Origin of the sequence: Flavobacterium tibetense (assembly GCF_003293845.1) — a bacterium.
Taxonomy (GTDB): domain Bacteria; phylum Bacteroidota; class Bacteroidia; order Flavobacteriales; family Flavobacteriaceae; genus Flavobacterium; species Flavobacterium tibetense.
The window spans coordinates 1-57,671 of the sequence record NZ_QLST01000013.1 but is presented as its reverse complement, the minus strand read 5'-3'; the positions used below and the strand labels follow the sequence as shown (position 1 = coordinate 57,671).

45 protein-coding genes and 1 tRNA gene (1 of these 46 running past the window's edge) are annotated in these 57,671 nt (G+C 33.3%); 37 read left to right on the top strand and 9 right to left on the bottom strand.

Annotation, left to right across the window (positions count from 1 at the left end):
* On the bottom strand, positions 1–2,451 hold the 5' portion of the coding sequence (locus DPN68_RS10560; protein ID WP_113989617.1) for a glycosyltransferase family 117 protein. The gene continues 750 nt to the left of window position 1, outside the view; the window shows 2,451 of its 3,201 coding nt (coding positions 1–2,451); the start codon lies at positions 2,449–2,451; the stop codon falls past the left edge of the window.
* A 166-nt stretch (positions 2,452–2,617) separates the two neighbouring features.
* Between DPN68_RS10560 and DPN68_RS10555 the strand changes: the two genes are divergently transcribed.
* Positions 2,618–2,688: transfer RNA gene (locus DPN68_RS10555), tRNA-Gln, on the top strand.
* Positions 2,689–2,771: 83 nt separating this feature from the next.
* Here the strand turns inward: DPN68_RS10555 and DPN68_RS10550 are convergent.
* Positions 2,772–3,596 (bottom strand): universal stress protein, encoded by an 825-nt coding sequence (locus tag DPN68_RS10550; protein ID WP_113989616.1) that lies wholly within the window; start codon positions 3,594–3,596, stop codon positions 2,772–2,774.
* 164 nt (positions 3,597–3,760) lie between these two features.
* Here DPN68_RS10550 and rimP point away from each other — a divergent pair, with 164 nt between their 5' ends.
* From rimP to infB, 3 genes are read left to right on the top strand one after another with little or no spacing between them, the layout of a single operon-like run.
* Positions 3,761–4,228, top strand: a complete 468-nt coding sequence (gene rimP, locus DPN68_RS10545; protein WP_113989615.1) for a ribosome assembly cofactor RimP — start codon at positions 3,761–3,763, stop codon at positions 4,226–4,228.
* A gap of 13 nt (positions 4,229–4,241) precedes the next feature.
* Entirely contained in the window at positions 4,242–5,480 is a 1,239-nt protein-coding gene (gene nusA / locus DPN68_RS10540) for a transcription termination factor NusA (protein WP_113989614.1), read from the top strand.
* 56 nt (positions 5,481–5,536) lie between these two features.
* The gene (gene infB / locus DPN68_RS10535; RefSeq protein ID WP_113989613.1) at positions 5,537–8,326 is read left to right on the top strand and encodes a translation initiation factor IF-2; all 2,790 of its coding nucleotides are present in this window, start codon (positions 5,537–5,539) and stop codon (positions 8,324–8,326) included.
* Between the two features lie 48 nt (positions 8,327–8,374).
* Here the strand turns inward: infB and DPN68_RS10530 are convergent, their stop codons facing one another.
* The gene (locus DPN68_RS10530) at positions 8,375–8,764 is read right to left on the bottom strand and encodes an SPOR domain-containing protein (protein ID WP_113989612.1); all 390 of its coding nucleotides are present in this window, start codon (positions 8,762–8,764) and stop codon (positions 8,375–8,377) included.
* Between the two features lie 221 nt (positions 8,765–8,985).
* Between DPN68_RS10530 and DPN68_RS10525 the strand changes: the two genes are divergently transcribed.
* The 19 genes from DPN68_RS10525 (at position 8,986) to DPN68_RS10435 (ending at position 37,769) form a co-directional block, all read left to right on the top strand.
* Positions 8,986–10,269 carry a c-type cytochrome gene (locus tag DPN68_RS10525; protein WP_113989611.1) on the top strand — a complete coding sequence of 428 codons (1,284 nt, stop codon included), beginning with the start codon at positions 8,986–8,988 and terminating at the stop codon, positions 10,267–10,269.
* A gap of 33 nt (positions 10,270–10,302) precedes the next feature.
* Positions 10,303–13,356, top strand: a complete 3,054-nt coding sequence (locus DPN68_RS10520; protein ID WP_113989610.1) for a TAT-variant-translocated molybdopterin oxidoreductase — start codon at positions 10,303–10,305, stop codon at positions 13,354–13,356.
* Between the two features lie 30 nt (positions 13,357–13,386).
* Positions 13,387–14,793, top strand: a complete 1,407-nt coding sequence (gene nrfD, locus DPN68_RS10515; protein ID WP_113989609.1) for an NrfD/PsrC family molybdoenzyme membrane anchor subunit — start codon at positions 13,387–13,389, stop codon at positions 14,791–14,793.
* Between the two features lie 4 nt (positions 14,794–14,797).
* Positions 14,798–15,322, top strand: a complete 525-nt coding sequence (locus DPN68_RS10510) for a DUF3341 domain-containing protein (RefSeq protein WP_113989608.1) — start codon at positions 14,798–14,800, stop codon at positions 15,320–15,322.
* A gap of 8 nt (positions 15,323–15,330) precedes the next feature.
* A complete protein-coding gene (locus DPN68_RS10505) occupies positions 15,331–15,876 on the top strand; it encodes a c-type cytochrome (RefSeq protein WP_113989607.1) in 546 nt (181 codons plus the stop codon).
* Positions 15,877–15,905: 29 nt separating this feature from the next.
* The gene (locus tag DPN68_RS10500) at positions 15,906–17,219 is read left to right on the top strand and encodes a cation-translocating P-type ATPase (RefSeq protein ID WP_113989606.1); all 1,314 of its coding nucleotides are present in this window, start codon (positions 15,906–15,908) and stop codon (positions 17,217–17,219) included.
* 19 nt (positions 17,220–17,238) lie between these two features.
* On the top strand, positions 17,239–18,390 hold the full coding sequence (locus tag DPN68_RS10495; RefSeq protein WP_113989605.1) for a cytochrome c oxidase subunit II: 1,152 nt from the start codon (positions 17,239–17,241) through the stop codon (positions 18,388–18,390).
* A 26-nt stretch (positions 18,391–18,416) separates the two neighbouring features.
* Positions 18,417–20,186 (top strand): cytochrome c oxidase subunit I, encoded by a 1,770-nt coding sequence (locus DPN68_RS10490; RefSeq protein ID WP_113989604.1) that lies wholly within the window; start codon positions 18,417–18,419, stop codon positions 20,184–20,186.
* Between the two features lie 70 nt (positions 20,187–20,256).
* The gene (ruvB, locus tag DPN68_RS10485) at positions 20,257–21,279 is read left to right on the top strand and encodes a Holliday junction branch migration DNA helicase RuvB (protein ID WP_113989603.1); all 1,023 of its coding nucleotides are present in this window, start codon (positions 20,257–20,259) and stop codon (positions 21,277–21,279) included.
* Between the two features lies 1 nt (position 21,280).
* Positions 21,281–22,213, top strand: a complete 933-nt coding sequence (gene queG / locus DPN68_RS10480) for a tRNA epoxyqueuosine(34) reductase QueG (protein WP_113989602.1) — start codon at positions 21,281–21,283, stop codon at positions 22,211–22,213.
* 57 nt (positions 22,214–22,270) lie between these two features.
* On the top strand, positions 22,271–24,562 hold the full coding sequence (locus tag DPN68_RS10475) for an NADP-dependent malic enzyme (RefSeq protein WP_113989601.1): 2,292 nt from the start codon (positions 22,271–22,273) through the stop codon (positions 24,560–24,562).
* A 19-nt stretch (positions 24,563–24,581) separates the two neighbouring features.
* Complete coding sequence (gene ruvA, locus DPN68_RS10470; protein ID WP_113989600.1) at positions 24,582–25,163, top strand: Holliday junction branch migration protein RuvA; 582 nt, start codon at positions 24,582–24,584, stop codon at positions 25,161–25,163.
* 1 nt (position 25,164) lies between these two features.
* Positions 25,165–32,391 (top strand): T9SS outer membrane translocon Sov/SprA, encoded by a 7,227-nt coding sequence (sov, locus tag DPN68_RS10465; protein ID WP_239987089.1) that lies wholly within the window; start codon positions 25,165–25,167, stop codon positions 32,389–32,391.
* Between the two features lie 73 nt (positions 32,392–32,464).
* Positions 32,465–32,845, top strand: a complete 381-nt coding sequence (gene gcvH, locus DPN68_RS10460) for a glycine cleavage system protein GcvH (RefSeq protein WP_113989643.1) — start codon at positions 32,465–32,467, stop codon at positions 32,843–32,845.
* Positions 32,835–33,182 carry a VanZ family protein gene (locus tag DPN68_RS10455; protein ID WP_113989599.1) on the top strand — a complete coding sequence of 116 codons (348 nt, stop codon included), beginning with the start codon at positions 32,835–32,837 and terminating at the stop codon, positions 33,180–33,182. The genes gcvH and DPN68_RS10455 overlap by 11 nt, the downstream gene beginning before the upstream one ends.
* 61 nt (positions 33,183–33,243) lie before the next feature.
* Positions 33,244–33,978 (top strand): energy transducer TonB, encoded by a 735-nt coding sequence (locus tag DPN68_RS10450; RefSeq protein ID WP_113989598.1) that lies wholly within the window; start codon positions 33,244–33,246, stop codon positions 33,976–33,978.
* A gap of 89 nt (positions 33,979–34,067) precedes the next feature.
* Positions 34,068–34,823: an energy transducer TonB gene (locus DPN68_RS10445; protein ID WP_113989597.1), complete on the top strand. Its 756-nt coding sequence runs from the start codon at positions 34,068–34,070 to the stop codon at positions 34,821–34,823.
* 80 nt (positions 34,824–34,903) lie between these two features.
* Entirely contained in the window at positions 34,904–35,647 is a 744-nt protein-coding gene (gene deoC / locus DPN68_RS10440) for a deoxyribose-phosphate aldolase (protein ID WP_113989596.1), read from the top strand.
* A gap of 4 nt (positions 35,648–35,651) precedes the next feature.
* Positions 35,652–37,769, top strand: a complete 2,118-nt coding sequence (locus tag DPN68_RS10435) for a gliding motility protein RemB (RefSeq protein WP_113989595.1) — start codon at positions 35,652–35,654, stop codon at positions 37,767–37,769.
* A gap of 184 nt (positions 37,770–37,953) precedes the next feature.
* Here the strand turns inward: DPN68_RS10435 and DPN68_RS10430 are convergent, their stop codons facing one another.
* The 3 genes from DPN68_RS10430 to DPN68_RS10420 form a co-directional block, all read right to left on the bottom strand.
* Positions 37,954–38,700 carry a hypothetical protein gene (locus DPN68_RS10430; protein ID WP_113989594.1) on the bottom strand — a complete coding sequence of 249 codons (747 nt, stop codon included), beginning with the start codon at positions 38,698–38,700 and terminating at the stop codon, positions 37,954–37,956.
* A gap of 214 nt (positions 38,701–38,914) precedes the next feature.
* Positions 38,915–39,457, bottom strand: a complete 543-nt coding sequence (locus DPN68_RS10425; RefSeq protein ID WP_113989593.1) for an STM3941 family protein — start codon at positions 39,455–39,457, stop codon at positions 38,915–38,917.
* A gap of 281 nt (positions 39,458–39,738) precedes the next feature.
* Positions 39,739–40,242 (bottom strand): hypothetical protein, encoded by a 504-nt coding sequence (locus DPN68_RS10420; RefSeq protein WP_113989592.1) that lies wholly within the window; start codon positions 40,240–40,242, stop codon positions 39,739–39,741.
* A 377-nt stretch (positions 40,243–40,619) separates the two neighbouring features.
* Here DPN68_RS10420 and cyoE point away from each other — a divergent pair, with 377 nt between their 5' ends.
* From cyoE to DPN68_RS10375, 9 genes are all read left to right on the top strand, one after another.
* Positions 40,620–41,522 carry a heme o synthase gene (gene cyoE, locus DPN68_RS10415; protein WP_113989591.1) on the top strand — a complete coding sequence of 301 codons (903 nt, stop codon included), beginning with the start codon at positions 40,620–40,622 and terminating at the stop codon, positions 41,520–41,522.
* 2 nt (positions 41,523–41,524) lie between these two features.
* Complete coding sequence (locus tag DPN68_RS10410; protein WP_113989590.1) at positions 41,525–42,112, top strand: cytochrome c oxidase subunit 3; 588 nt, start codon at positions 41,525–41,527, stop codon at positions 42,110–42,112.
* A gap of 45 nt (positions 42,113–42,157) precedes the next feature.
* The gene (locus DPN68_RS10405) at positions 42,158–43,123 is read left to right on the top strand and encodes a cytochrome c oxidase subunit 3 (protein ID WP_113989589.1); all 966 of its coding nucleotides are present in this window, start codon (positions 42,158–42,160) and stop codon (positions 43,121–43,123) included.
* 19 nt (positions 43,124–43,142) lie between these two features.
* Positions 43,143–43,493: a cytochrome C oxidase subunit IV family protein gene (locus tag DPN68_RS10400; protein WP_113989588.1), complete on the top strand. Its 351-nt coding sequence runs from the start codon at positions 43,143–43,145 to the stop codon at positions 43,491–43,493.
* Between the two features lie 103 nt (positions 43,494–43,596).
* Positions 43,597–44,295, top strand: coding sequence for a hypothetical protein (locus DPN68_RS10395; protein ID WP_113989587.1), 699 nt, complete (start codon positions 43,597–43,599; stop codon positions 44,293–44,295).
* Between the two features lie 2 nt (positions 44,296–44,297).
* Positions 44,298–44,504 (top strand): hypothetical protein, encoded by a 207-nt coding sequence (locus DPN68_RS13320; protein ID WP_239987086.1) that lies wholly within the window; start codon positions 44,298–44,300, stop codon positions 44,502–44,504.
* 154 nt (positions 44,505–44,658) lie between these two features.
* Positions 44,659–45,231 carry an SCO family protein gene (locus DPN68_RS10385; protein WP_239987083.1) on the top strand — a complete coding sequence of 191 codons (573 nt, stop codon included), beginning with the start codon at positions 44,659–44,661 and terminating at the stop codon, positions 45,229–45,231.
* Between the two features lie 2 nt (positions 45,232–45,233).
* Entirely contained in the window at positions 45,234–45,770 is a 537-nt protein-coding gene (locus DPN68_RS10380) for a DUF420 domain-containing protein (protein WP_113989585.1), read from the top strand.
* Positions 45,760–46,029: a hypothetical protein gene (locus DPN68_RS10375; RefSeq protein ID WP_113989584.1), complete on the top strand. Its 270-nt coding sequence runs from the start codon at positions 45,760–45,762 to the stop codon at positions 46,027–46,029. The genes DPN68_RS10380 and DPN68_RS10375 overlap by 11 nt, the downstream gene beginning before the upstream one ends.
* On the opposite strand, the gene DPN68_RS10370 is transcribed toward DPN68_RS10375, so the two are convergent.
* Positions 46,026–47,414: a DUF4403 family protein gene (locus tag DPN68_RS10370; RefSeq protein ID WP_113989583.1), complete on the bottom strand. Its 1,389-nt coding sequence runs from the start codon at positions 47,412–47,414 to the stop codon at positions 46,026–46,028. The genes DPN68_RS10375 and DPN68_RS10370 overlap by 4 nt on opposite strands.
* Positions 47,415–47,513: 99 nt before the next feature.
* Here DPN68_RS10370 and DPN68_RS10365 point away from each other — a divergent pair, with 99 nt between their 5' ends.
* The 3 genes from DPN68_RS10365 (at position 47,514) to tsaB (ending at position 51,013) form a co-directional block, all read left to right on the top strand.
* On the top strand, positions 47,514–48,947 hold the full coding sequence (locus DPN68_RS10365) for a TolC family protein (RefSeq protein ID WP_113989582.1): 1,434 nt from the start codon (positions 47,514–47,516) through the stop codon (positions 48,945–48,947).
* A 4-nt stretch (positions 48,948–48,951) separates the two neighbouring features.
* Positions 48,952–50,253: an efflux RND transporter periplasmic adaptor subunit gene (locus tag DPN68_RS10360; protein ID WP_113989581.1), complete on the top strand. Its 1,302-nt coding sequence runs from the start codon at positions 48,952–48,954 to the stop codon at positions 50,251–50,253.
* A 100-nt stretch (positions 50,254–50,353) separates the two neighbouring features.
* On the top strand, positions 50,354–51,013 hold the full coding sequence (tsaB, locus tag DPN68_RS10355; protein WP_113989642.1) for a tRNA (adenosine(37)-N6)-threonylcarbamoyltransferase complex dimerization subunit type 1 TsaB: 660 nt from the start codon (positions 50,354–50,356) through the stop codon (positions 51,011–51,013).
* Positions 51,014–51,015: 2 nt separating this feature from the next.
* On the opposite strand, the gene DPN68_RS10350 is transcribed toward tsaB, so the two are convergent.
* Positions 51,016–51,846: a mechanosensitive ion channel family protein gene (locus DPN68_RS10350; protein ID WP_317047780.1), complete on the bottom strand. Its 831-nt coding sequence runs from the start codon at positions 51,844–51,846 to the stop codon at positions 51,016–51,018.
* A 206-nt stretch (positions 51,847–52,052) separates the two neighbouring features.
* Here DPN68_RS10350 and DPN68_RS10345 point away from each other — a divergent pair, with 206 nt between their 5' ends.
* Positions 52,053–54,296 carry an inorganic phosphate transporter gene (locus tag DPN68_RS10345; protein ID WP_113989580.1) on the top strand — a complete coding sequence of 748 codons (2,244 nt, stop codon included), beginning with the start codon at positions 52,053–52,055 and terminating at the stop codon, positions 54,294–54,296.
* Positions 54,297–54,347: 51 nt separating this feature from the next.
* Here DPN68_RS10345 and DPN68_RS10340 read toward each other — a convergent pair whose 3' ends face one another.
* A complete protein-coding gene (locus tag DPN68_RS10340) occupies positions 54,348–55,247 on the bottom strand; it encodes a NifU family protein (protein ID WP_113989579.1) in 900 nt (299 codons plus the stop codon).
* 87 nt (positions 55,248–55,334) lie between these two features.
* Here DPN68_RS10340 and DPN68_RS10335 point away from each other — a divergent pair.
* Positions 55,335–57,671, top strand: a 2,337-nt coding sequence (locus tag DPN68_RS10335) for a choice-of-anchor L domain-containing protein (RefSeq protein ID WP_193477872.1), incomplete at its 3' end; no start/stop codon positions are given.

Sequence of the window (57,671 nt, the reverse complement as noted above, 5' to 3'; positions counted from 1 at the left end):
TGGAACTATAGAATCATAGAACTTTTCTGAAACTACTTTGTTCTTAATAATGTGGTCTTTATCAATTGGAATAATGATTTTTTTGGATGGGAAATAATTTACCCAAAGTCCGCTTCGCAATTGCACTTTTGCTCTTTCATCTTCCAATGACATAAACTTGATTAAATCATCTAATAGTATTGGATCTTCGGTTCTTTCTACGAAGAAACTGTAATCTCTATTACTACCTCGGTATTGTTCTCTACTGAAAGAAATTGGAACAGGTTCAGAATCATAAGCTTTTCGTTTCATTTGGTCAATGTACCAATCTGTCATGAATAAACTGGTGTTAACAATTCGCACATCCGTTCTGTAGCCTTCAATTTCTTGTGCATACCAAAGCGGGAATGTGTCATTGTCGCCAATAGTAAACAAAATTGCGTTCGGTTCACAAGAATCTAAATATTTTTTAGCCATTGCTAATGCCGTATACTTATTAGAACGGTTATGATCGTCCCAATTTTCTTTTGCCAATAAAACGGGAGCAGCTAAAAGAGAAATAACCAATACCAATGGAATAGCAACTTTTGGTTGAATGAATTTTTTGATTCCGTCATAGATACCATAAATTCCAAAACCTATCCACATAGCAAACACATAAAACGAGCCCACTAAAGCATAATCACGTTCTCTAGGTTCAAACGGACGTTCGTTTAAGTAAATTTTCAAAGCAATTCCTGTAAATAAGAATAGTGCCAGTAAAACATAAAAACTTTTTAAATCTTTTCTAATGTGAAAAACGATACCAATTACAGCTAAAAGAAATGGTAAGAAGTAATAGGTATTTCTACCTCTATTGTTTTTCATATCGGAGCTCAACTGACTTTGATTGCCTAATCTTGTTTCGTCAAAAACGTTTATTCCGCTAATCCAATTTCCGTTAAGCGCATCGCCTTTCCATTGATTGTCATTTTGTTTCCCTACGAAATTCCACATCAAATAGCGCCAATACATATAACCAAATTGATATTCCACCATAAACTTGATGTTATTAGCAAAAGATGGTTTTTCAATGATTAAATATTCACCATATGATTTCAAGAAGCTATCATAATCTTCTAAATCCAATCTTCCTTGATTGAAAACATTTCTAAATTCGGCTACGATTTCTACTAATTCTTGTTCATCAGCATATTCAGGCTTTATCCTAAAATCTAATGGTTCAGTAAAAGACATGTAATTTACAGCATGCTCAGAACTCCACATTCTCGGTAAAAATGCTTTGTGATTGTCGTCTGTGTTTTGTTTAGCGTTTTTATAGTTATTCGTAATGATGTATTTTTTTTGCGTGTAATCTCTTTCATAGTTCGGTTTATCATCCGAGTATGGATTGTTTTCGTCTAAACCAGAATACGAATCTGAGAATTGAGGACCATAAAACAATTGTTGTTCGCCATATTGTTCACGGTTGTAATAAGCTAGAACCTCTGCAGCATCTGACGGCTTATTTTCGTTAATAGGAACATTAGCATTTGCTCTAATAGGAAGCATCATCCAAGTAGAGAATCCAATTAGAATAAAAAGCACAGAAAGTAATATGGTGTTTGGTAAAACCATACCTTTTTGTTTGGTATAGCGCAATCCAAAATAAAAAACAGCAACAATCACTAAAAACGCAAAAATAGTTCCTGAATTGAAGGGCAATCCAAGACTATTAACCATAAAAATTTCTGTTTTTCCAAAAAAGGCTAGTGTATAAGGAAGTAATAATTTAAAAATAAACAATAAGATTGAAACGATAATAACATTGGCTATTATGAAACTTTTAAGCGTAATATTTTTGTGTTTTTTGAAGTAATAGATGAATCCTATTGAAGGAATAGTTAGAATTGCCATGAAATGCACTCCAAATGAAAGTCCAATAACTAGTGAAATCAATAGCAACCATTTGTTTCCTTTTGGTTCATCCATATCTTGTTCCCAACGTAGTCCAAGCCAAAGCAATACTGCAATTAATAGTGTTGCCATAGCATAAACTTCTGCTTCTACAGCATTAAACCAAAAGCTATCTGTAAAACTAAAAGCCAATGAAGCAATAAAAGCACTTCCCAATACCATAATAGCATTGTTGTTGTTTGTTTCGTCTTTTACAAAAAGGCGTTTCATTAATAGTGTAAGTGACCAAAACATAAACAAAACTGTAAAAGCACTCGAAAACACAGACATCATGTTAACCATCAATGCAACTTGTTCGGCTTCAAAAGCAAACATGGCGAAAAAAGCACCAAACATTTGAAATAAAGGAGCTCCTGGCGGATGTCCAACTTCTAATTTCGCTGATGTGGCAATGTATTCGCTACAATCCCAAAAACTTATAGTAGGTTCAACGGTTAATGAATAAGTGGCTAATGCAATGGCAAAAACTACCCAACCTAAAATGGTGTTCCATTTTTTAAAATTGAATGACGTCATAAATTTGTAATTATCTATTTCTATTGAACGTTGATTTTACAAAGAAAGTACTTTTTTGTATAAAGAAACAGCAAAAAAATATTTTTAATATTTTTTTTGGAAAAATTTGCGGAATTAAAAATATGTATTACATTTGCACTCGCAATCGAAAAGGTTGTATGGGAATTGGCCCATGGTGTAATGGTAACACTCCGGTTTTTGGTACCGTCATTCAAGGTTCGAGTCCTTGTGGGCCAACAAAAAAAACTCCTCAAATTGAGGAGTTTTTTATTGGTATAAATTTAAAAAAGTCCGATTCAAATGAATCGGACTTTTTTTGTTTATATTTTGAAAGTAACGACTGGTCTTTTCGCGTGGTTTACTAAATCTTCGCTGATGCTTCCGTTAAAGAAGTGAGAAATACCTTTTCTTCCGTGTGTGCTCATTCCTATTATGTCGGCATCGATGCTTTTTGCAAAATGTAAAATCCCTTTTTCAACATTAATGTCGTTGTAAATATGAGTGGTGTAGTTTTTAATATCAAAATCTTTCATGAACTCATCCATAATTTTTTGAGCTACTTTAGTAGATTTGAAATTATTTGGAGTATTGATATTTACTAAATGTAAATGCGAATTGAATTTATTAGCAAATGCAACTACTTTTTCAAAAGGTTTTTTTATTTCGTCTGAAAAATCAGAAGCGAAAACGAATTTTTCTGGTTTGAAATTAGCGTCTTCATGTTTGATAACAAGAACTGGAACATTTGAGTTTCTTACTACTTTTTCAGTGTTAGACCCGATGAACATTTCTTGGAATCCACTAGCGCCATGAGAGCCCATAACGATTAAATCAACATTGTGACCTTCTCCAGTTTTGATGATGCCTTCAAAGGCTAATTCAAATTGGATGATTTTTGTAACGGTTAAGTCTTTCAGGTAGTCAACTTCCATTAATGCGTCTAGTTTTGCAATTGCAGCATTTTTGAAAAACATTAATTCCGGAATGTCATGAGCAACAGAAAGCGCATCATTTCCAGTCATTGGAAGTTCGAGCATATGTAACAAGAAAATTTCACCATTGTTGTTTTTGGCAATCTGAGCAGCTACTTTTAATGCATTTTCCGCGCTCTTGGAAAAATCGGTTGGTACAAGGATTTTTTTCATAAGTATGTTTTTGTTTTTGAATGTAATTTTTTACATCATAAAATTACTAATTATTTCCGAGACAGACAATTTTTTTTTAAATTAAAAAATATGTGTATATTTGCAGCATTATTTAGTATCATTTAAGTAATGAGGCACGCACTGCGTGCCTCTTTTTATAGAATATGACTTTCAAAGAAAAAGTAAATAGTGCTGTAGCACAAGCTTTAGAAACACGTTTGGATTTGTTTTTAATTGAATTAAAAATGGATGACTCCAATAAAATCAGTATTGTTTTAGATGGTGATAATGGGGTTAATTTGCAAGATTGTATTGCAATAAATCGAGCAGTTGAGGCTAATTTAGACAGAGAAGAACAAGATTTTTCTTTAGAAGTAGCTTCTGCGGGTGTTTCTAGACCGTTGCAAATGCCAAGACAGTATGTGAAAAATATTGGTAGAAAATTAGCAGTAAAAACAACTCAAGGAGAAGTAATTGAAGCGGAGATTACAGCCGCAAATGAAGAACAAACCACACTTGAGTGGACAACAAGAGAACAAAAAAAAGTGGGTAAAGGAAAAGAAACAGTTGAAAAATTAGTAACTTTACCTTACTCAGAAATAAAAGAAGCAACAGTTATAATATCATTTTAAATAAAGAGTTGACATGGAGAATATTGCGTTAATTGAATCGTTTTCAGAGTTTAAAGACGACAAATTCATTGATAGAGTTACCTTAATGGCGATTTTAGAAGATGTATTTCGTAATGCATTAAAGAAAAAATACGGTTCAGACGATAATTTTGATATTATTATCAATCCCGATAAAGGTGATATGGAAATTTGGAGAAACAGAACTGTTGTTGAAGACGGTGAAGTGGAAGACGAAAATTCAGAAATCGCACTTTCTGAAGCAAGAAAAATTGAACCTGATTTTGAGGTTGGTGAAGAAGTTTCTGAAGAAGTAAAATTATTTCAATTAGGAAGAAGAGCGATTTTAGCTTTACGCCAAAATTTGATTTCAAAAATTCACGAACACGACAATACAAATCTTTACAAACAATTTAAAGATTTAATTGGGGATATCTATACAGCAGAAGTACATCACGTTAGGCCTAAGATGGTTGTTCTAATGGATGACGATGGAAATGAAATTGTATTGCCAAAAGAAAAACAAATTCCAAACGATTACTTCAAAAAAGGAGAAAATGTTAGAGGGGTTATAGAAAGCGTTGAACTAAAAGGAAATAAACCGCAAATTATCATGTCGAGAACAGCTCCAGAGTTTTTGGAGAAATTGTTTGAGCAAGAAATTCCGGAAGTTTTTGACGGTTTGATTTCTGTTAAAAAAGTAGTTCGTATCCCAGGTGAAAAAGCAAAAGTAGCTGTAGATTCGTATGATGATAGAATTGACCCTGTTGGTGCTTGTGTAGGAATGAAAGGTTCTCGTATTCACGGTATTGTTCGTGAATTAGGAAATGAAAATATTGATGTTATCAATTATACTAGTAACATTCAATTGTATATTACAAGAGCATTAAGCCCTGCAAAAGTATCTTCGGTAAAAATTAACGAAGAAACAAAACGTGCAGAAGTTTTCTTAAAGGTAGAAGAAGTTTCTAAAGCAATTGGTAGAGGCGGACATAACATTAAGTTGGCTAGTATGTTAACAGGTTATGAGTTAGATGTAATTAGAGAAGGAATTGTTGAAGAAGAAGATGTTGAATTAAGAGAATTCTCTGATGAAATTGAAGCATGGGTAATTGAAGAGTTCGAAAAAATCGGTTTAGATACTGCTAGAAGTGTATTGAATCAAGATGTGGTTGATTTAGTTAGAAGAACTGATTTAGAAGAAGAAACTATTCTAGAAGTAGTTCGTATTTTGAAAGACGAGTTAGATAACTAGTACATTTAAGCTCCAAACCAACACACAAAACAAAAAAGAATTATTAAAAAGATTATATGTCTGAAAAAAGAGTAATAAGAATCAATAAGGTTTTAAGAGAGTTGAACATTTCTCTTGAGCGCGCAGTCGACTTTTTGAAAGAAAAGAATCATGTTATTGAATCTAGTCCGAATGCAAAAATATCTCAAGAAGAATATGATGTTTTGTGCGACCAATTTTCTGCTGATAAAGGGAAAAAAGTTGCATCTCAAGAAGTAAGTGAAGAAAAGAAGAAAGAAAAGGAAGCACTGAAAAGAGAACTTGAAAAAGAACTTGAGTTGAAGCGTCAGCAAGAAGAAAAACAAAAGCAAGAAGTTATAAAGGCAAAAGCAGTTTTAACTGGACCAAAAGCTATTGGTAAAATAGATTTAAATCCTGCAAAGCCAGAGCCTAAAAAAGAAGCTGATGTTCCTGCTGTTGAGCAAACACCAACTCCAGTTGCTGAGGAAAAGCCAGTTGTTTCTGAAACTCCAGTTCAGGAAAGTAAAGAAGAAACTAAGCCAAAAGTTGTTAAGCAAGAGAAAGCTGCTGAGATAGAAACTCCAGCTCAAAGTGAAAATTCAGGAGCCGAAGGTGAAGAAGTAGATGATACCATCAAAACGAATTACCAAAAACTTTCTGGAGCTACTTTTACAGGTCAAAAAATTGATTTATCTCAATTTAATAAACCTAAGAAGAAAAAAGAAGAGCCTAAGAAAGATTTTAAAAAACCAGGTGACAACAAACCTGGAACTCCAGCTGTAGGAAACAACAATAGCGCCGCAAACAAAAATAAACGTAAGCGTATTACTAAGCCTACTCCAGGTGCAGCAAATACAACTGGTGCTCCAGGAGCTAAAAAAGATTTTTCAAAAGATCGTTTCAATAAAGGTAAAAAAGTAGTTGTTCAAAAAACGGAACCTACTGAAGAAGAGGTTAAAAACCAAATCAAAGAAACACTTGAAAGACTTCAAGGGAAAGGAAATAAATCAAAAGCGGCAAAATACCGTAAAGATAAAAGAGATACACACCGTCAGCGTGTAGATGACGAATTACAAGCTATTGAAGAAGGTAGTAAAACACTTAAGGTTACAGAGTTTGTAACGGTTGGTGAAATTGCATCTTTAATGGATGTGCCAATTACTAAAGTTATCGGAACTTGTATGTCTTTGGGAATCATGGTTACCATGAACCAACGTTTAGATGCTGAAACACTTTCAATTGTAGCGGATGAGTTTGGATATGAGGTTGAATTTATTACAACTGATATCGAAGAAGCACAAGAAGTTGTTGAAGACAATCCAGAAGATTTAGTACATCGTGCGCCTATTGTAACCGTAATGGGCCACGTAGATCACGGTAAAACTTCTTTACTAGATTATGTTCGTAAAGCAAATGTAATTGCAGGTGAGTCAGGTGGTATTACACAGCATATTGGTGCTTATGGGGTTTTATTAGAAAATGGTCAAAAAATCACTTTCTTAGATACTCCTGGTCACGAAGCGTTTACCGCAATGCGTGCTCGTGGTGCTCAAGTAACCGATATTGCAATTATTGTAGTTGCAGCTGATGATGATATTATGCCTCAAACAAAAGAAGCTATTAGTCATGCTCAAGCAGCAGGTGTGCCAATGATTTTTGCTATCAACAAAGTAGATAAGCCAGCGGCAAACCCTGAGAAAATTAAAGAACAATTAGCCGGAATGAATTTATTAGTTGAAGATTGGGGTGGAAAATACCAATCTCACGATATTTCAGCAAAATTTGGTCAAGGTGTTCCAGAACTTTTAGAAAAAGTATTATTGGAAGCTGAATTACTAGATTTAAAAGCTAATCCAAATAAACCTGCCTTAGGAACAGTTGTGGAAGCGCAATTAGACAAAGGTAGAGGTTATGTATCAACAATTTTAGTCCAAGCAGGAACTTTAAAAGTTGGAGATTATGTATTGGCAGGTAAAAATCATGGAAAAATTAGAGCCATGTTTGATGAGCGTGGTCACCAAATTAAAGAAGCAGGGCCGTCAACGCCAGTTTCGGTTTTAGGTTTGGATGGCGCACCAACAGCAGGTGATAAATTCAATGTTTACGAAGACGAAAGAGAAGCAAAACAAATTGCAGCAAAACGTACGCAATTGATGCGTGAGCAATCGGTTCGTACACAAAAGCATATTACTTTGGCAGAAATTGGTCGTCGTATCGCTTTAGGTCAGTTTAAAGAATTGAATATTATTCTTAAAGGTGATGTGGATGGTTCTGTTGAAGCATTGTCAGATTCGTTCTCAAAATTGTCAACAGAAGAAATTCAAATCAATATCATTCATAAAGGAGTTGGTGCTATTACAGAATCTGATGTATTGTTAGCTTCTGCTTCGGATGCTATTATTATTGGATTTAACGTACGTCCGCAAGGAAACGCTAAACAATTGGCAGAAAAAGAAGAAATCGATATCAGAAACTATTCTATTATCTATGCTGCAATTGATGATGTTAAAGATGCAATGGAAGGAATGTTGTCTCCAGAGATGAGAGAGGAAATTACCGGAACGGCTGAAATAAGAGAAATTTTCAAAGTATCTAAAGTTGGTACAATTGCAGGATGTATGGTGACTGATGGTAAGATTTTTAGAAATTCACAAATTCGATTAATCCGCGAAGGAGTTGTTATTTACACAGGTGAATTAACTACTTTAAAGCGTTTTAAAGACGATGTAAAAGAAGTGTCTAAAGGATATGATTGTGGTATGCAAATTAAGAACTACAATGATATTAAAGAATACGATTTAATTGAAGCTTATCAAGAAGTAGAAGTTAAGAAAAAATTGAAGTAATATTTTCAATATAAAACTAAAATATCCCAAGATTTCTTGGGATATTTTTTATTTACTAGGTTTGATGAGTAAAGCCGTTGGGTACTTCTTTTTAATATCAATCAGCGCCTTTTCTGCATGAATTCTTAGCTTGTAATTGCCTACCCAAACTTTGAATGTGGGATTGGTATAGATGATAGTAGTTTCTATGTCTTTAAAATCCTTTTTGAATTCAGCATTTTTCTTTTTTGCTTCTTCACTACTTCCGTAGAAGATTTGGATTTTATAACTGTCGTTTACAGTTAGTGAAGTGTTTAATTTTTGCTTTTCTTTAAGTAAATTCTCAATTTTTGGGTTCTGCTCAATTTTTATTTTTGAATCTTGAGCATGCATTTCATAGCTCCCAAAAGCAAATTGAAGTGCAATAAAAAAAACGGTTTTTAAGGCTAATTTTCTCATTTTGATATTTGTATAGGACAAAAATACAATTTATATAAATAAACAGAAAACTTCAAATTATTTAGAATAAATATAAATTACATTTTATGATAAAATTAAGGTTTATAGAATAGTTCTAAAATTGTATTTTTGTCGGAGTTAAAATTGTGTGTGATTCCTATTTGTTTATCAGGTAGCTAAAATCATACCAAAAATATTGAGTCGATAATCATTAATTAAATATGAAAAAGGTGGGTAACCATAAATCGTTTTCAAAGATTTTCTTCAGTTTAGCGTTCATGCTAACTTTTTCTTTGTCTGTTTTTTCTCAAGATGCTGCCGTTGGTGGTGATCCTGCAAAAGGAAAAGCATTGTTTAATTCTCAATGTGCTGCTTGTCATAAATTAGATGGTAAGGCTACGGGTCCTGCACTTCGTGGTGTTGCTGATAAGTATGAAAAAGAGTGGTTGTATAAATGGATTAAAAATAGTGCTGACTTGATTAAATCAGGTGATGCATTAGCAGTAAAAGTTTTTGAAGAAAACGGAAAAGTGCCAATGACGGCATTTCCTCAATTGTCTAATGCGGATATTGATGATATTTTAGCGTATACTTCAGAAGTTCCTGCTGAAAAACCAGTGGTAGTAGCTGATGGTGCTTCAACTTCATCTGATTCGGGTACTGGAATTTCAAACAATGTAATTCTTGGTGCTTTGGCATTGGTTTTAGGAATGTTAGTGGTAATGTTGTTTTTAGTAAACAATGTATTAACTAAAATTGCTAAAGCTAACGGAATTGAAGTTGAGCCAAAAGAAAAAGCAGTGCCAATTTGGGTAGCTTTTGCGAGAAACCATTTTTTGGTTTTAGTATCTGCAATTGCATTCTTATTAGTAGCAGCTTATTTTGCTTACGGCTGGATGATGCAAATTGGTGTTGACCAAGGATATGCTCCTGTGCAACCAATTCATTATTCGCACAAAATTCACGCTGGTGATAACGGTATTGATTGTAAATACTGTCACTCTGCTGCTCGTGTAAGTAAGCATTCTAATATTCCTTCTTTAAATGTTTGTATGAACTGTCATAAAAACATCAATGAAGTGGCTGAAACTACTGCAACTCCTGAGTATAGCAAAGCTTTCTATGATGGAGAGATTCAAAAATTATATGATGCTGTTGGTTGGGATCCGGCTACGCAAAGTTATACAGGTAAAACACAACCAGTAAAATGGGTTAGAATTCATAATTTACCTGATCACGTGTACTTTAGCCATGCTCAGCACGTAACGGTTGCTGGTGTTGATTGTCAAAAATGTCACGGTCCAGTTGAAGAAATGGAAATCATGCAACAACATGCTCCATTAACAATGGGCTGGTGTATCAACTGTCACAGAGAAACAAATGTGAAAGTAGAAGACAATGAGTACTACAAAAAAATCCATGAAGAACTTTCTAAGAAATACGGTGTGAAGCAATTAACTGCTGCGCAAATGGGAGGTTTAGAATGTGGTAAATGTCACTATTAATAAATAATTTAGAAGCTAATATCAAGTAATAATATGGCATCAAACAAAAAATACTGGAAAAGTGTTGAGGAGCTAAACGAAAATAGCTCTATTGTTGAGACGCTAAGAAACAATGAGTTTGTTGAGCAAATTCCTGTAGATGAATTTTTAGGTGATAAAGATTCGTTAGCTAGTGGTTCAACTTCTCGTCGTGACTTCTTAAAATATGTTGGATTCAGTACTGCTGCTGCTTCGTTAGCGGCTTGTGAAGGTCCTGTTGTGAAATCTATTCCTTATGTGGTTCAGCCTGAGGAAATCATTCCTGGTGTTGCAGATTATTATGCAACAACTATAGCTGATGGTTTTGATTTCGCAAATATCTTAATTAAATCACGTGAAGGTCGTCCAATTAAAGTTGAAAACAATAATTTAGAAGGATCTCGAACTGGAGCAAATGCAAGAGTTCATGCTTCTGTACTTTCTTTATATGATAGTTTAAGATTAAAAAAATCTAAAATTTCAGGAAAAGAAGCGGAATGGAGCGAAGTGAATGCTAAAGTAAAAGCTAGTTTAGAAGATGCTAAAGCTACTGGAGGTCAAGTTGTAGTATTGACAAATACGATGGCAAGTCCTTCTACAGATGCTTTAATTACTAATTTACAGGCTCAATATCCAACGGTTAAACATGTTGTTTATGATGCGGTTTCTGAATCAAATGCCTTAGATGCTTTTGAATCGGTTTACGGTGTAAGGGGTTTGGCTGGATATGATTTTTCTAAAGCTGATGTTATCGTTTCAATAGGTGCTGATATTCTTGGAGATTGGCAAGGTGGCGGTTATGATGCAGGTTATGCAAAAGGCCGTATTCCTAAAAATGGTAAAATGTCTAAACATATCCAAATAGAGGCTAATATGTCTTTGGCTGGAGCTAATGCAGATAAGCGTATTCCTTTAACGGTAGCGCAACAAAAACAAGCATTAGTAAAAATATATAATGTAGTAACTGGTGCTGCTGTTGGAACTTCAACAATTGAAAAGTACGATGCAGAAGTTATGAAAGCGGCTCAGCAATTAAAAGCAGCTGCTGGAAAAGGAGTTTTAGTTACAGGTTTAGATGATGTTGATGCACAACTTTTGGTTTTGGCTATCAATACTGCTTTATCTTCTGAAGCTTTCAATCCAAGTGCTACTAAATTAACTCGCAAAGGAAATGCTAAAGCGGTTGCTCAATTGGTAACTGATATGAATGCTGGTTCAGTTCACACTTTGATTATGAGTGGTGTTAATCCAGTTTATACTTTAGCTAATTCAAAACAATTTGTAGACGGACTTAAAAAAGTAAAACTTTCTGTTGCTTTCTCAATGAAGGAAGATGAAACGGCTAGTTTAACTACTATTGCTGCTGCAGCTCCTCATTATTTAGAATCATGGGGTGATGTTATGATGGAAAGAGGTCATTATAGTGTAATGCAACCTACTATTCGTCCTTTATTTGATACGAAACAATTACAAGAAGCTATTTTGTCTTGGACAGAAACTGCTACTTCATATTATGATTACTTAAAAGCTTTTGCTGCTTCAAATATTAATGGAAAATCTTGGAACCAAGTGGTTCATGATGGTTTTTCAGTAAGTGAAGTTTCTTCATTGTCTGCTGGTGCTATCGATGCTAGTACTTCAGCTTCAAAATTAGCTCAAGCAAAATCAGCTGGTTTGGATTTGGTATTGTATACTAAAACTGGAATGGGTGATGGACAACAAGCTAATAATCCATGGTTACAAGAGTTTCCTGATCCTATTACGAGAGCGTCTTGGGATAATTACTTAACAGTTTCTAAAAAAGATGCTGAAAAGTTAGGTTTGGAAAATTGGAATGTAGCTAATGGAGGATTGAACGGAAGTTATGCTACTTTGAAGGTAGGTAATACTACCCTTTCTAAAGTGCCAGTAATTATTCAACCGGGTCAAGCAGTTGGAACTGTTGGTTTGGCTTTTGGTTATGGAAAAACAGCTGGATTGAAAAAAGAAATGCAAGTTGGTGTAAATGCTTATACGTTATATACTAATTTAAATTCTAATCAGTCTGTAACCGTTACTAAAGAAGAGGGTGAACATGAATTTGCTTGTGTTCAGTTACAAAAAACATTAATGGGTAGAGGTGATATCATCAAAGAAACTACTCTAGAAATATTCAATACTAAAGATGCTGCTGATTGGAATATTGTTCCTGTTGTTTCTTTAGACCATAAAGAAACTCCTGCTAAAGAAGTTGATTTATGGACTGCTTTTGATAGAAGTATTGGTCACCATTTCAATTTATCAATTGACTTAAACGCTTGTACGGGTTGTGGAGCATGTGTTATTGCATGTCACGCTGAGAATAACGTACCAGTTGTAGGTAAATCTGAAGTAAGAAGAAGTCGTGATATGCATTGGTTGCGTATCGATAGATATTATTCTTCTCAAGATACTTTTGATCAAGATGTAGTTGTTAAAAATAACGCTAAAGGATTATCAGATTCTATTTCTACATTAACAGCTATGGAAGATCCTGCTGAGAATCCTCAAGTGGCTTTCCAACCTGTAATGTGTCAACACTGTAATCACGCACCTTGTGAAACAGTTTGTCCGGTTGCGGCAACTTCACATGGTAAAGAAGGACAAAACCACATGGCTTATAACCGTTGTGTGGGTACTCGTTACTGTGCTAACAACTGTCCGTATAAAGTAAGACGTTTCAACTGGTTCTTATACAACAAGAATAGTGAGTTTGATTACCACATGAATGACGATTTAGGTCGTATGGTAATTAATCCAGATGTAAATGTTCGTTCTCGTGGTGTTATGGAAAAATGTTCTATGTGTATTCAAATGACGCAAGCAACAAAATTAAAAGCAAAACGTGAAGGAAGACTTGTTAAAGATGGTGAATTCCAAACAGCATGTTCTGCAGCTTGTACAAGCGGAGCAATGGTATTTGGAGACGTAAATGATAAAGAATCACAAGTAGCTAAATTGGCTGAAGATGATAGAATGTATCATTTATTAGAGCACATTGGTACAAAACCAAATGTATTCTACCATGTAAAAGTTAGAAACGTTAAATAAGTATTAATTAAAGAAACAATATAAAGGATTATGTCGTCTCATTACGAAGCACCCATTAGAAAACCTTTAGTCGTAGGAAGCAAGTCTTACCACGATGTTACTGTAGATGTTGCTAGACCTGTAGAAGGTAGAGCTAACAAACAATGGTGGATTGTATTTTCAATTGCCTTAGCTGCCTTTTTATATGGCTTAGGGTGTATGATTTATACAGTTACTACAGGAATTGGAACATGGGGATTAAATAAAACTGTAGGTTGGGCATGGGATATTACCAACTTCGTTTGGTGGGTAGGTATCGGTCACGCGGGTACTCTTATCTCTGCCGTATTATTATTATTCCGTCAAAAATGGAGAATGGCTATTAACCGTTCTGCAGAAGCAATGACAATTTTCTCTGTTATGCAGGCTGGTTTATTCCCAATTATTCACATGGGTCGTCCATGGTTAGGATACTGGGTATTGCCTATTCCAAACCAATTTGGTTCGTTATGGGTTAACTTTAACTCGCCACTTTTATGGGATGTATTTGCAATTTCTACCTATTTATCGGTATCATTAGTTTTCTGGTGGACTGGTTTATTACCTGACTTTGCTATGTTACGTGATAGAGCGATTACGCCATTTACAAAAAGAATTTATTCAACTTTATCTTTCGGATGGAGTGGTAGAGCTAAAGATTGGCAACGTTTCGAAGAAGTATCTTTGGTATTAGCTGGTTTAGCAACTCCTCTTGTACTTTCTGTACACACGATTGTATCGTTTGACTTCGCAACTTCGGTAATTCCAGGTTGGCATACGACTATCTTACCTCCGTACTTTGTTGCTGGAGCTATTTTCTCAGGTTTCGCCATGGTAAATACCTTGTTGATTATCATGAGAAAAGTGTCTAACTTAGAAGATTATATCACTATTCAGCATATCGAATTAATGAACATTGTAATCATGATTACTGGTTCTATTGTAGGAATTGCTTATATTACTGAGTTATTCATTGCATGGTATTCTGGAGTTGAGTATGAGCAGTATGCTTTCTTAAACAGAGCTACTGGACCTTACTGGTGGTCTTACTGGTTAATGATGACTTGTAACGTGATTTCTCCACAAGTTATGTGGTTCAAGAAAATTAGAACTAGTATCATGGCGTCTTTCATTATTTCGATTGTAGTAAACGTAGGTATGTGGTTTGAGCGTTTCGTAATTATCGTTACTTCATTACATAGAGATTACTTACCATCATCTTGGACGATGTTCCAACCAACATTTGTTGATGCGGGTATTTATATTGGTACTATTGGTTTCTTCTTCGTATTATTTTTATTATATTCAAGAAGTTTCCCAGTAATTGCACAAGCTGAAGTTAAAACTATTTTAAAGTCTTCGGGTGACAATTTCAAGAGAGAAAGAGAACAACACGGTCATAATTCAGATAATCATTAATATCATGGGCAACAAAGTTTTACACGCTATATATAATGATGATGATGTTTTAATGGATGCTGTTAAACAAACAAGAGCAGCACATCATCATATTGAAGAAATATATACTCCTTTCCCTGTTCACGGGTTGGACAAAGCTATGGGATTAGCGCCTACAAGAATTGCTATTTGTGCTTTTTTGTATGGATTAGTTGGTCTTGCTGTAGCAACTACAATGATGAATTTCATCATGATTCAAGATTGGCCTCAGGATATTGGTGGAAAACCAAGTTTTAGCTACATCGAGAATATGCCAGCATTTGTTCCAATTATGTTTGAGATGACAGTATTTTTTGCAGCTCACTTAATGGTAATTACATTCTATATGAGAAGTAAATTATGGCCATTCAAACAAGCTGAAAATCCTGATGTAAGAACAACTGATGATCATTTTTTAATGGAAATTGGAGTTCATGGAAACGAAGAAGAGTTGATTTCTTTTTTCCAATCAACTGGAGCAGTAGAAGTTAAAATAATTGAAAAGCATTAATACACAATATGAAAAGCTTAAATAAAATAGTAGCCGTTTTAGGTTTGTCTTTCTTAGCAACTTCTTGCTTTGATAGTTCAAAACCAAACTACCAGTTTTTCCCTAACATGTATGAAGCTGTTTCTTATGAAACATATTCGGAACACGAAGTTTTTGAAGGTGGCGTTGAAGCGCAAATACCTGCGGATGGAACTGTGAAAAGAGGTTTTGTGCCTTATGAAATTCCTAATACTCCGGAAGGTTATGCTTTAGCAAAAGCAACTTTAAATTCTCCATTAGATGATGCATCTTATAATGAAACTAAAGCGAAAGAATTGTTCAACATCTATTGTGCAATTTGCCATGGTGAGAAAGGTGACGGACAAGGAAATTTAGTAAAAAGAGAAAAGTTTCTTGGAGTTCCTAACTTTAAAGAGAGAGAAATTACAGCAGGTAGTATTTATCACGTAGTAACTTATGGTTTGAACTCAATGGGTTCTCACGCCAACCAGCTTTCTCAAGAAGAAAGATGGCAAGTAGCTAGCTACGTTTTAAAACTTAGATCAGAATTATAATTGTAAAACACCAATTGAAAATAATTAATATGTATACGTTTTCAAGTAAATTAAAAACTTTTTCTCTAGTCTTAATGTTATTAGGATTGGTTGGTATTGGAATTGGCTTTATGAGTGCTCCAAAAACTATTGAAGAAGTTGAAACGATATTGTCTGAAAGTCATGCTCATGGTCATCATGACCACGCAGTTGCTCACGCTGATCATGCGGATGCAAAACATTCAGACGCGGAACATAAAGAACATTTAGAACATGTTTTGCACCAATTGCAGAATAAGCCATGGGCTGCATTTTACGTAGCTTGTATCTTTTTCTTGTTATTGTCTGTTGGTGTAATGGCTTTTTATGCTATTCAGTATGCGGCACAAGCAGGTTGGTCTCCAATCTTATTCCGTGTGATGGAAGGTATAACAGCTTATATGTTACCAGGTTCTATTATTTTCTTTATTGTATTAGTACTTTCAGCTATGCACATGAATCATTTATTTGTATGGATGGATGCTGATGTAGTTGCAAATGATACATTAATACAAGGTAAATCTGGTTATTTGAATGTAACTTTCTTTTTAATTAGAGCTGCAATTTTCTTAGGGTTATGGAATTTCTTCCGTGCTAAAATGAGAAAAAATTCTATCGCTCAAGATAGTACCACAGATTTGTCATTCTATAAAAAGAATTTCAAATTGGCTGCTACATTTTTAGTTATTTTCATCATTACTGAATCTATTATGTCTTGGGATTGGATTATGTCCGTAGATCCTCACTGGTATAGTACATTATTTGGTTGGTATGTATTTGCAAGTTTCTTCGTAAGTGGAATTACTGCAATAGCTTTAATTACTATATATTTAAAATCTAAAGGATATTTAGAGAATGTTAATACAAGCCACATTCATGACTTAGCTAAATTTATGTTTGGAATTAGTATTTTCTGGACTTACTTATGGTTCTCTCAATTTATGTTGATTTGGTATTCTAATATTCCTGAGGAAGTAACTTATTACGTAACAAGAATTGAACAATATAATCTGCCTTTCTTCGGAATGTTAGCTATGAACTTCATTTTTCCATTATTAATTTTAATTAATACTGATTTCAAACGTTTGTCTTGGATTATTGTAATGGCTGGTATCGTAATTTTGTTTGGTCACTATATCGATTTCTTCAATATGATTATGCCTGCAACTGTTGGTGATCAATGGTTTATTGGAATGCCAGAAATTGGTTCGATATTGTTTTTCTTAGGTCTTTTTATATTTGTAGTATTTACTGCTTTAACTAAAGCACCACTTGAGCCTAAGAATAATCCTTACATGGAAGAAAGCAAACATTTTCATTATTAATATTTAAAGAAATAAACAAATGACTGGTTTATTAGTATTTATTGTTTTAGTCTTCATTGGAGTTGCTGTTTGGCAATTAACTAAAATATTTCATTTAACACAAGTTGGCGCTGCTGAAAACAGTGAAATTGCTAACGATAATGATAACAACATTAATGGATACTTAATGTTTGGCTTTCTTGCCTTCATTTATTTGATAACCATTTTTTGTGTAGTTAAGTATGGTGATTTACCATTAATGGATAACTCTGCTTCTGAACATGGAAAAGATGTAGATACACTTATGTGGATTTCTATGATTCTTATCTTCTTTGTTCAAACTATAACTCAAGCCTTATTGCATTATTTTGCTTTTAAATATCGCGGGAAAAAAGGTGCTGAAGTTGTTTATTTTGCTGATAACAATAAATTAGAGTTCATCTGGACTATTATTCCTGTTATTACATTGGCTGGTTTAATTTTGTACGGACTTTACACTTGGAATAATATTATGTATTACGACCAAGAGGAGGAAGTTATTTATGTTGAATTATACGCAAAACAATTTGGTTGGGAAGCTAGATATGCTGGAGAAGATAATACTTTAGGAAAAGCTAACGTACGTTATATTGAAGGAATCAATACATTAGGAGTTGATTTAGCTGATCCAGCTGCTCAAGATGATAAAGTAGTTAATGAATTACACTTACCTAAAGGTAAAAAAGTAGTATTCAAAATACGTTCTCAAGATGTATTGCACTCTGCTTATATGCCGCATTTTAGAGCGCAAATGAACTGCGTACCTGGTATGGTTACTCAATTTGTTTTTGTTCCAACAGTTACAACTGAAGAAATGCGTCAAAATGATAAAATGATTGCTAAAGTTGATAGAATCAACAAAATTCGTGCAAAGAAAAGTGCTGAATTAGTTGCTAACGGTGGAGAAGCTTTAGATCCTTATACTTTTGATTATTTATTATTATGTAATAAAATTTGTGGTGCTTCTCACTACAACATGCAAATGAAAATTGTTGTGGAGTCGCCAGAAGATTTCAAAAAATGGTTGAGTGAAAAACCAACCCTTGCAAAACAATGGGCTGAAGCTAATGCACCTGCAGCAGCACCAGTTCAACCTGAAGCTGTTGAAGCAGTAGTTGATACAACAAAAGTTTTAGCACAAGTAGTAGAATAGTTTAAGATATTTTAATAGATAGAATTATGTCAGCACACGATCACGGTCATCACAAAGAAACTTTCATTACTAAATATATTTTTAGTCTTGACCACAAGATGATTGCTAAGCAATATTTGATTACTGGTTTAATTATGGGTATTATTGGCGTTTTAATGTCAGTATTATTTCGTATGCAAATTGCGTGGCCAGAGGAATCATTTGGAATTTTTAAATTTTTATTAGGTGAAAAATTTGCTCCAGGTGGAGTAATGCGAAATGATATTTACCTAGCTTTGGTTACTATTCATGGTACCATCATGGTATTCTTTGTATTGACTGCAGGATTAAGTGGTACATTCAGTAACTTACTTATTCCATTACAGATTGGTGCAAGAGATATGGCATCTGGATTCATGAACATGTTATCTTACTGGATGTTCTTTATTTCATCTGTAATTATGGTAGGTTCTTTATTCGTTGAATCAGGACCAGCTTCTGCAGGATGGACAATTTATCCTCCTCTAAGTGCATTACCTCAAGCAATTCCTGGATCAGGTTTAGGAATGACTTTATGGTTGGTTTCTATGGCTATTTTCATTGCATCTTCATTAATGGGATCTTTGAATTATGTAGTTACAGTTATTAACTTAAGAACTAAAGGGATGACAATGACGCGTTTGCCATTAACAATTTGGGCATTCTTCGTTACTGCTATTATTGGTATTGTATCCTTCCCAGTTCTTTTATCTGCTGCACTTTTATTAATTTTTGATAGAAGTTTTGGAACTTCATTCTATTTGTCAGATATTTTTATTTCTGGTGAAGTATTGCATTACCAAGGTGGTTCTCCGGTACTTTTTGAACATTTGTTTTGGTTCTTAGGTCACCCAGAGGTTTATATAGTATTATTACCGGCTTTAGGTATTACTTCTGAAATTATAGCTACTAACTCAAGAAAACCAATTTTTGGTTATAGAGCGATGGTCGCTTCAATCTTAGCAATTGCTTTCCTTTCTACAATTGTTTGGGGTCACCATATGTTCGTGTCGGGTATGAATCCTTTCTTAGGTTCTGTATTTACATTTACAACTTTATTAATTGCAATTCCATCTGCTGTAAAAGCATTTAACTATATCACAACGCTTTGGAAAGGTAATTTGCAGTTGAATCCTGCGATGTTATTCTCTATTGGTTTAGTGTCAACTTTCATTACTGGAGGTTTAACAGGGATTATTTTAGGAGATTCAACATTAGATATTAACGTTCACGATACGTATTTCGTTGTGGCTCACTTCCACTTAGTAATGGGTATTTCTGCATTATATGGTTTCTTTGCTGGTGTGTATCATTGGTTCCCAAAAATGTTTGGTAGAATGATGAACAAAACGCAAGGATATGTTCACTTTTGGGTAACTGCTGTTTGTGCTTACGGAGTTTTCTTTCCAATGCACTTCATCGGAATGGCTGGTTTACCAAGACGTTATTATACTAACTCAGCATTTCCATTATTTGATGATTTAGCAGATGTTAACGTATTAATTACAGTATTTGCAATTATTGGTGCTGCTTTCCAAATTGTTTTCTTCTGGAACTTCTTCTATAGTATGTTCTACGGTAAGAAAGCAACACAAAATCCTTGGAGATCAAATACTTTAGAGTGGACAACACCAGTTGAACATATTCACGGTAACTGGCCTGGAGAAATTCCTGAAGTACACCGTTGGCCTTATGACTACAACAAACCTGGACATGACGAAGATTTTGTTCCTCAGATTGTACCAATGAAAGAAGGTGAAGAGCAACTTCATCATTAATATACAAAAACAAAAAAACCTTTCAAATCGAAAGGTTTTTTTGTTTTAAGTTTTAGCTATCTTTGTTTTTATGAATGAGAATTTAGATCCCAATAAAGAGCGTTTTTCACCACAAGAGGTTGATATTGAAAAGGCATTAAGACCATTATCCTTTGATGATTTTACAGGACAAGAACAAGTTTTAGATAACTTAAAAGTTTTTGTTCAAGCAGCAAATTTGCGAAGTGAAGCGTTAGATCATACTTTGTTTCATGGTCCTCCAGGTTTAGGTAAAACTACGCTTGCCAATATTCTTGCGAATGAATTAGGTGTTGGAATCAAAATTACTTCTGGACCCGTTTTAGACAAACCAGGCGATTTAGCGGGTTTACTAACGAATTTAGAAGAACGCGATGTTTTGTTTATTGACGAGATTCACCGCTTAAGTCCAGTCGTTGAAGAATATTTGTATTCAGCAATGGAGGATTTTAAAATCGATATTATGATAGAATCGGGTCCAAATGCAAGAACCGTTCAAATTAATCTAAATCCTTTTACGCTTATTGGAGCAACAACTCGTTCGGGTTTGTTAACTGCACCAATGCGTGCTCGTTTTGGAATACAAAGTCGATTACAATACTATAATACCGAATTGCTAACGACAATAGTTCAACGAAGTGCTTCTATTTTAAAAATGCCAATAACAATGGAAGCAGCTATTGAAATCGCAGGTAGAAGTAGAGGAACACCACGTATTGCGAACGCACTCTTACGAAGAGTAAGAGATTTTGCTCAAATAAAAGGAAATGGGAAAATTGATATAGAGATTGCCAGATTTGCACTAAAAGCACTTAACGTAGATGCACACGGATTAGATGAAATGGATAATAAAATTCTAGTAACTATAATCGATAAATTCAAAGGTGGTCCAGTTGGCTTATCAACTCTTGCAACTGCTGTTTCCGAGAGTGGAGAGACTATCGAAGAAGTGTACGAACCTTTTTTAATTCAAGAAGGATTTATCATAAGAACTCCGCGCGGAAGAGAAGTTACGGATAAAGCGTATAAACATTTAGGTAAAATTAAAAACAATATTCAAGGAGGACTTTTTTAGTTTGATTAATAACAAAGAAAAATACGCGCAACTTATAAAAGCCGAATCCCAGAGAATCGGCTTTTTGTCTTGCGGTATTTCCAAAGCTGGTTTTCTTGAGGAAGAAGCGCCAAGATTAGAAAGTTGGCTCAATAATAACATGAATGGTCAAATGAGCTACATGGAAAATCATTTCGACAAGCGTTTGGATCCAACATTATTAGTTGATGGAGCAAAAAGTGTGATTTCGTTATTGTTGAATTATTATCCTTCGGAATTCCAAAATGAAGATTCGTATAAAATTTCAAAATATGCTTATGGTGAAGATTATCATTTTGTAATCAAAGACAAATTAAAAGAATTATTGCATTTTATTCAAACAGAAATTGGTGAAGTAAACGGAAGAGCTTTTGTAGATTCAGCTCCAGTTTTAGATAAAGCTTGGGCTGCAAAAAGTGGTTTGGGTTGGATTGGAAAAAACAGCAATTTAATTACCCAAAAAGTAGGTTCTTTTTATTTTATTGCCGAATTAATTGTTGATTTAGAATTGGAATACGACACGCCCACAACCGATCACTGCGGCACTTGTACAGCGTGTATTGATGCTTGCCCAACCGAAGCGATTGTAGCGCCTTATGTGGTAGATGGAAGTAAATGTATTTCGTATTTCACCATCGAATTAAAAGATAATCTTCCTAATGTAATGAAAGACAAATTCGACGATTGGATGTTTGGTTGTGATGTTTGCCAAGATGTTTGCCCATGGAACCGATTTTCGAAACCACATAATGAACCCAGATTCCAACCCAATAACGAAATTCTTCAATTCACTAAATCCGATTGGGAGGAAATTACGCAAGATACTTTTCAAAAGGTGTTCAAAAATTCAGCATTCAATCGAACCAAACTTTCTGGTTTACAGCGAAATATAAACTTTTTTAAAGATTACCCTTAAAAATTTCAATTATTATCAGCATCCTTTTATCTTTGTAAGTTAGTAAATCAAAAAACTATGCATAAAGATAGCAAAAGAAGAGAAGCGTTGTTGTACCATGCGAAACCAACTCCAGGTAAAATTCAAGTTGTTCCAACAAAGAAATATGCAACGCAGCGCGATTTGGCTTTGGCTTACTCACCAGGTGTGGCAGAGCCTTGTTTAGAAATTCAAAAAGATATAAATAACGTTTATAAATACACAGCTAAAGGAAACTTAGTAGCTGTAATCTCTAACGGAACAGCCGTTTTAGGACTAGGAGATATTGGGCCAGAAGCTTCTAAACCCGTAATGGAAGGAAAAGGCTTGTTGTTCAAAATCTTCGCTGATATTGATGTGTTCGACATTGAAGTAGATACCAAAGATGTGGACAAATTCATAGAAACGGTAAAAAATATTGCTCCAACATTTGGCGGAATTAACCTTGAAGATATCAAGGCACCAGAATCTTTTGAGATCGAAAGACGTTTGGTAGAGGAATTAAACATTCCAGTAATGCACGATGACCAACATGGAACTGCAATTATTTCTGCAGCAGCACTTTTAAACGCCGTTGAATTGGCAGATAAAAAAATGGAAGAAGTTACCATGGTAATTTCTGGTGCAGGTTCTGCAGCTATTGCTTGTGCGAATTTGTATGTAGCTTTTGGTGTAAAACCAGAAAACATTGTAATGTTCAATAGCAAAGGACCATTACGAAAAGACGATCCAAAAGTAACCGATATGCAACGCAAATATGCAACGGATAAACATTTTGATTCGTTAGCAGATGCCATGAAAGGAGCCGATGTTTTTGTTGGATTATCAACTGGAGATATTGTTACTGCTGATATGTTGTTAAGCATGGCGGATAATCCTATTGTTTTTGCAATGGCTAATCCTACTCCTGAAATTAATTATGATTTAGCAATCGCTACTCGTAAAGATATTATTATGGCAACTGGTCGTTCTGACCATCCTAACCAAGTGAATAACGTTTTAGGATTTCCTTATATTTTTAGAGGTGCTTTAGATGTGCGTGCTACCAAAATTAATGAGGAAATGAAAAAGGCTGCAGTAGTTGCATTAGCAGAATTAGCTAAAGCTTCTGTGCCAGAACAAGTAAACATTGCTTACGGAGAAACCAAATTAGCTTTTGGTCGTGATTATATTATTCCAAAACCTTTTGATCCAAGATTAATTGCCGAAGTACCACCAGCAGTTGCAAAAGCAGCAATGGATTCTGGTGTAGCATTGGCACCAATTACCGATTGGGAAAAATACAAAGATGATCTTTTAGAGCGAATGGGTTCTGATAATAAACTAGTTCGTTTGTTGATTAACCGCGCTAAAACAGATCCAAAACGTGTAGTTTTTGCCGAAGCAGATCATTTAGATGTGTTGAAAGCAGCCCAAATTGTTCACGAAGACGGAATTGGAATTCCAGTTTTATTAGGGAACAAAGAAACTATTTTGGAATTAAAAGAAGAAATTGGTTTTGATGCTGAAGTGGAGATAATCGATCCAAAAACCAAAGAGGAAGAAGAAAGAAGAAACCGATACGCAACAACCTATTGGGAAACTAGAAAACGCAAAGGAACAACCTATTTAGACGCTCAAAAATGGATGCGTGAAAGAAATTATTTCGCAGCCATGATGGTCAATAAAGGGGAAGCAGATGCATTGGTTACTGGATATTCTAGAAGTTATCCTTCCAATGTTAAACCGATGATGGAACTAATTGAAAAAGCGCCAGGCGTAACAAGAATAGCAACAACCAATATGATGATGACCAAAAGAGGTCCAATTTTCTTGGCAGATACAGCTATTAATCCAAATCCAACAGCTGATGATTTAGCTAAGATTGCATTGATGACTGCTAAAACAGTTAGAATGTTCGGTATGGAGCCTGTAATTGCTATGGTTTCCTTCTCTAATTTTGGTTCATCAGACAATGAAAGTGCGTTGAAGATCAGAAAAGCAGTTGCTTTTTTACATGAAAATTATCCAGATTTAATTGTAGATGGTGAAGTACAATCTGATTTTGCTTTAAACCCAGAATTGATTTCAAGTAAATTTCCATTTTCAAAAATTGCCAATAAAAAAGTGAATACATTGGTATTCCCAAATTTAGATGCAGCCAATATTACGTATAAACTTCTAAAAGAATTAAATAAAGTAATGTCGATTGGACCAATTATGTTGGGATTAGATAAACCCGTTCATATTTTCCAATTGGGAGCAAGTGTAGAAGAAATGGTAAATATGGCGGCCGTTGCTGTTGTTGATGCGCAAGAAAAAGAAAGACGTTCCAAACAAATAAAAAAGTAAATTAGCACTTTTAAAAGTTATGATTACACACTTGCAAGGAAAATTAGTAGAGAAAAACCCAACCGATGTAGTTATTGATTGCAATGGTGTGGGTTATTTGGTTAATATTTCATTACACACGTATTCGTTATTACCAACTACAGAGAATATTAGGTTGTTCACTTTTTTGCAAGTAAAAGAAGATGCTCATACTTTATATGGTTTTGTTGAAAAACAAGAACGAGAATTGTTTAAATTATTACTTTCTGTTTCAGGAATTGGAGCTAATATTGCTCGAACGATGTTGTCTTCTTTAGCGCCTACGCAAATCATTCAAGCTATTGCGTCTAATGATGTGGTAACTATTCAAGGAATTAAAGGAATTGGAGCAAAAACAGCGCAACGTGTAATTTTAGACTTGAAAGATAAAGTGTTAAAAGTATACAGTTTAGACGATGTTTCTTCAGCTCCATACAATACAAATAAAGATGAAGCGTTATCAGCATTAGAGGTTTTAGGATTTAATCGTAAAAATGCAGAAAAAGTGATGGATAAAATTGTTAAAGAAGCCCCAAATGCTTCCGCTGAAGACCTAATTAAACAAGCTTTAAAAAATTTGTAAGTTGAAAGAGGTTTTACATAAAAAGTTTCATGTTTCTATAAAATTGCCATTTTTATGGCTGATTTTGTTTGCACCTATTTTGTTATTTTCTCAAGTAGAGCAAGAACAAGATAGCGTTAAAACAGGTTCAGATTTAGGAAGGTTGAATCCGCCAAATCCTAATAGTATTATAAATGCCTACACTTATAATCCAGCAACCGATAGATATATTTATACGAGTACGGTTGATGGTTTTAATATTAATTACCCTTTAGTTCTTACACCTGCACAGTATCAAGAGTTAGTACTTCGAGAGGAAATGCGAAAGTATTATAAGGAAAAATCAGCTGCAGTTGATGGTAAAAAAGAAGATGCTAAGCGCGATTTATTACCAAGATATTATGTAAATTCTAAACTATTTGAGACGATTTTTGGTAGTAATACCATTGACATCAAACCCACTGGTTCTGTAGAATTAGATTTAGGTGTGCGTTTCACAAAACAAGATAATCCAGCATTTTCACCACGAAATAGACAAACCACAACTTTTGATTTCGACCAAAGAATTAGCGTTGGTTTACAAGGTAAAGTGGGAACTCGTTTGAATGTGAATGTAAATTATGATACCCAATCCACATTCGCTTTTCAGAACTTAATAAAATTAGAATACGGAGCAGACGAAGATGATATCTTACAGAAATTAGAAGTTGGTAACGTTAATTTTCCTTTGTCCAATTCCTTAATTCGAGGTGCACAAAGTTTATTTGGTGTGAAAGCCCAACTTAAGTTTGGTAAAACCACTGTAACTGGGGTTTTCTCTGAACAAAAATCTCAAACAAGATCGGTTACTTCACAAGGCGGTGGGACTTTACAAGATTTCGAATTATTCGCTTTAGAGTACGATTCCGATCGTCACTTTTTCTTATCACAATATTTTAGAAATCAATATGATAGAGCACTTGCTAATTATCCATTTATAAACAGCCGAGCACAAATAACTCGAATTGAAGTTTGGATTACGAACAAACAAAATAGAATTAATTCTAACGAAAACAATTTACGAAATATCATTGCGCTACAAGATTTAGGAGAAGCGCCACTTTCTAACTTGCTGCCTCAAGAAGTCGTAGCTATCAATTTAACTAATCATCCAACGTTTTTTAACGCTGCTCCTGATACACCAACAAACAATTCCAACAATAAGTTCAATCCTAACCAAATTGGTTCTGGGACGAGTTTTTTAAACAATAATATTAGAGAAGTTCCAACGGCAAATAACGGTTTTAACATTACTGGTGTTGAAGAAGGAATTGATTATTCCAAATTAGAGAATGCAAGAAAACTCTCTGCATCCGAATATACCTTTCATCCGCAATTGGGTTATGTTTCGTTAAATCAGAGATTGTCAAATGATGAAGTTTTAGCTGTTGCATTTCAATATACTATTGGTGACCAAGTCTATCAAGTTGGAGAATTTGGAACAGATGGTGTGGACGCAACGAATGTAGATAATACTTCAGGAGTTGCAGTACCAAGCTCACAAGCCTTGATTCTAAAAATGTTAAAAAGCAACTTAACATTAGTGAAACAAAAAGCACCCAATCAAAACTTAACCATGCCTATTTGGAATTTGATGATGAAAAATATCTATCAAATCCCTTCTGCATTTCAATTACAACAAGAAGATTTTAGATTCAATATCCTTTATACAGATCCTTCTCCGTTAAACTATATTACACAAGCAGGTACAACACCACTTCCAACGGATGTTGCCGATACACCATTATTAAGAGTATTTAACGTTGATAAATTGAACTATACCAATGACCCACAAGAAGGTGGAGATGGTTTTTTTGATTTTATTCCAGGAATTACAATTGATACCCAATATGGTAGAATTATTTTTACTACCAAAGAGCCATTTGGAGAGCATTTATTTAAAAAGTTAGAAGACACAGGTGTTGAAAATTATAATGATCCATTAACTTATAATTCAAACCAAGCAAAATACGTTTTCAGGAATTTGTATGCATCTACACAAGCTGCGGCATTGCAAGACAGTGAGAAAAATAAATTTCAATTAAGAGGTAGATACAAATCATCAGGAGGAGATGGAATTTCTATTGGAGCATTCAATGTACCTCAGGGTTCAGTAGTAGTTACTGCTGGTGGAAGATTGCTAATAGAAGGACAAGATTACACAGTGAATTATCAGTTAGGTAAAGTTCAAATATTAGATCCTTCTTTACAAGCTTCCAATACTCCAATTGAAATTTCAGTAGAAAACAATGCCGTATTCGGTCAACAAACCCGACGTTTTTGGGGTGTAAATGTGGAACACCAATTCAATAAAAATTTCTTAGTTGGAGCAACGATGTTACGTCTTTCGGAGCGACCATTTACCAATAAAACGAATTACGGTCAAGAATCAGTAAATAATACCATTTTTGGAATAAATACCAATTTCTCAACTGAAGTTCCTTTTTTAACAAGATTAGTAAACAAACTTCCTAATATTGATACAGATGTTCCCTCCAATCTTTCCTTTAGAGGGGAAATTGCGTACTTAATGCCTGGAGCATCAAAAGCAGATCAATTCAACGGTGAAGCAACAACTTATGTAGATGATTTTGAAGGTTCGCAAACTACTATCGATTTGCGCTCGCCTTTAGCTTGGTCGCTTGCAAGTGTGCCTTTGGAAGATAATTATGATGGTGTTCCAAATGCTTCTGATCCACCTTCAAACGATGTTTCTATTGGATATAAAAGAGCAAAATTGTCTTGGTATTCTATTGACCCTGTTTTTTATACACAAACACCTGGAGGTATTTCTGATAATGACTTATCGTTAAACAGAACCAGAAGAATTTTCAGTAGAGAATTATTTCCTAATTTAGATATTGCTCAAGGACAATCAACGGTTATTAATACTTTAGATTTAACGTATTTCCCAAAAGATAGAGGGCCTTATAATTTTAATCCAATTGCTGCGGCTACCAATCAATTCTCAGAAATTGATGCTCCTGATAATTGGGGAGGAATTATGCGTGCCATTAACACAACTAATTTTGAGCAATCTAATGTGGAATATATCCAATTTTGGATGATGGATCCCTATTACGATAGTGGTAATCCTGCTGATTTTGTTGACCCAACGAATGTTGGTAAGTTAGTTTTCAACTTAGGTGAAATCTCGGAAGATATATTAAAAGACGGAAGAAAACAGTTCGAAAATGGTTTGCCAGCTGCAGGTTCAAATCAACCAACAACTACAACGGCATGGGGAAATCAACCCACATCGCAATCATTAATTTATGCGTTTGATACCAATGAAGCCAATAGAAATGTACAAGACGCCGGTTTTGACGGAATGTTAGATGCGGAAGAAGCAGCAAAGTATCCTGATTTTGCAGCTTATCCAGATCCAGCTGAAGATAATTACCAATTTTATTTAAGTGCAACTGGAGATGTAATTAATCGTTATAAAAATTACAATGGTACTCAAGGAAATTCACCTGTAAATGTAACTGATGCCAATAGAGGAAATACAACCTTCCCTGATGTAGAAGATATCAATAGAGATAATACGATGAATACCATCAATGCTTATTTTAAGTTTGATGTGCCTATTCAAGCCTATCCTTCTACTGAATCAGGAGTTCCTGTTGGACAAAACTATATTGTTGATACGAGAATAGATAATAATGTTGCACTACCCAATGGACAATCCGGTAAAGTGAGATGGATATTGTATAAAATTCCTATTCAAGATATTGCAAATGCAGAGAAGATTGGTTCTATAGAAGATTTGCGCTCTATACGATTCATTAGAATGTATATGACGGGTTTTAAAGATGAAGTGACTTTGCGCTTTGGAGCTTTAGAATTAGTTAGAGGTGAATGGCGAAGATTTACTAATTCACTAGACTTTAACGACCCTAATGTAGACGATGATGAAACAGGTTTTGATGTGGTTGCGGTAAATATTTTAGAAAATGCAACACGTGTTCCAATTCCTTATGTAACGCCACCTGGAGTTGAAAGAGAGCAATTATATAATAATAATACTATTATCAACCAAAATGAGCAGTCGTTGTCTTTAAGGGTTTACGACAAAAATGGAGGTTATGTAAATGGTCTAGAAGTTGGGGATAGTAGAGCGGTGTTTAAAAATGTAAGCGTAGACATGCGTCAATTTAAAAAATTACGTATGTTTTTACATGCAGAAGCATTGCCAAATCCAGAATCGCAACCGCTTCAAGATGATGAGCTGGCTGCTTTTATCCGTTTTGGTAATGATTTTACTGAAAACTTCTATCAAGTTGAAATTCCGTTAAAGGTAACCCCTCAAAACGCCACTCGACCAGAAGACATTTGGCCGGAAGAAAATGAAATTGAATTGCCTTTAGATTTGTTAACTAAATTAAAGATTTTAGCATTAAATAACGATTCCTCTATTGATTATGATCCAAATGGAATTGGTTTTGTAGAAGAAGAGGCTATTGGTTCTTCAGATAACCGATTAACATTGGGAATTAAAGGGAATCCTAACTTTGGTTTAGTAAGAACAATTATGGTTGGGGTGAAAAACCGTTCGGGTCAAATTGTTCGTGGTGAAGTTTGGTTCAACGAATTACGCCTGTCTGATATGGATAACAAAGGCGGATATGCAGCGGTAGCAAATTTAGATACCAATATTGCTGATTTTGCAACAGTTTCAGCAACTACAAGAATAAGTACAATAGGTTTTGGAGGAATTGAGCAAGGACCAAATGATAGAAGCAGAGAGGATGTTTTTCAATATGATATAGTTACTAACGTGAATTTGGGTCAAATGCTACCAAAAAAATGGGGCATTCGTTTACCGTTCAATTATGCAGTAGGAGAAGAAACTATTACGCCTAAATTTGATCCTTTTTACCAAGATATTGAGTTAAGTCAGCTATTAGATGTAACTACAGATGCTAATGATAGAGCTAATATCGAAAACAGAGCTATTGATTATACCAAACGTACTAGTATTAATTTTATTGGTGTAAAAAAAGATAGAGCACCAGAACAAAAACAACATTTTTACGATATTGAGAATATTACACTTTCTTATTCTCTAAATAGAATGCAACATCATAGTTATGAAATTGAAAATTTAGAGGATTTACAAAATAGAACGAGTGTGGATTATGCTTATGCATTCAAACCAAAATCAATTGAACCTTTCAAAAAGAATGAAAAATTCAAAAAGAATGGGTATTATAAAATGCTATCTGATTTTAATTTTAATTATTTACCAACAAACGTTTCTTTCAGTTCTAATATTCTAAGACAGTTCAATCGCCAACAGTTTAGATTGGTTGATGTACAAGGAATTGGTTTGGATCCTTTATTTAGAAGAAACTATTTCTTTAATTATAATTATGGATTTAATTTCGATGTTACAAAATCTTTAAAAGTTAATTATAATGCCAATACCAATAACATTGTTAGAAATTATTTGGACGAAAATAATGTGCCAATAGATGGTTTAGATATTTGGAATGGCTATTGGGATATTGGGGAATCGAATCAGCACAACCAACAAATTGTAGTGAATTACGAAATACCAATTAATAAATTACCAATATTTAGTTTCGTAAAATCGAATTATACTTATACTGGAGATTACAATTGGCAACGTTCTTCGGATTTGTTTGCCAATTTTGAAGACGAAAACGGACAACGTTGGAATTTAGGGAATACCATCCAAAATGCTAATTCACATAAATTGAATACAACATTTAACATGGATTTGTTTTACCGTTATATTGGATTAACGGGCAAGAAAAAGCCAAAAACACCAGCTCCTAAAAACGCTCCTCCACAACCAGGTCAAAAAATTCAAGCAGCTGCAAAAAACAATGCGGGTTCAGATGGTAATATAGTAGTAGAAAGATTAAAAGGCATACTAACAAGTGTTAAAAATATTCAAGTCAATTATACAGAGACTAACGGAACAGTTTTACCAGGGTATCTTCCTGGTTTAGGATTTTTTGGTTCTTCACGTCCTACAATGGGATTTGTATTAGGAAGTCAGTCTGATGTAAGATACGAAGCCGCTCGCCAAGGCTGGTTAACAAACTACCCTGAATTCAATCAGAACTTTACACAAATTAAAAATACACAGTTGAACTTTACAGCTCAAGTAGAGTTGTTTCCTGATTTAAAAATTGATGTAACAGGGGAGAGAATGCTGTCGGAGAACTTCTCAGAACAATATGATGTTACTGGAGGTCAATATAATTCAAGATCACCGTATGAATTTGGTAATTATAATATTTCAACTATTTTAATCAAAACGGCTTTTTCACAAAGTGACCAAAACTTTTCGGAGCCTTTTGAAGCTTTTAGAGATAATAGAATAATTGTTGCCAATCGTTTAGCTCAAAATTATTATGGAACGTCTTCTTTTCCTGTTGATGCAGAAGGTTATCCAGTAGGTTTTGGAAAAAATAGTCAGCAAGTTTTATTGCCAGCTTTCTTGGCAGCCTATTCAGGTTCTGACGCAAGTAGTGTTTCAACGGGTGTTTTTAAAAATGTACCTTTACCCAATTGGAATATTAAATATACGGGTTTAATGCGCTATACTTGGTTTAAAGATAAATTCAAGCGTTTTTCTTTACAACATGGATACAGAGCAAGTTATAATATTAATGCTTTCCGTTCTAATTTAAATGACGCAGCTCTTGATAATAACGGAAATTTCTTTGCTAAGACAATTATTTCTAATGTGAATTTATCAGAACAGTTCAATCCGTTAGTTCGTGTTGATTTTGAAATGAAGAATTCTGTCAATATTAGAGCAGAAATCAAAAAAGACAGAACATTAAATATGAGTTTTGATAATAATTTGTTAACAGAGGTAAGCGGAAATGATTACACTTTGGGATTAGGTTACAGAATTAAAGACGTAACGATTAATTCGTCATTAGCAGATAACCCAACAGGAGTAATCAAAAGTGATATTAACATAAAAGCCGATTTCACCTTAAGAAAAAACAATACAATCGTTCGCTATTTGGATTACAACAATAATGAATTGGCTGGAGGTCAAGATTTATGGTCTATTCGATTTACAGCAGATTATTCGTTCAGTAGAAATTTAACGGCAATTTTGTTTTATGACCATCAATTTTCACAAGCAGTTATTTCTACTGCATTTCCTATAACTAATATTCGAGGCGGTTTCACTTTACGATATAATTTTGGAAATTAAAAAAATAACAAAAAACCTTTTTTACATTTCAATTATTAAAACTACATTTGTGCATCAAAATAAATTTAACGATATGAATATTCCTGCTAATTTAAAGTACACAAAAGACCACGAGTGGGTTGCTATTGATGGTGATATTGCTACAGTTGGTATTACAGATTTCGCTCAAAAAGAATTAGGTGATATTGTTTACGTAGAAGTTGAAACTTTAGATCAAACTTTAGCTAAAGATGAAGTTTTTGGAACAGTTGAAGCTGTTAAAACAGTTTCTGATTTGTTTTTACCATTAAGTGGGGAAATTATTGAATTCAACGAAGATTTAGAATCTGAACCAGAAGCAGTAAATTCAGATCCATACGGAAAAGGTTGGATGATTAAAATTAAAGTGGAAAACACATTAGAAGTAGATTCATTATTATCTAGTGAAGATTATGCAGCATTAATTGGAGCGTAAATTTTTAATTCTTGCCATTTTTTGGACAGCTGTAATTACTTGGTTAAGCTTGGTTTCTTTTGAAAAAGTCCCAAGTGTTTCTATTTCGATACCAGGCAAAGACAAAACGGTACATTTTTTCTTTTATTTTTTCTTTGTTGTTCTTTGGGCAAAAGGATTAAATGCAAGAACTAAAAACCAACAATTAAGCATATTGTTTGTTGCAGTTGTATATGGCATAATTATTGAAGTGTTTCAAGATGTTTTTACTTTGACAAGAACCGCTGATGTCTTTGATGTTGTTGCTAATTCAATTGGAGCTATTTCAGGAATGGTGTTTCTTAGAGTAAAAAAATAATAGTAAAAAAATTGATAATTATTGCTAATATTCTTTATATTAGCACCTCAAAATTAAAGTTATGGAACTTAAGAAAAACCCTAATGTTGACCCAAAAAGAAATAGCACGCTATTCTTTCAGGTTGGTTTAGTTGCTATTTTGTTGATTTCTTATATTGGGATTGAGTTAAAATCTGAAGACCCAAGAGAAGATAAAGAAGATGAATTTGTTACTGATAATATTGTAGTTGATGATGATGAAGCAATTATCACATTACCTCCAATACAGAGACTTCCACCACCACCACCGCCTGCACCAGAGGTAATTGAAGTGGTGAAAGATGAAATCAAATTAGAAGATAAAAAAATTGAAACTACGGAAGTAGAAGAAAATAAACCTGTTGTGATTGTGAAAGCGTCAGATGTTGGTGGAGATGGTGATGCAGATGATTTTGATGGGGAGCTGCCTTTTGCTGTTATTGAAGATATTCCATTGTTTCCAGGTTGTGAGACAGTTCCTAAAGCGAAACGTTTAGAATGTTTTAACGAACAAATGGCAAAACACATTAAAAAACATTTTAGCTATCCTTCAAGAGCTGCAGATAACAATATTCAAGGTAGAGTTTCTGTTCAGTTTGTGATTGATAAACAAGGTAATGTTATTGATATTCAAACAAGAGGACCTCAAGAAGGTGAATTGTTGGAAAAAGAAGCACAAAGAATTATCTCTAAATTACCGAAGTTCACACCAGGTAAACAAAGAGGAAAGCCTGTTAAAGTTAAATACGGTTTACCAATTAACTTTACTATAAGATAATTTCAATCCCGACCAAATGGTCGGGATTTTTTTTGGCACGTAAATTGTAAATGTTTTGTTAAAGAGTTGTTAACTTAATATTTGTAATTATGAGAACGAATGAAAATTTCCAAAGAAAAACCAAAAATAGTGTAATCTATTTTCAAGTGGGTTTAATTGCAGTACTAGTTTTAGTGTTGTCTTTTTTAGAGTTTAAGTTTTTATCTTTTTCAAAAGATACAGTTTTTAAAGCAGAGCCAACATGGACAGAGGAAGCTGCATTCGTGTATAATCCAGAAGTAATTAAGTCAAATCCTATTGAAACTAAAGCTATAAAACCTGTAGTTAAATTACCAAAGGAGTTTGTTGATGTTGATATTAAAAAAGATGATGAAGTTATTAAAAAAGAAGATTTAGCTTCAGAAAATCCATCAGATACAAAATCGGATGTTGAAGTTAAAACAGATGTTACTAATAATAACAACAACACAACATCTACTGTAGATAAACCAACGATATTTTCAGTGGAGCAATTGCCCATGTTTAAAGCTTGTAAAGGGTTAAAAAGAAGCGAACAAAAAGCTTGTTTCGATGAGCAATTGGCCAAAGCAATTTCTAAAAACTTAGTGTATCCAAATAAAGATTTGGAAAACAAAAGACAAGGAACAGCAGTGGTTGAATTTGTGATTGACGAAAAAGGAAACATTACCAATGTAAAAGCGTTGGATAACAACAGAGCAACACCAGCTATGCAAGTAGCAGCAGAAAAAGCGGTAAGTAAATTGCCAAAATTAGAACCTGCGAAGCAAGGTGATGTTGCCGTAAAAATTAAATATGTGATCCCAATTTCTTTCAAAGTGAATTAAATTGACATTTAAATAGAAAAAAAATCCCTTTTCGAAGGGATTTTTTTATTTTTACATCTTAATTACTTAATTCATTTCCAATGAATGTCAAACAATTTCTAGATTCAACGTATTTAAAAACAGCTGCTCAAGCGGGAATTTCAGAAAGTGAAAATCATCTAGTGGTGCAAAATGCCATTCAAGAAGCTATTGATGAAGATTTCAAACTTATCATGATTCGTCCAGAATGTGTGACTTTGGCCAAAAAAATGATTTCAGATGCCAATTCTAAAGTTACCATTGGAACTGTAATTGATTTCCCAAAAGGAGATAATGATTTGGATTTTAAACTAGCTGAAGCAAAATTGGCCATCCAAAATGGAGCAGACGATTTAGATTTTGTATTAGACTATGAAGCCTTTAAACGCGGTGAAGTAGAATTGGTAAAAAATCAAGTAATTGCTTGTACTAAATTAGGTTTAGAACATCACAAAATCGTAAAATGGATTATTGAAGTGGCTGCATTATCACCCCAACAAATTATCCAATTAACGGCTTTGGTTAAAAATTGTGTCATTGCTAACTTCAAAGAAGCGCAGTACGAAAAAGTTTTCGTGAAATCTTCCACAGGATTTTACCCAACAAAAAACGGTTTGCCCAATGGCGCTACAATAGAAACAATTACATTGATGCTTGAAAATGCTTGTCCATTGCCAGTTAAAGCAGCTGGTGGTGTTCGTTCGTATGATGAAGCGGTTGCTATGATTAAATTAGGTGTAAAAAGAATCGGAACTTCCGCTGCAAAAGCTATTGCAAACGGTCAACAATCACAATCGGAATATTAAAATCATGAGAAATTATATAGTTGTTCTTTCGTTAGTTTTAGGAATTAATTGGGCTACTGCTCAAGTACAATCAACGGAACAAATGCCGCAATTTCCGGAATGTGAAAACGAAGTAAGAGAAAATCAAGAGGCTTGTTTTTACAATACCATTCAAACTTTTTTCTTCCAAAATTTTAAAGTGCCGCAAGAAATTGTAAGTAGTAATTACAAAGGAAATATTTATGCTGTTTTTGAAGTAGATACTATTGGGAAATTCAAAACATTATATATTGATGCGGTTTCATCCTCGTTAAAAGAAGAAACGCAAAGAGTTTTCGATGCCTTACCAAAAGTAAAACCAGCAACCTATTCTGGAAGACCAACATTTGCCAAATACACTATCAAAATCGGTATTCCATTGGAAGAGCCAACGCTTTTTGGAACAAAATCAAATGTAATTGTACAAGATAAAACCAATTCCGTTCTAATTGATAATAAAAAAGAATTAACTGAATTTGAAGATGTAGCTAAAAACTACAAACCTTTCGAAAATCTGCAATACAAGAGCAATTTGAATGTTGCTTTTACGCATTTGAATTATGCCAATTTTGATGCCTTATTAAATCAAGTTGGGAGTAACAATCACACGGCTACCAAACCGTATTCGTATGCAGAAGTAGCCAAATATTACGATTTTGAAGCGGTGAACCAACAATTAATGAAACAAAAAGACGGTTGGTGGGGACGAAAAATCTTCAATGAAAACCTGATTGCGATTCAAGGCGAAAAATATTGGTTTACTATGAATCCTATTTTTGATTTTCGTGGTGGAAAAGATTTAGATAGTGAAATATCAAACACATTTGTCAATACTCGAGGAGTTCAAATACAAGGTGCTTTGGGAGAAAAACTAACATTCACCACATCAATTTACGAAAGTCAAGGAAGATTCGCGGATTATTACAATGCCTATTCAGAAACTTTAGCGCCTTCAGGCGGAAATCCTGCGATTATTCCCGGAATTGGTATTGCCAAACGATTTAAAGATGATGCTTATGATTTTCCAATGGCGGAAGCAAACTTGAAATACAAACCGAATGAATTCATAGACTTACAATTGGGCTACGGCAGAAATTTCATTGGTGATGGTTATCGTTCGTTGTTGCAGAGTGATGCTACGAGTCCATATCCGTTTTTTAAAATTAATACGTCTTTTTGGAAAATCAAGTATACCAATACCTATATGTGGTTGAAAGACGTGCGACCAGAAGTCACCGTTGACGGAGCTTATGCTTCAAAATACATGGCAAGTCATTATTTGAGTTATAATTTGACCAAGCGATTGAACATTGGTTTGTTTGAAAGCGTAGTTTGGTCTAATACCAATGACAGAGGTTTTGATGTGAATTTTGTGAATCCAATTATTTTTTATCGTGCGGTGGAATTTTCGTCTTCTTCAAGAGCGGGAAATGCCGTTTTGGGAGCTACTGCCAAATACAAATGGAACAACCAAATCAATTTTTATAGCCAATTTTTGTTAGATGAATTCGCGATTGGTGATGTTAGAGAACAAAATCAAAGTTGGCGAAATAAATTTGGTTACCAAATAGGAGCGAAGTATTATGATGCCTTCCAAATTAAAAATTTAACCTTACAAGTGGAATACAACCAAGTGCGACCTTATGTGTATTCGCACAGCAATCCGTTGACGAATTATGCGCATAATAATATTAGTATGGGACACCAATGGGGCGCTAATTTCAGAGAATTAGTAGGAATTGCCCGTTACCAAAAAGGAAGATATTACGGAGAAGCAAGATTAATTTACGGACAAAGAGGTTTTGATTTTAATGACGGAACAGATAACTTCAATTACGGTGGCAACATCTATTTAGACTACGATGAAAATCGTCCTTTTGATACTGGAGTTGGAATTGCACAAGGAAACAAAACCAATGTGATGATTGCGGATTTGCAATTGGGTTATTTGGTAAATCCAGTAACCAATATGCGTTTGTTTGGGAATTTCATGTACCGAAATTTTGATCCAACAGCGCAAACCGCCTCTACAGTTCAATCAACGACCACTTGGATTTCTATTGGATTAAGAAGTGATTTATTTAACTGGTATTTTGATTATTAATTGGAAGTTTTGAAATAAAATTAAGTACTTCAGCTCTTTCAAAAAAAAGCAAAGTGAATAACACAAAAAACCCAAAAGTTTTTCAACTTCTGGGTTTTACTTTTTTATAACAGTTTCTTAAATGAAAGCGTTTATTTTTAACATGGTGGTGGATGATTTGTAATAAGTCACATTCCTATATTGTCTATTTTTTTAAATATTCTATTCCATCAAATATTAATTTATTTTCAGATACAACTCTAATATAATCCATTTTTAGCCGTCTAAAATTTATATAATTATAAGTAAGTTCAGGAACATCAATTTCAATCTTGTTAGATTTCTTGTTTTTTATCTTTTGATTAAAAGTATTTATTACATTAATGTTTTTTTCTTTTACACTTATAAATGGCTCAACATAAATTGTTAGCTCGATATCATAAATTTCGAATGAATTTGAAATAGGGATTTTTAATAAATTATTATTAATTTCAGTATAAGTAAAATATCTATTTAATTCCTTGTCATTAGTTCCTAATTGCAACATGTATTTTAGCTCCCTTTTGGTCTTACTATTATACTTTTTTTCAATTGGATTAGTTATTTTTATGTATAAAGTATCTAAGTTATTAGTTGTTTTTTCTTTAATGTTAAAATCTAAGAATCCAGAATTAAAATCGTTTATTGATGTAAGTTCTATGATAGAATTATTGATTATTTTGAATGAACCTTTACTCAATGTATCACAACAATTATAATATGAAAAATCTTTTCCAGAAAATTTATCTAAAAAAGTAAATGTATTTTCTTTAAAATGTATTTCTTTTCTTTCGTCACCAATTGCATAATATATATCATGAATACTTATTTCATTACCATTGAATTTTTCTGTCGATTTACAATTAATAAACAAAATAGAAAAAGGAACTAAAATTTTAATTACTGTTTTCATTTCTTAAAATTTTTCTTAAATAATTATTTTTAATTTCACCTGAAAACCACTTTCGTATTAGAGATAGGAGCTTTGTTTGAGCTCTTTTATAAAAAACCACCAAAAGTGTTTTAACTTCTGGGTTTTACTTTTTTAAAACTGTTTCTTGAATGGAACCATTTATTTTATTATTATTCTTCTTAGACGTTACGATTGTTAGTTAATATGTTTTCTATTAATTTATAATTTGTTTGTTTTGGTTATAGCTACTCAAAATCAATCGCTCTAAATCTTCAAAAGAACAATCTAATGTAGAATGAGTTATATGTACAATAGTTCCATATTGAACTTTGTTAAACTTTGCGTAAAACTTAAAAATACAATTGTCTAATCTTTTCATGTATTCATCCTCATTTTCTAATTCTAATAATAAATATTTTCCCTTCCCACATGTTTTAGTTTTGACACTAATTACATCAGACCATTTAATAAAACCAAGATTTAAATATTCAGTATTGTTAAATATTCCATTTTCATTTATAATTAATCCAGCTTTGTTTTTAAACAGTTTTGAAAATAATGGATATAAATAGATTAATGCTAAAATAATGCCCAATATTCCTATTGTAAAAATTATATGTTTATTTCTACAAATTACAGAAGTAAATGTTTGTGGGGTAAGTACAAATAAAAAACATGTCAAGAAAAAAATGTTTATATAAAACAAAGATTTTAATATCTTTTTTTTATCAAGTTTAATTTCGATATTTTTCTTCATTACGCAAATTTAAATTTTATTCCGTCTTTTATCTTAAAGCTAACTTTTTTAAAGTTCTACAATTATAAGAATTTATTTTTAATTTCAACTGAAAACACTTTCGCATTAGGGATAGGAGCTTTGTTTGAGCTCTTTTATAAAAAACTATCAAAAGTTTTTCAACTTCTGGGTTTTACTTTTTTAAAACAGTTTCTTGAATTGAACCGTTTATTTCAAAATGGTTTGGAGGTTGCTGTGGTGCGAACTAACGAATTGTTAAGTTCGTCTTTATTGTTTTTATTTTAAGGTAAATCATCTGTATTTGAAATTCCTCTTTCACAATTAAGGTCAATGCCCGCTAAAATATTTTTATTTTTATTATAATAAACAGTTACTAATCTAGATACAATCTCACTTGAGATTGTAACACAATATTTACTTCTTTCTGCAAAATCTAATACTTCTTTAATTGATTTATCTAGACCTTCTCTTGTGGATAAATCTAATATGATAAAAGAATTGTTTTCCACTATTATAAAAAAGCCCCTAGAACTAGAACTAAATGCGGAAAATGCATATAAACCATTAATTAGTTCTCCTTTATGCTTGTTGTTAAAAATACCTCTTAAATTAAAAGTATGTTCTCCATTTCTAAGCTTGTTTGCCCTAATACTATCAATCTCACTTTTGCTTTGTAAAAAATCAATAAGCTTAATCTTTATAGAATCAAAAGTTTGTTCACTGGTAACTTGACTTTTACATGATATAAAAAATATCAACATTGAATAAATAAACATCTTCTTCATAATTACTTTTTCTCGTCCTAAAATAAGTTACCTATATTTCTTCTTAACCCTAAAATAAATGTAAAATTCATTTTGGTCTTGTTAGCAATATACAATTATAAGAAATTTTTTTAAAATGGTTATTTTTAATTTCAACTGAAAACCACTTTTGCATTAGGGATAGCAGCATTGTTTGAGCTCTTTTATAAAAAACTACCAAAAGTTTTTTATAAAAAGCGAGTGCGGATAGCCCGACCCTGTCATTGCGAGGCACGAAGCAAACAGGAATGCCCTAAAAAACATCTTTTAACAAAACATTTTAAATTTTTCTAAATTCTAAATTCAAAAATCTAGTTTTCTAATCGTATCTTTGCGCTCAATTAAACGAAACAAACAGTTTGGATTCCTCAAGTCAAATAATTGAAAAGCCTTCATTGATTACTAGTTTTCTTGCTATAACCAAAGCGAGATTGGCTATTAGTGTTGTTTTTTCAACGCTTGCAGGGTATTTGTTAGGCGTTGACACTTGGAATGCGAATAGTTTTCTAATGTTACTTTTTTTAGCCATTGGTGGTTATTGCATGGTGGGAGCTTCTAATGTATTCAACCAAGTAATTGAAAAAGACTTAGATGCTTTGATGGACAGAACCAAAAATCGTCCATTGCCGTCAGGATTGATTTCTAAGCAAAATGCTTTACTTCTAGGTTTCGTTTTAACTGCTGTTGGTTTGGCAATCCTTTTTGCTGTAAATCCTAAAACGGCTATGTTTGGTGCTATTTCCATCTTTTTATATGTGAGTGTTTACACGCCTTTGAAAACCCTAACGCCACTTTCGGTGTTTGTTGGGGCTTTTCCGGGTGCTATTCCTTATATGTTGGGCTGGGTGGCAGCAACAGGTCATTTTGGAATTGAAGCAGGAACGTTGTTTATTATTCAGTTTTTCTGGCAGTTTCCACATTTTTGGGCTATTGGTTGGTTTTTGTATGACGATTACAAAAAAGCAGGATTTTTCATGTTGCCAACAGGTCAGCGTGATAAGAAAACCGCATTACAAGTAATTTTATATACCGTTTGGATGATTTTAGCTTCCATTGTTCCTGTTTTTGGATTCACTGGGAAGTTGTTTTTGACCAAAGTTAGTGGAGCGATTGTGTTGTTGCTTGGTTTTTGGATGTTGTTTTATGCAGTGAAACTCTATAAAGAAATGGATGCTGTTGCTGCAAGAAAATTAATGATTGTTAGTGTTTCCTATATATCATTAGTGCAAATTATATTTGTTTTAGATAAATTTATAAGATAGTTATGGAACCAAAAATGACTTTGGAAGAACATCAAAGCAGAAAAGGAAAAACCTATAAATTGTTGCTTATTTTTGCAATGATTAGTATTTTGATGATTTTTGCTGGATTAACAAGCGCTTACGTGGTGAGTAAATCAAGACCTGATTGGTTGTCTGATTTTGTCTTGCCAAATGCCTTTATAATTAGTACTGCCGTTATGCTTTTAAGTAGTGTTACTTTTCATTTAGCTTTTAAAGCAATGAAAAACAACAATAGTAAGCAAGTAACTTTGCTTTTGTGGTCTACTTTATCGCTGGGTGTAGCTTTTGTAGTTTTCCAATTTAAAGGTTTTGAGCAAGTAATTGAAAACGGCTATTTCTTTACAGGAAGCGAGAGCAACATTACCACTTCATTTTTGTATATTGTGGTGATTGTGCATCTACTTCACCTTTTAGGTGGGTTTTTATCGCTTTTTGTTGTAATTTATAATCATTATAAACAAAAATACAATCCTACTCAAACCCTTGGTATTGAACTAAGTGCGATGTATTGGCACTTTATGGATTTTATTTGGTTATATTTGTTTTTGTTTTTCTATTTTTACAAATAGAAAAAAAGTAATAAATTTGGGAACTTTTTAACAATTTTAATTTATATGGGAGCGACAGTTATTTCACATGAAGACGCTTTAGACGGAGGGCCAGGACCATTAGGAGCAACCTATGGTAAAATGATGATGTGGTTTTTTATCCTATCAGATGCCTTAACATTCTCTGGATTCCTTGCAGCATACGGTTTTTCAAGATTTAAATTCATTGAAACATGGCCAATTGCCGATGAGGTTTTTAATCACTTTCCATTTATGCACGGTGTTGATGCGCCTATGTATTATGTGGCATTGATGACTTTTATTCTTATCTTTTCTTCGGTAACTATGGTTTTAGCTGTTGATGCTGGTCATCATATGAAAAAGGCTAAAGTTGCATTTTACATGTTCTTAACGATTATTGGTGGTTTTATTTTCTTGGGCTCTCAGGCTTGGGAATGGAAAAACTTCATCAAAGGTGAGTATGGAGCGGTAGAAACAAGAGGAGGTTCTATTTTGCAATTCGTAAACGCTTCAGGAGAACGTGTTGCTTTGGCTGATTTCGCTAAAGTATTACATGAAGAAAGAGTACAGCATACACCAGATAAAGGAGTTTGGTTTATGGGCGAATCTGCTTTACCCTCGTATTCAGTTGCTGAAGTAGTAGAAGGTTTTAAAGCAAATCCTGATGTCTTGGTTCGTACTGAGTTCATTAAAGATAAACAAAAAGTTGTTCTTACAAGAGAAGAATCTTTGAAGCGCTTAGAAGATGTTGTTTACGTTGTGGAAGGTGCAAACATGTACAGAAACGAATATGGAAGCAAATTGTTTGCTAACTTCTTTTTCTTCATTACAGGTTTCCACGGTTTCCACGTGTTCTCAGGTGTTCTTTTAAATGTAATTGTTTTCTTTAATGTATTGTTAGGAACTTACGAGAAAAGAAAAAGCTACGAAATGGTTGAAAAAGTTGGATTATATTGGCACTTTGTAGATTTAGTTTGGGTATTTGTATTTACATTCTTCTACCTAGTATAATTTTTAAGATAAAAGTATTATGGCACACGCACACGAATCAAATACAAAAAGAATATGGTATGTTTTCGGACTTTTGTCTGTCATTACCATTGTTGAAGTTGCTTTTGGTATCTTTAAACCAGAATCATTGCATTTAACTTCTTTCTTAGGAACAAGTCCGTTAAACTGGATTTTCATTATCCTTACTATTGTTAAGGCCTATTATATTATGTGGGCTTTCATGCACTTAGAAGGTGAAAAATCAAGTTTTAGATGGTCTATTGTTGGTCCTTTAGTGTTTTTAATTTTGTATCTATGTTTTATCGTCTTAATTGAAGGTAATTATGTTTACGAAGTTTTCAATACTGGACATATGAAATGGATATTTTAACATCTTATTATATAAATTTAATCCCGATGCACATCGGGATTTTTTTTATCTTTGTGTGGCTGAAATTTATGTCAATCATAAGTTGCTGTCTTAACTATTTCTCATGAAAAATAAATTAATACTCGGATTGCTTTTTGTTTTGCCAATTGCAACTTATCTCATTTTTGCATCTGCGAAACACAATTCTTTGTTTCTTCCAATATTGTTTGAGTACCAACAAGATTTGCCTCAAGATTGGCAAACGAGCTCTGGTGAATCGGTTCAATTGGAAAATAAAATCACTATTCTTGGTTTTACAGGATTTGATATTGCCAAAAACAAAGGAAATTTATTCAATCTCAATCAAAAAATATATAATAAGTACGCAGGATTTACTGATTTTCAAGTAGTAATGGTAGCGCCAAAAGGAACAGAAAGTGATATTGTTGCTATTTTTGAGAAGTTCAAAACTGTTTCAGAGGATTTAGGTGGTTGGAAAGTTGTTTTTGCTGATCCAGAAGAAATCAAAACGTATTTTGAAACCTTACAGTTAATTGGAAATTTAGGGGAAGATTACGGAACACCATCGGTTGTAATTATTGATAAGAATATTAATTTACGAGGAAGAAAAGGTAAAAATAAAGCAGGGGAAGACGAATACAAAGATTCGTATAATACGATTTCAGCTGCAGAATTGCATAATGACATGACTGACGATGTAAAAATTTTATTGCGTGAATACCGATTGGCATTGAAAAAAAATGAAGCAAGAAAAGACGATTTTCGCGATAAGATTAAAGAAAACATAGAAAAGAATAAATAGACATGAAGAATAAATCATTTATCGGAATTTCATTTATTGTATTAATTTTTGGTATTTGGACGGTTCCAAAAATTATTTCAAGATTTACTGAAAATAATATTACAGATAAAAATCGATTATACAATTATCAGAATAATAATGATACTGATATTGATTTTCATGCAGAAAGAGATACCTTAATTTTTAATGATGCTTTAAAGAGTAATTAGTATGAGTGAAATATTTGATTTTTTTAAAGAATATTATTTTCTTTTTTTGTTTGCTATAATATCATTCATTGCAATTTTATTAGTTTCTAAATTTTATAGAATTAAATTTTTTTATTTGTTTTTTGGATATTTGGGTTTGATTTTTTTATCTACTATGATTATATTTCTTGTTAATTTTTTTTTTAAATATGAAAAATTAATGGAAATCGGTTCAGCACCAAGTTTTTCGTTAACGAATCAAGATGGAAAAACCATTTCTAATGAAGATTTAAAAGGAAAAGTTCATGTAGTGGAATTCTTTTTTTCAACTTGTCCAACGATTTGCCCAATCATGAATCAAAACATGTTGAAAATTGAAAAGGAATTTTTAAACCACGATGATTTTGGAATTGTTTCTATCACAATTAATCCCGATTATGACACATCGGAAGTGTTGAAAAAACACGCCGAACATTTGGGTGTTCAACATAAAAACTGGCATTTTTTAACTGGCGAACAAAGTTACATTTATGAAATTGCCAATAAAGGATTCAATTTGTATGCTGCTGAAAATAATAAAGCGAAAGGCGGATTTGAACATTCAGGATTTTTTGCTCTGATTGACAAAAATGGCAATATTCGCTGTAGAAAAGATGATTTTGGTAACCCAATTTTATATTACGACGGACTAGAAGAACCCGGAGTAAACGCAATTAAAGAAGATATTAAACTTTTATTAGAAGAATAATTATGGAAAATAATACTATTGAAACAAAATACAATAAATTAATCATAGTTTTATCAGTTGTAATTCCTGTTGCGGTTGCAGCTTTATTTGGAGTGAGTTTCAAAAAATTAGGAATTGATGTGGAACCGTTTACGTTTTTACCTCCAATTTATGCGTCAATTAATGCATTAACCGCTTTGTTATTGGTAGTTGCTGTAATTGCCATTAAAAACGGAAACAGAAAACTGCACGAAATTTTAATGAAATTAGCCATTGCTTGTTCGGTTGCTTTTTTGTTAATGTACGTTGCATATCACATGTCATCTGAGTCAACCAAATATTTAGGGGAATACAAAATGGTTTATTATTTCATTTTAATTTCTCATATTTTGTTGTCTATTGCGATTATTCCATTAGTATTGATTACTTATGTAAAAGCTTTGGCTCAACGTTTCGATAAGCACAAGAAAATAGCAAAAATTACATTTCCAATTTGGTTGTATGTTGCGGTTACTGGAGTTATTGTGTATTTAATGATTTCACCGTTTTATGCGAACTAAAGATAAAAAGGGAAAAGGGAAAAGGGAAAAGGGTAAAAGTTTACAGTTAGTAGTTTTTACTATTGCCTATTACCTATTACCTATTGCCTCAAAAGCCCAATGTGCTATGTGTAGAGCGGCATTAGCTAGTGAAGAAGGCGGAGTAAAAGCTGAAGCCATAAATGACGGAATCGTTTATTTAATGATTATTCCGTATATTTTAGTTGCGGCTGCTGCTTATGCGATTTATAAAATCAAATACAGCAAAAAAGGCGATTAATCCAATCCGTCAATTTTTACATTCATTTTGCCAGAAGTTGTGATGAAGGCAATAATAGCTTTGTCTGTAATTTCCACTTTATCAAAAACTAAATCGTCAATTTCGCCATTGACAAAAACGCCTTTCATTGGTGAGTAATTTTGGAAATAGGGCAACATATTGGCTTTTCCTTCTTCCAAATTCTTCTGAATAGAATAGCGGCAATTTTCTTGAATTTTCTTCAAAATAGTGCCTTGCGCTAACCAATTAGCAGATTTCAGTAGCAGGCTTTTGGTACTGACTACATAATCCATTTGTTCAAAATAAATTTCTTTGGTAATGGTGTTGTAGTTTGGAATTCCTGTTAAATAAATAGTTCCGTTAATACTACCAACTAAGTCTAGTGCCACAATCATTTTTCCATTGCGTTGCCAAAGCGCTACTTTTTGAACCACTACTTTTCTGCTTCCCGATGCGAATTCTTGTCCTTGGAAATTTTTAGTAATTATTTTAGAAGCACTTTCATAAGTAGAAACCGCGGCTAACGAAATCTGAAATTTATCAGGCATCGAAGCAACAGGTTTTAATACGATTTTTTTCTTGTCGAACGTTTTTTCGGATGGTTCACCCACAGTGGTTTGCATGTCGCATTTCAAACCCATGTTCATGGTGATTTTGTTCTTAGTGAGTTTGGCTTCGGTCACGTACAATTCTTGAGGTTCCATTTTAAACCAAACTTCATAAGCTTCTTGCGATAAAAACGGATTGCTTAGATTGTCTAAAGCATCTAAAACTTGTGGTTTGAAATCGCATGTTTTGTCAATAGCGGTGTCAATTTCTTTAGCCATTTTGGTTTTGAAAAATCGCAAAGCTGGATTTACAATATAAGTAACCGGAACTGCTTTTCCAGCAACGATTATAGTTGGACTCGTTTTCCATTCAAAATCTTCTATCGTAGAATTAGTAGTAAGTTTCCAATTACTTAGATGTGGCTTGCTTTTTAATGTAATAACACCATCTAAAAATAAATCTTTGGTGTCATTTAGGCCTAAAAAGTCAGTTCCATATTTGAATTTAGCCCATATTTTTAATGGAATTTTCGAAATAATGAATCCATTTTTTTCTTCCAATACAATATCGTTGGATTTCCAAACTTTCATTTCAATGTTATCATCTTTAATAATGGAATCGTTATAGATCAATCCTTTTAAATTTTTATTTAATTGTTGTTGAATTTCTTTCAAAGTAATTTCAACAGGCATTGCAATAAACGAGGTTTTATTCTTAACAATAACTGAATTGTCAGTTGTTGGAAGTGGTTTTAAAGCTTCAATTTTATTTGTAGTCCCACAAGAAATTACGAATAATAGAATAAATACAAATAGTATAAGCTGCAGCTTTTTCATGCTTTGAAAATTTGCTCAAAATTAAAATTTTAATTGATTAACTGTAACAAAAACCTTAAAATTTGGTCTAATAAGAAATTCGAAGAAATAAACATCAGAATGATACGAAAACGAATAGTCTTTTTACTTTCATTAGTAGTTTTTCAGTTGCAAGCGCAAGAAAAAAAATGGACCTTACAAGAATGTGTAGATTATGCTATTAAAAACAACATTTCTGTACAGTCTTCAGCTTTAGATTTGCAAACTGCTGGAATTGCTAAAAAAGATGCAATTGGTAATTTTATGCCTAATTTTAATGCATCAGCTTCTCACTCATGGAACGTGGGTTTGAACCAAAACATTACAACAGGTTTATTAGAAAACCAAACCACTCAGTTTACATCTGCGGGATTAAACATGAGTGTGGATTTGTTTAAAGGGTTGCAAAACCAAAATCAATTGCGTAGATCTAATTTGTCAATTATTGCATCGCAGTACCAATTGTTAAAAATGCAAGAAGATATTGCGCTAAATGTTGCTAACGCTTATTTGCAAATTTTATTCAATAAGGAAAATGTAAAAGTGCAAAAGCAACAATTGACGTTTAATGAATCGCAATTGCAACGAACTACTGAATTAGTAAATGCAGGACAAGTGCCACAAGGTGATTTGTTGGATATTAAAGCTTCGGTAGCTTCAGATAAACAAAGATTAATAGCTGCAGAGAATGCACTTTTGATTTCAAAATTGAGTTTGGCACAATTACTTCGTATAGAAGATTTCCAAAATTTTGATATTTCAGAAGAACAATTGGATGTTTTTGATAGTGTAATCATGAACGAAAGTCCAAATGCAGTCATTCAAAAAGCCAAAGAAACCAGAACCGAATTAAAAATAGCAGAGTCCAATTTAGAAATTGCTAAAAAAGATATTTCTATTGCAAGAGGAGCTTATTTGCCTTCTATAGTTGGATTTTATAGTTTCAATACCAGAGCTGCTTATTTTGATAGAATTGTTGGTTTTCAGCCAAATGCAAATAATCCAACATCTGTTATTGGTTTTGTTGACGGCACCAATCAAGCCGTTTTACAACCCAATTTTTCTCCAGTTTTAGGAGGGCCACTTTCTATATGGGAACAATTTGACAATAATAAAGGTCAAAATTTTGGATTGCAAATGAATATTCCAATATTTAATGGATTTGCAACTAGAAATAATGTACAACGTTCCAAAGTTGCATTCGAAAGAGCAAAATTGAATTATGATCAGCAAAATTTAGACTTAGAGAGAAATGTCTATACGGCATTTACGGATACTAAAGCGGCGAAAGAAAGTTATGAAGCTGCTTTGCAAACTTTAGAAGCAAGAACCTTATCATTCAATTATGCAAAAGACCGTTATGAAGTTGGATTGATGAATGTTTTTGATTTTAACCAAGCACAAACCCTTTTGGTTAATGCGCAATCGGAAGTATTACGAACCAAATACGATTATATTTTTAGAACCAAAATTTTAGAATTTTATTTCGGAATTCCTTTAATTCAAAATAATTAATACCATGTCAAAAAAATCAATATACATTTTAGTCGGAGTAGTCGCGGTTGTTTTAATTGCTTTAATCGGATTGAAAAAATCGGGAAAAATTGGTAATAGCGATGACGGAAAAATCGTTGAAGTAGCTAATGCAGAAGAAATGACCATCATTGAAACTGTTTCTGCAACAGGGAAAATTCAGCCTGAAATTGAAGTAAAAATTTCATCAGAGGTTTCAGGTGAAGTTATTGAATTGCCAATCAAAGAAGGACAACAAGTTAAAAAAGGGGATTTATTGGTAAAAATAAATCCAGATATTTATGTTTCAGGTGTAAACCGTACAGCGGCAACTTTATCTACAACAAAAGCAGGATTAAGTCAGGCTGATGCTCAGGTAAAAGAAGCAAAAGCGAATTATGATAGAAATAAAACGTTATTCGATAAAGGTGTAATTTCAAAAGCAGAATGGGATAGAGTAGTATCCGCTTATGAAGTAGCTGTGGCCTCTAAACAATCGGCTTATTATAATGTAGCTAGTGCTAATGCAACTTTAACTGAAGCTAGAGATAATTTAAGAAGAACTACAATTTATGCACCAGCCGACGGAACTATTTCGTTGCTTTCGGTAGAGTTAGGAGAACGTGTTTTAGGAACGCAACAAATGGCGGGAACTGAAATTTTACGCGTTGCCAATTTGAACAATATGGAAGTGGAAGTAGATGTTAATGAAAATGATATTGTTAAAATAAATATTGGTGACGAAGCAAAAATTGAAGTAGATGCTTATTTGAAAAAAGAATTCAAAGGAATTGTAACCAGTATTTCAAATTCTGCTAGTTCGGCATTAGCAGCTGATCAGGTAACTAATTTTAAAGTAAAAGTTCGAATTTTAAAAGAGTCATACCAAGATTTATTAGAAGGTAAACCAGATAATTTTTCGCCATTTCGTCCAGGAATGACAGCTACTGTAGATATTATTACAAAACGAAGAGAAAAAGTAATTGGTGTTCCAATTAGCGCTGTAGTAATAAAAGAAGATACTACTTCAGTGAAAAAAGATATTGTGGCGGAATTAGAAAAAGAAGAAAAACAGAAAAAAGGAACGTATAAACCGAATCAAAAATTTGAATGTGTTTTTGTAAAAGTGGGCGATAAAGCAAAGCTTAGGGTAGTAAAAACAGGAATTCAAGATGATACGAATATTGAAATCATCTCAGGGTTGAAAAAAGGAGAAGAAATAATTACTGGTCCGTATACTATGGTTTCCAAAGATTTGGTTAGTAACGACAAAGTGAAGACAGAGGACAAATCTTCTAGTAAGAAGTAGTCTTTTATTTAGTTTTGGGTTGGAAAGGCGCGAATTTATTCGCGCCTTTTTATTTTTTGGTTCTGAAAGTTTGTACTTTTGCGGTATCAATTCCAATGAAATGACCTACATTCTTAATATAGAAACCGCTACTAAAAACTGCTCCGTATCTTTATCTGCTGATGGGAAGACAATTGCATTACAAGAAATAGCAACCGAGAATTTTTCGCACGCTGAAAAATTACATGTTTTTATAACAACGCTTTTGAAAGAACATCAATTACAATTTGAGGATATTCATGCTATTGCGGTTAGTCAAGGTCCAGGTTCTTATACGGGTTTGCGAATTGGTGTTTCTGCGGCTAAAGGCTTGTGTTATGCCTTGTCAATTCCTTTGATTGCGGTTGATACTTTAGAGCTTTTGGCACGCCAAATAAAAATAGATAATGGTTTTATTGTCCCAATGATTGACGCTCGAAGAATGGAAGTTTACACGGCTTTTTTTGATAGTGAGTACAAAAAGGTACAGCCAACAAAAGCTTTGGTAATTGATGCTTCATCTTTTGAAAACGAAACAGCAACGATGCATTTAATTGGTGATGGTGCTTCCAAATTTAAAAACGTTTTAACGGCTGATAAATTTGTATATCATGATGCTGTTGTTTATCCTTCAGCCAATGAAATGAGTTCACTAGCCTTTGAAAAGTACAAAATAAGCGACTTTGTTGATGTCGCTTATTTTGAACCATATTATTTGAAAGATTTTGTGTTGAACAGATAAGCCTAACTGTCTTTGTTGACAATTGTAACTTCTCTTTGAGGAAAAGGAATGGTTATTCCAGCATTATCTAGCGCAACTTTTCCATTTTCTAAAATATCGGAACTCACTTTAAAGAAATGTTCATTTTCAGCCCAAGCTCTAATTCCTAAATTAATGGAACTATCAGCTAATTCTCTAATGATAATAGCTGGAGCAGGTTCTTTTAATACATTTTCATGCGAAGTAATCACTTCCATTAAAACATCTTTTGCAGCTTTAATGTTAGAATTATAAGCAATTCCAATGGTTAAATCGGTTCTTCTTTTTCCTTCTTGAGTGTAGTTTTTGATTACTCCGTTAGATAAAATTCCATTTGGAATGTAAACTGCTTGGTTGTTTGGTGTTAAAAGTCGGGTATTAAAAATTTGAATTTCTTGTACGGTTCCAATTTCTCCTTGAACTTCTATTACATCAAAAACTTTAAAAGGTTTGAACAAAATAATTAGAATTCCACCAGCAAAATTTGCTAATGAGCCTTGAAGAGCTAAACCTATTGCTAAACCAGCAGCACCCAGAACAGCAACAAAAGAAGAGGTTTCAACACCGAGTTTGGCAATAACAGTTACGAAAAGTAAAATACGCAACGCCCAAAAAAGTAGGTTTCCAATGAAATTAGAAAGTGTAATTTCAATATTTCGCTTAATCATAATGCGTTTGAAGGCTTTGGTAATAATACTTATTGACCATAGTCCAATTAACAGCATGAGAATAGCAGTAATCACATTGGGAGAAAATTCAACAATTAAATTGGTGATTAAATCTAAGTAGTCTTTGAAATTTTTGTCTGGCATCATTTTTATTTTCTTATTTAAATAGGCAGTTAGCACACCAAAATTACGGATTTTTAAGCCTTATGTCAAATTAAATTAAAATTTTGTAAATTTGAATTTATGGATTCTAATTATAAAATGTTTTATTTTTCTGGTAATTGATAACATTAGCTTAACATTAAAACGAAAATCTTAACGGAATTTTGCAGCAATAAAAAATAGAAATTTTAATGGAACAAATTTATATCGTAATGCTTGTGGCATTGGCTATCTTAGCTTCAATTGACTTGATGGTAGGAGTTGCTAATGATGCTGTTAACTTTTTGAATTCAGGAATAGGTTCAAAAGCTGTTTCTTTTAAAACGTTAATGATAGTTGCAAGTATTGGAGTAGCACTTGGAGCGCTTTTTTCGAGTGGTATGATGGAGATTGCTAGAAGTGGAATTTTTAACCCTTCTATGTTTACCTTCGATGATGTTATGATTATTTTCTTAGCCGTAATGGTTACCGATGTATTGTTATTAGATATTTTCAATTCATTAGGCTTTCCAACGTCAACAACGGTTTCTGTAGTTTTTGAACTTTTGGGTGCAGGTGTATGTTTGGCGATTTACAAAATCATAACTCAAGATGATGGATTTGAAACCTTGTCGGGTTATATCAACACCAAAAAAGCTTCTGAAATTGTAACTAGTATTTTATTATCCGTATTGCTTTCTTTCTCTATTGGAGCATTAGTACAATATATTTCAAGGATTATTTTTTCTTTCCAATATCAAAATAGAACTAAATATTTTGGAGCAGTTTTTGGAGGTCTAGCGATTACTTCAATTACTTATTTTATTCTTTTTAAAGGAATCAAAGGCTCTACTTTCATGACTTCCGAATTGAAGGATTTTATGGGCGAAAATCAATTGATGATTATTGGAACTAGTTTTCTTTTTTGGACGCTTCTATCACAAGTTTTGATTAGTCTTAGGGTTAATATTTTCAAAGTCATAATTGTAATTGGAACTTTTGCTTTAGCACTTGCTTTTGCAGGGAATGATTTGGTGAACTTTATTGGTGTGCCAATTGGAGCTATTCAAGCTTACGATATTTATGTAGCTGGAGGAAATGATTCGTCAATGTTAATGGGGGATTTAGCATCAAGTGATTTGAAGGCTAATTTTTGGTATTTATTAGCTGGTGGCGGAATTATGGTTTACACACTTTGGACATCAAAAAAAGCGAAAGAGGTTATTAAAACAGAATTGAGTTTGTCTAATCAAGGTGATGGGACTGAAAAATTTGATGCCAATAATTTATCTCGTATTATTGTTAGAGGTGTAATGTATATTGGACAATTAATCAATTATGTATTACCAAAATCACTTCAATTAAAAATTGACAAACAGTTTGTTAAGGAAGAAATTAAAAGCAAGAATACGGAAGTAGCTGCTTTCGACATGGTACGTGCCTCTGTAAATTTAATGGTTGCTGCCGTATTAATTGCTATTGGAACATCGTTAAAATTACCGCTTTCAACAACCTATGTCACTTTTATGGTAGCCATGGGTACTTCGTTTGCTGATAGAGCTTGGGATAGAGAAAGTGCGGTTTATAGAGTAGCAGGAGTTTTTAATGTAATTGGTGGTTGGTTTGTTACAGCTATTGTTGCATTCTCAATGGCGGGATTAACAGTAACAATTCTTAAATTAGGAAAAGTTTTCGCTTTTGTTGGAATTATGATTTTGGTTGGGATTTTACTGTATAGAAGCTCAAGAAAATATTTAGCTAAAGTAAAAGAGCGTGATGCAGAGCAAGCTTTGTTAAGAACAGAAGACGTTGCTACTATCAAGGAAATTATTTCTGAAAGTTCGTCCCAAATTGCTAAGGTTGTGCATAAAACGAATATTTTGTATTCTGATGTTGTGAATAATTTAGGATTGCAAGATTTGGCAAAACTAAAAGAAGACAAAAAGAAACTTAAGAAGTTAGAAAAAGAAGTTGATGATTTAAAGAGTAATGTTTTTTATGTGATTAAAAACTTAGATGAAAACTCAATTGAAGCTAGTAAGTTCTATATTCTAATTTTAGGATTCTTACAAGATATGGTGCAGTCAATTGGTTTTATTACCAATACGAGTTATTCGCATATCAATAACAATCATAAGAATTTGAAATTCAATCAAATTAGGGATTTAAAATCGATTGATAATCAATTACAGCTTTTATTTGAACGTTTAGAAGAAAGTTTTAGAACGGAAGATTTCTCTAAATTGGATGTTGTTCTACAAGAAAAATCAACTTTATTAGATTCAATAGCGGAGTTGATTCAAAAGCAAATTACTAGAATCAGAACTACTGAAAATAGTCCTAAAAACAGTAAATTGTACTTTGGGTTGTTATTAGAAACAAATGATTTAGTAAAAGCAACAATGAGTTTATTGGAACTGTTTAAAGAGTTTAATGAGCAAGTTGATAAGAAATAATAAAAAAAGGGAGTCCAAATTTTGACTCCCTTTTTTTATTAAAACTTAATTTTAAGCGTTTATTGCTTCCACTTTAATTTCGTTGTCATTTAACATATCGCGAAGCATATTTTCAATACCATTTTTTAAAGTAAATGTAGAAGAAGGACAACCACTACAAGCACCTTGTAAAATTACCTTTACTCTTTTTTCATCTGCATTAAAAGAATCAAACATGATATTACCACCATCACCTTGAACCGCTGGTTTTACATATTCTTCTAGAATATTTATGATTTGTTGAGAAGTAACATCTAATTTATCAAAATATTCTTCTTGTTGCTTTTGGTGGTTTTCCGTGTTTACTATCAAGGATTCATCAACTGCTAAATTTCCATTTTCTAAAAACTCTTTGATAAAAGTTCTTATTTCCAAAGTAATTTCGTCCCATTGAGCAATTTCGTATTTTGAAATTGAAATGTAATTTTCGTCAATGAAAACTTCTTTAACAAAAGGGAATTTAAATAATTCTTTAGCTAATGGAGATGCAATAGTGTCGTCAATATTTTTGCATTCTACAAGTGTTTTAGTTAACGCTTTATTGGCAACAAATTTTATAACAGCTGGATTTGGAGTGGTTTCTGCATAAACCGTAATTGGAATTTTTTTGTTCTCAGTTTCCTCAATTGTAATAATTTTTCCACCGTTATTAATGAATTCTTCAATTTGTTGCGCAACATCATCTTGTACATCTTCCCATTCCACAATTGAGAATTTTTCAATTGCAATAAAATTCCCTGAAATGTAAACTGTTTTTACAAAAGGTAAATAAAATAATTGTTTGGCTAATGGAGAATCTTTTGCCTCATCAATATTCTTAAATTCAAAATTTTGATTACGAACAATGATTTCGTCTAGTTCAAATTTAACAATTGAAGGGTTATTTGTTATTTTTATACTGATTTTGCTCATGATTTTTCTTTTTTGCAAATGTACAAAACCTTAGTATTGTTTTCTTTATATATTTGTTAATTATAAATAAACAAACACTAAATTTCTGTGAAAAAATCATTACTATCTATTTTTGTTTTTCTTTTAACTTCAAATTTGTTTTCACAAGTTTTAATAGATCAAACTAAAACTCCAGCACAACTTACAGTTCAAGATTTAATTGGTAATGGAGTAACAGTTACTAATATTACTTTTAATGGTTCCGCAGCTAATGCTAACGTTTTACGTAACCAAATTGCTTTGTTTACTAATGGGGAAAACTCAACTGTAGGGATTGATAGAGGTGTGGTTTTAACAACAGGGAATAGTTTAGTGGCTCAAATTGGTACAGGATTTACAAACCCACCATTTGCTCAGCAAGGAGGCGCTTCTAGTAATTCAACGACTGCTGTTGTAGGTGATGCTGATTTATCTTTGTTAGTTACCGATGATGTTCGAAACGCAGCTGTTTTAGAATTTGATTTTGTTGCTACTAGTGCATTTGTTGAATTTAGATATGTGTTTGCGTCTGAGGAATATCCCGAGTACACTCCTTGTGAATCTAGTGATCCTGTTAATGATGTCTTTGGTTTTTTCATTTCAGGACCAGGAATTTCAGGGCCATATTCTAATAACGCAACAAACATAGCTCTTATTCCTGGAACTACTTTGCCTATTTCAATCAATAATATTAATCAATGCTCTGCTTTTAATTCATTTTATGTTGATAATGCTGCATTTATTGACCCTAATACAGGTTTGGTTAATCCCAATACCGTGCAATATGATGGAATGACAACTATATTAACAGCAAGAGCTAATGTGCAATGTGGCGAGACCTATCACATAAAAATTGCAATAGCAAATGTGTTTGATAATGGTTTTGATTCTGCAGTTTTTTTACAAGCAAATAGTTTCTCTATTCCTACTGTTGATTTAGGGCCTGATAGATCCTTCTGCGGTACAGCTACTTGCTTTGACTTACAAGCTACTTTTGATCAAAATTTACCCGTAGGATTTAATCCTTCTTATAATTGGTATTTAAATGGTGTTTTGCAAACTACAACTACTGTTCCAACGCTTAACATTTGTCAAAGTGGTGAATGGAGAGTTGATGTTTTTACTCCAGGTTGTGCTGCTGTAGTTGCTACAGATTCTGTTCAAATTAATTTCATTAGTGCTGTTCCTTTTAATCCTATTGGCCCAATATCAGGTAATGCTGGAGAATGTAACCCCGTATTTAATTTATTATCTTATCAAGCTGCATTAGTAGCTCCCCAGGATCCTGCAAATTTCACTTTTGTGTATTATGATGAAAATTTTGATGTTATTACAGATCCAGCTAATTTCTCCCCAATATCTAATACTATTGTCGGCATTGATATTAGTGTAGGAACATGTAGTAGTTTTGATATTGTAGAATTTATTGTTGACTGTGATCCTGTTTCTTGTAGTTTAAATTTAACATCAGCTACAGAGACTACTAATCAAACGATTTGCTTAGGGGAAACAATTACAGATATTACGTATACTTTTGGTGGTGATGCCACGAATGTAACAGTTGTGGATTTGCCAGCAGGGGTTACAACAACAATTGCATCAGGAATTTTAACCATAAGCGGAACACCTTCAACAACTGGTTCGTTTACTTATACGGTTTCTTCAGTGGGTTGTTCACCAGAATTAACGCTTCAGGGCACAATTACTATTGCTAACGCGCCAACTTTTACAAATTTAAGTGCAGTTACACCGATTTGTGAAGGTGAAGACGCTGTATTTACGCTAGTAGGTAGTGTAGGAGCAACTGTTGAATATACAATAAATGGAGGTGCAATTCAAACAGAAACGCTTAATGCAGCGGGAGAAGTAATAATTACAATTCCAGCTGTAACAGCAAATACTACCATTGAAGTATCTGAAATCGCCATCGGTAGTTGTATTGTTGCATTAAATGAGACTGCTACAGTTGTTGTTAATCCAATACCAGCAGTTCCAACAATTGATGTAACCGCTCCAACTTGCGTATTGGCAGGCTTTGCAACAATAACCAATTACGATGCTACATTAACGTATACTTTCACACCAGCAGGACCAACCATTACGGCAGCCGGATTGATAGAGAATATGGTTGTTGGAACGAGTTATACTGTTACAGCAGAAAATACAACTTGTACATCAGCGGATTCTGCAGCGTTTAGCAATGCAGCTCAACTAGTAACACCAGATATTCCAACCATTACAATCACTGCACCAACATGTTTAGCCGCTGGATTTGCAACCATTACGAATTACGTTGCAGGAATGACTTATGATTTCACGCCAGTAGGACCAACAGTTGATGGCACGGGATTGATTTCAGGAATGACTTTTGGCACCAGTTATGAAGTAGCGGCGAATAACGGCAGT

Coding starts and splice junctions, on each gene's coding strand:
- DPN68_RS10550 (WP_113989616.1), bottom strand. CDS start 3,596: ATGAAAAAAATCCTTGTACCAACCGATTTTTCCAAGAGCGCGGAAAAT.
- rimP (WP_113989615.1), top strand. CDS start 3,761: ATGACTTTCAAAGAAAAAGTAAATAGTGCTGTAGCACAAGCTTTAGAA.
- nusA (WP_113989614.1), top strand. CDS start 4,242: ATGGAGAATATTGCGTTAATTGAATCGTTTTCAGAGTTTAAAGACGAC.
- infB (WP_113989613.1), top strand. CDS start 5,537: ATGTCTGAAAAAAGAGTAATAAGAATCAATAAGGTTTTAAGAGAGTTG.
- DPN68_RS10530 (WP_113989612.1), bottom strand. CDS start 8,764: ATGAGAAAATTAGCCTTAAAAACCGTTTTTTTTATTGCACTTCAATTT.
- DPN68_RS10525 (WP_113989611.1), top strand. CDS start 8,986: ATGAAAAAGGTGGGTAACCATAAATCGTTTTCAAAGATTTTCTTCAGT.
- DPN68_RS10520 (WP_113989610.1), top strand. CDS start 10,303: ATGGCATCAAACAAAAAATACTGGAAAAGTGTTGAGGAGCTAAACGAA.
- nrfD (WP_113989609.1), top strand. CDS start 13,387: ATGTCGTCTCATTACGAAGCACCCATTAGAAAACCTTTAGTCGTAGGA.
- DPN68_RS10510 (WP_113989608.1), top strand. CDS start 14,798: ATGGGCAACAAAGTTTTACACGCTATATATAATGATGATGATGTTTTA.
- DPN68_RS10505 (WP_113989607.1), top strand. CDS start 15,331: ATGAAAAGCTTAAATAAAATAGTAGCCGTTTTAGGTTTGTCTTTCTTA.
- DPN68_RS10500 (WP_113989606.1), top strand. CDS start 15,906: ATGTATACGTTTTCAAGTAAATTAAAAACTTTTTCTCTAGTCTTAATG.
- DPN68_RS10495 (WP_113989605.1), top strand. CDS start 17,239: ATGACTGGTTTATTAGTATTTATTGTTTTAGTCTTCATTGGAGTTGCT.
- DPN68_RS10490 (WP_113989604.1), top strand. CDS start 18,417: ATGTCAGCACACGATCACGGTCATCACAAAGAAACTTTCATTACTAAA.
- ruvB (WP_113989603.1), top strand. CDS start 20,257: ATGAATGAGAATTTAGATCCCAATAAAGAGCGTTTTTCACCACAAGAG.
- DPN68_RS10475 (WP_113989601.1), top strand. CDS start 22,271: ATGCATAAAGATAGCAAAAGAAGAGAAGCGTTGTTGTACCATGCGAAA.
- ruvA (WP_113989600.1), top strand. CDS start 24,582: ATGATTACACACTTGCAAGGAAAATTAGTAGAGAAAAACCCAACCGAT.
- gcvH (WP_113989643.1), top strand. CDS start 32,465: ATGAATATTCCTGCTAATTTAAAGTACACAAAAGACCACGAGTGGGTT.
- DPN68_RS10450 (WP_113989598.1), top strand. CDS start 33,244: ATGGAACTTAAGAAAAACCCTAATGTTGACCCAAAAAGAAATAGCACG.
- DPN68_RS10445 (WP_113989597.1), top strand. CDS start 34,068: ATGAGAACGAATGAAAATTTCCAAAGAAAAACCAAAAATAGTGTAATC.
- deoC (WP_113989596.1), top strand. CDS start 34,904: ATGAATGTCAAACAATTTCTAGATTCAACGTATTTAAAAACAGCTGCT.
- DPN68_RS10435 (WP_113989595.1), top strand. CDS start 35,652: ATGAGAAATTATATAGTTGTTCTTTCGTTAGTTTTAGGAATTAATTGG.
- DPN68_RS10430 (WP_113989594.1), bottom strand. CDS start 38,700: ATGAAAACAGTAATTAAAATTTTAGTTCCTTTTTCTATTTTGTTTATT.
- DPN68_RS10425 (WP_113989593.1), bottom strand. CDS start 39,457: ATGAAGAAAAATATCGAAATTAAACTTGATAAAAAAAAGATATTAAAA.
- DPN68_RS10420 (WP_113989592.1), bottom strand. CDS start 40,242: ATGAAGAAGATGTTTATTTATTCAATGTTGATATTTTTTATATCATGT.
- DPN68_RS10410 (WP_113989590.1), top strand. CDS start 41,525: ATGGAACCAAAAATGACTTTGGAAGAACATCAAAGCAGAAAAGGAAAA.
- DPN68_RS10405 (WP_113989589.1), top strand. CDS start 42,158: ATGGGAGCGACAGTTATTTCACATGAAGACGCTTTAGACGGAGGGCCA.
- DPN68_RS10400 (WP_113989588.1), top strand. CDS start 43,143: ATGGCACACGCACACGAATCAAATACAAAAAGAATATGGTATGTTTTC.
- DPN68_RS10395 (WP_113989587.1), top strand. CDS start 43,597: ATGAAAAATAAATTAATACTCGGATTGCTTTTTGTTTTGCCAATTGCA.
- DPN68_RS13320 (WP_239987086.1), top strand. CDS start 44,298: ATGAAGAATAAATCATTTATCGGAATTTCATTTATTGTATTAATTTTT.
- DPN68_RS10385 (WP_239987083.1), top strand. CDS start 44,659: ATGATTATATTTCTTGTTAATTTTTTTTTTAAATATGAAAAATTAATG.
- DPN68_RS10380 (WP_113989585.1), top strand. CDS start 45,234: ATGGAAAATAATACTATTGAAACAAAATACAATAAATTAATCATAGTT.
- DPN68_RS10375 (WP_113989584.1), top strand. CDS start 45,760: ATGCGAACTAAAGATAAAAAGGGAAAAGGGAAAAGGGAAAAGGGTAAA.
- DPN68_RS10370 (WP_113989583.1), bottom strand. CDS start 47,414: ATGAAAAAGCTGCAGCTTATACTATTTGTATTTATTCTATTATTCGTA.
- DPN68_RS10365 (WP_113989582.1), top strand. CDS start 47,514: ATGATACGAAAACGAATAGTCTTTTTACTTTCATTAGTAGTTTTTCAG.
- DPN68_RS10360 (WP_113989581.1), top strand. CDS start 48,952: ATGTCAAAAAAATCAATATACATTTTAGTCGGAGTAGTCGCGGTTGTT.
- tsaB (WP_113989642.1), top strand. CDS start 50,354: ATGACCTACATTCTTAATATAGAAACCGCTACTAAAAACTGCTCCGTA.
- DPN68_RS10350 (WP_317047780.1), bottom strand. CDS start 51,846: ATGATGCCAGACAAAAATTTCAAAGACTACTTAGATTTAATCACCAAT.
- DPN68_RS10345 (WP_113989580.1), top strand. CDS start 52,053: ATGGAACAAATTTATATCGTAATGCTTGTGGCATTGGCTATCTTAGCT.
- DPN68_RS10340 (WP_113989579.1), bottom strand. CDS start 55,247: ATGAGCAAAATCAGTATAAAAATAACAAATAACCCTTCAATTGTTAAA.